The organism is Pseudomonas sp. GW823-FHT04A03, from assembly GCF_058796615.1.
In genome coordinates, this window is the sequence record NZ_JBXAIV010000011.1 from 115,344 (window position 1) to 170,496 (window position 55,153).

The 55,153-nt window shown below is 60.6% G+C and carries 55 protein-coding genes (2 of these 55 only partly in view); 36 read left to right on the top strand and 19 right to left on the bottom strand.

The features are described from left to right. The 7 genes from AC1Q9F_RS23420 to AC1Q9F_RS23450 all read left to right on the top strand — a co-directional run. Positions 1-670: the 3' portion of a protein-glutamate methylesterase/protein-glutamine glutaminase gene (locus tag AC1Q9F_RS23420; protein ID WP_179692246.1), read on the top strand. Its footprint begins 476 nt before the window's first position; only the last 670 of its 1,146 coding nucleotides appear in the window; its start codon lies off the left edge, out of view; its stop codon occupies positions 668-670. Then, a complete protein-coding gene (locus tag AC1Q9F_RS23425; RefSeq protein WP_492621011.1) occupies positions 670-1,410 on the top strand; it encodes a flagellar motor protein in 741 nt (246 codons plus the stop codon). The genes AC1Q9F_RS23420 and AC1Q9F_RS23425 overlap by 1 nt, the downstream gene beginning before the upstream one ends. 12 nt (positions 1,411-1,422) lie before the next feature. Continuing rightward, positions 1,423-2,313 (top strand): flagellar motor protein MotD, encoded by an 891-nt coding sequence (gene motD, locus AC1Q9F_RS23430; protein ID WP_007959218.1) that lies wholly within the window; start codon positions 1,423-1,425, stop codon positions 2,311-2,313. Between the two features lie 43 nt (positions 2,314-2,356). Next, the gene (locus tag AC1Q9F_RS23435; RefSeq protein WP_007959220.1) at positions 2,357-3,145 is read left to right on the top strand and encodes a ParA family protein; all 789 of its coding nucleotides are present in this window, start codon (positions 2,357-2,359) and stop codon (positions 3,143-3,145) included. Positions 3,146-3,147: 2 nt separating this feature from the next. After that, positions 3,148-4,101, top strand: coding sequence for a CheW domain-containing protein (locus tag AC1Q9F_RS23440; RefSeq protein ID WP_492621010.1), 954 nt, complete (start codon positions 3,148-3,150; stop codon positions 4,099-4,101). A gap of 84 nt (positions 4,102-4,185) precedes the next feature. Beyond that, complete coding sequence (locus AC1Q9F_RS23445; RefSeq protein WP_007959223.1) at positions 4,186-4,671, top strand: chemotaxis protein CheW; 486 nt, start codon at positions 4,186-4,188, stop codon at positions 4,669-4,671. Beyond that, the gene (locus tag AC1Q9F_RS23450; RefSeq protein ID WP_007959226.1) at positions 4,672-5,067 is read left to right on the top strand and encodes a DUF2802 domain-containing protein; all 396 of its coding nucleotides are present in this window, start codon (positions 4,672-4,674) and stop codon (positions 5,065-5,067) included. 57 nt (positions 5,068-5,124) lie between these two features. Here AC1Q9F_RS23450 and AC1Q9F_RS23455 read toward each other — a convergent pair whose 3' ends face one another. Next, on the bottom strand, positions 5,125-5,454 hold the full coding sequence (locus AC1Q9F_RS23455; RefSeq protein ID WP_007959228.1) for an EscU/YscU/HrcU family type III secretion system export apparatus switch protein: 330 nt from the start codon (positions 5,452-5,454) through the stop codon (positions 5,125-5,127). Further along, complete coding sequence (fliK, locus tag AC1Q9F_RS23460) at positions 5,451-7,025, bottom strand: flagellar hook-length control protein FliK (RefSeq protein ID WP_492621009.1); 1,575 nt, start codon at positions 7,023-7,025, stop codon at positions 5,451-5,453. Before fliK ends, AC1Q9F_RS23455 begins: the two co-directional genes overlap by 4 nt. A gap of 197 nt (positions 7,026-7,222) precedes the next feature. On the opposite strand from fliK, the gene ccmA reads away from it, so the two are divergent. From ccmA to AC1Q9F_RS23510, 10 genes are all read left to right on the top strand, one after another. Continuing rightward, positions 7,223-7,858, top strand: a complete 636-nt coding sequence (ccmA, locus tag AC1Q9F_RS23465) for a cytochrome c biogenesis heme-transporting ATPase CcmA (protein ID WP_492621008.1) — start codon at positions 7,223-7,225, stop codon at positions 7,856-7,858. After that, positions 7,855-8,523, top strand: coding sequence for a heme exporter protein CcmB (ccmB, locus tag AC1Q9F_RS23470; protein WP_007959235.1), 669 nt, complete (start codon positions 7,855-7,857; stop codon positions 8,521-8,523). The genes ccmA and ccmB overlap by 4 nt, the downstream gene beginning before the upstream one ends. 78 nt (positions 8,524-8,601) lie before the next feature. Then, the gene (locus tag AC1Q9F_RS23475) at positions 8,602-9,357 is read left to right on the top strand and encodes a heme ABC transporter permease (RefSeq protein ID WP_115077018.1); all 756 of its coding nucleotides are present in this window, start codon (positions 8,602-8,604) and stop codon (positions 9,355-9,357) included. Continuing rightward, positions 9,354-9,530 carry a heme exporter protein CcmD gene (gene ccmD / locus AC1Q9F_RS23480; protein ID WP_011333085.1) on the top strand — a complete coding sequence of 59 codons (177 nt, stop codon included), beginning with the start codon at positions 9,354-9,356 and terminating at the stop codon, positions 9,528-9,530. The genes AC1Q9F_RS23475 and ccmD overlap by 4 nt, the downstream gene beginning before the upstream one ends. Continuing rightward, a complete protein-coding gene (gene ccmE, locus AC1Q9F_RS23485; protein ID WP_011333086.1) occupies positions 9,527-9,982 on the top strand; it encodes a cytochrome c maturation protein CcmE in 456 nt (151 codons plus the stop codon). The genes ccmD and ccmE overlap by 4 nt, the downstream gene beginning before the upstream one ends. Positions 9,983-9,985: 3 nt before the next feature. Further along, positions 9,986-11,974, top strand: coding sequence for a heme lyase CcmF/NrfE family subunit (locus AC1Q9F_RS23490; protein ID WP_492621007.1), 1,989 nt, complete (start codon positions 9,986-9,988; stop codon positions 11,972-11,974). Further along, complete coding sequence (locus AC1Q9F_RS23495) at positions 11,971-12,507, top strand: DsbE family thiol:disulfide interchange protein (protein WP_492621006.1); 537 nt, start codon at positions 11,971-11,973, stop codon at positions 12,505-12,507. The genes AC1Q9F_RS23490 and AC1Q9F_RS23495 overlap by 4 nt, the downstream gene beginning before the upstream one ends. Further along, positions 12,504-12,974, top strand: coding sequence for a cytochrome c-type biogenesis protein (locus AC1Q9F_RS23500; protein WP_492621005.1), 471 nt, complete (start codon positions 12,504-12,506; stop codon positions 12,972-12,974). The genes AC1Q9F_RS23495 and AC1Q9F_RS23500 overlap by 4 nt, the downstream gene beginning before the upstream one ends. Continuing rightward, entirely contained in the window at positions 12,971-14,173 is a 1,203-nt protein-coding gene (gene ccmI, locus AC1Q9F_RS23505) for a c-type cytochrome biogenesis protein CcmI (protein ID WP_492621004.1), read from the top strand. Before AC1Q9F_RS23500 ends, ccmI begins: the two co-directional genes overlap by 4 nt. 25 nt (positions 14,174-14,198) lie before the next feature. Next, on the top strand, positions 14,199-14,606 hold the full coding sequence (locus AC1Q9F_RS23510) for a hypothetical protein (protein WP_207985433.1): 408 nt from the start codon (positions 14,199-14,201) through the stop codon (positions 14,604-14,606). Between the two features lie 52 nt (positions 14,607-14,658). On the opposite strand, the gene AC1Q9F_RS23515 is transcribed toward AC1Q9F_RS23510, so the two are convergent. The 4 genes from AC1Q9F_RS23515 to AC1Q9F_RS23530 all read right to left on the bottom strand — a co-directional run bounded on the left by AC1Q9F_RS23515 (position 14,659) and on the right by AC1Q9F_RS23530 (position 17,926). Further along, the gene (locus AC1Q9F_RS23515; RefSeq protein WP_492621003.1) at positions 14,659-15,234 is read right to left on the bottom strand and encodes a PIN domain-containing protein; all 576 of its coding nucleotides are present in this window, start codon (positions 15,232-15,234) and stop codon (positions 14,659-14,661) included. Then, entirely contained in the window at positions 15,231-15,698 is a 468-nt protein-coding gene (locus AC1Q9F_RS23520) for a helix-turn-helix domain-containing protein (RefSeq protein ID WP_007959254.1), read from the bottom strand. The genes AC1Q9F_RS23515 and AC1Q9F_RS23520 overlap by 4 nt, the downstream gene beginning before the upstream one ends. 83 nt (positions 15,699-15,781) lie before the next feature. Further along, positions 15,782-16,669, bottom strand: a complete 888-nt coding sequence (locus AC1Q9F_RS23525) for a LysR family transcriptional regulator (protein WP_492621002.1) — start codon at positions 16,667-16,669, stop codon at positions 15,782-15,784. 69 nt (positions 16,670-16,738) lie between these two features. Then, a complete protein-coding gene (locus tag AC1Q9F_RS23530) occupies positions 16,739-17,926 on the bottom strand; it encodes an MFS transporter (RefSeq protein ID WP_207985436.1) in 1,188 nt (395 codons plus the stop codon). Between the two features lie 241 nt (positions 17,927-18,167). Between AC1Q9F_RS23530 and AC1Q9F_RS23535 the strand changes: the two genes are divergently transcribed. After that, positions 18,168-18,788 carry a DUF5666 domain-containing protein gene (locus AC1Q9F_RS23535; protein ID WP_492621001.1) on the top strand — a complete coding sequence of 207 codons (621 nt, stop codon included), beginning with the start codon at positions 18,168-18,170 and terminating at the stop codon, positions 18,786-18,788. A 55-nt stretch (positions 18,789-18,843) separates the two neighbouring features. Here the strand turns inward: AC1Q9F_RS23535 and AC1Q9F_RS23540 are convergent, their stop codons facing one another. The 8 genes from AC1Q9F_RS23540 to gcl form a co-directional block, all read right to left on the bottom strand. Then, positions 18,844-19,842 (bottom strand): sulfate ABC transporter substrate-binding protein, encoded by a 999-nt coding sequence (locus AC1Q9F_RS23540; protein WP_492621000.1) that lies wholly within the window; start codon positions 19,840-19,842, stop codon positions 18,844-18,846. Between the two features lie 106 nt (positions 19,843-19,948). Continuing rightward, entirely contained in the window at positions 19,949-20,773 is an 825-nt protein-coding gene (locus AC1Q9F_RS23545) for an ion transporter (protein WP_492620999.1), read from the bottom strand. A gap of 21 nt (positions 20,774-20,794) precedes the next feature. Further along, positions 20,795-21,709: an urea transporter gene (locus tag AC1Q9F_RS23550; RefSeq protein ID WP_492620998.1), complete on the bottom strand. Its 915-nt coding sequence runs from the start codon at positions 21,707-21,709 to the stop codon at positions 20,795-20,797. 145 nt (positions 21,710-21,854) lie between these two features. Continuing rightward, positions 21,855-23,270 (bottom strand): pyruvate kinase, encoded by a 1,416-nt coding sequence (gene pyk / locus AC1Q9F_RS23555; protein WP_096822137.1) that lies wholly within the window; start codon positions 23,268-23,270, stop codon positions 21,855-21,857. Further along, the gene (locus tag AC1Q9F_RS23560) at positions 23,267-24,541 is read right to left on the bottom strand and encodes a glycerate kinase type-2 family protein (RefSeq protein ID WP_085605834.1); all 1,275 of its coding nucleotides are present in this window, start codon (positions 24,539-24,541) and stop codon (positions 23,267-23,269) included. The genes pyk and AC1Q9F_RS23560 overlap by 4 nt, the downstream gene beginning before the upstream one ends. A 160-nt stretch (positions 24,542-24,701) precedes the next feature. Next, positions 24,702-25,595, bottom strand: coding sequence for a 2-hydroxy-3-oxopropionate reductase (locus AC1Q9F_RS23565; RefSeq protein ID WP_085747089.1), 894 nt, complete (start codon positions 25,593-25,595; stop codon positions 24,702-24,704). A gap of 43 nt (positions 25,596-25,638) precedes the next feature. Then, positions 25,639-26,421 (bottom strand): hydroxypyruvate isomerase, encoded by a 783-nt coding sequence (hyi, locus tag AC1Q9F_RS23570; RefSeq protein ID WP_085699396.1) that lies wholly within the window; start codon positions 26,419-26,421, stop codon positions 25,639-25,641. A 138-nt stretch (positions 26,422-26,559) separates the two neighbouring features. Then, positions 26,560-28,335 (bottom strand): glyoxylate carboligase, encoded by a 1,776-nt coding sequence (gene gcl, locus AC1Q9F_RS23575; RefSeq protein ID WP_085747087.1) that lies wholly within the window; start codon positions 28,333-28,335, stop codon positions 26,560-26,562. 268 nt (positions 28,336-28,603) lie between these two features. Here gcl and AC1Q9F_RS23580 point away from each other — a divergent pair, with 268 nt between their 5' ends. Then, positions 28,604-29,044, top strand: a complete 441-nt coding sequence (locus AC1Q9F_RS23580) for a GlcG/HbpS family heme-binding protein (protein ID WP_011333104.1) — start codon at positions 28,604-28,606, stop codon at positions 29,042-29,044. 210 nt (positions 29,045-29,254) lie between these two features. After that, on the top strand, positions 29,255-29,719 hold the full coding sequence (locus AC1Q9F_RS23585) for an REP-associated tyrosine transposase (RefSeq protein WP_492620997.1): 465 nt from the start codon (positions 29,255-29,257) through the stop codon (positions 29,717-29,719). A 106-nt stretch (positions 29,720-29,825) separates the two neighbouring features. Here AC1Q9F_RS23585 and AC1Q9F_RS23590 read toward each other — a convergent pair whose 3' ends face one another. After that, positions 29,826-30,431, bottom strand: a complete 606-nt coding sequence (locus AC1Q9F_RS23590) for a TetR/AcrR family transcriptional regulator (RefSeq protein ID WP_007959290.1) — start codon at positions 30,429-30,431, stop codon at positions 29,826-29,828. A gap of 134 nt (positions 30,432-30,565) precedes the next feature. On the opposite strand from AC1Q9F_RS23590, the gene AC1Q9F_RS23595 reads away from it, so the two are divergent. Next, entirely contained in the window at positions 30,566-31,480 is a 915-nt protein-coding gene (locus tag AC1Q9F_RS23595; RefSeq protein WP_007959291.1) for a DUF808 domain-containing protein, read from the top strand. Positions 31,481-31,544: 64 nt separating this feature from the next. On the opposite strand, the gene AC1Q9F_RS23600 is transcribed toward AC1Q9F_RS23595, so the two are convergent. Together AC1Q9F_RS23600 and AC1Q9F_RS23605 are read right to left on the bottom strand one after the other, a co-directional pair. Continuing rightward, a complete protein-coding gene (locus AC1Q9F_RS23600) occupies positions 31,545-32,333 on the bottom strand; it encodes an MlaA family lipoprotein (protein ID WP_011333106.1) in 789 nt (262 codons plus the stop codon). Further along, positions 32,326-33,624, bottom strand: coding sequence for a serine/threonine protein kinase (locus AC1Q9F_RS23605; RefSeq protein WP_492620996.1), 1,299 nt, complete (start codon positions 33,622-33,624; stop codon positions 32,326-32,328). Before AC1Q9F_RS23605 ends, AC1Q9F_RS23600 begins: the two co-directional genes overlap by 8 nt. Positions 33,625-33,847: 223 nt before the next feature. Here AC1Q9F_RS23605 and AC1Q9F_RS23610 point away from each other — a divergent pair, with 223 nt between their 5' ends. Then, positions 33,848-34,216 carry a hypothetical protein gene (locus tag AC1Q9F_RS23610; RefSeq protein ID WP_085682953.1) on the top strand — a complete coding sequence of 123 codons (369 nt, stop codon included), beginning with the start codon at positions 33,848-33,850 and terminating at the stop codon, positions 34,214-34,216. A gap of 104 nt (positions 34,217-34,320) precedes the next feature. Here AC1Q9F_RS23610 and AC1Q9F_RS23615 read toward each other — a convergent pair whose 3' ends face one another. Further along, the gene (locus AC1Q9F_RS23615) at positions 34,321-35,916 is read right to left on the bottom strand and encodes a glycoside hydrolase family 17 protein (RefSeq protein ID WP_207985443.1); all 1,596 of its coding nucleotides are present in this window, start codon (positions 35,914-35,916) and stop codon (positions 34,321-34,323) included. A gap of 287 nt (positions 35,917-36,203) precedes the next feature. Here AC1Q9F_RS23615 and AC1Q9F_RS23620 point away from each other — a divergent pair, with 287 nt between their 5' ends. From AC1Q9F_RS23620 to AC1Q9F_RS23630, 3 genes are all read left to right on the top strand, one after another. Next, positions 36,204-37,055, top strand: coding sequence for a glycine betaine ABC transporter substrate-binding protein (locus AC1Q9F_RS23620; protein ID WP_102686063.1), 852 nt, complete (start codon positions 36,204-36,206; stop codon positions 37,053-37,055). Between the two features lie 230 nt (positions 37,056-37,285). Then, entirely contained in the window at positions 37,286-37,597 is a 312-nt protein-coding gene (locus AC1Q9F_RS23625; RefSeq protein ID WP_007959307.1) for a DUF485 domain-containing protein, read from the top strand. Beyond that, positions 37,594-39,252 (top strand): cation acetate symporter, encoded by a 1,659-nt coding sequence (locus AC1Q9F_RS23630; RefSeq protein WP_007959309.1) that lies wholly within the window; start codon positions 37,594-37,596, stop codon positions 39,250-39,252. The genes AC1Q9F_RS23625 and AC1Q9F_RS23630 overlap by 4 nt, the downstream gene beginning before the upstream one ends. A gap of 867 nt (positions 39,253-40,119) precedes the next feature. Here AC1Q9F_RS23630 and gltA read toward each other — a convergent pair. Then, positions 40,120-41,409: a citrate synthase gene (gene gltA, locus AC1Q9F_RS23635; RefSeq protein ID WP_007959044.1), complete on the bottom strand. Its 1,290-nt coding sequence runs from the start codon at positions 41,407-41,409 to the stop codon at positions 40,120-40,122. 364 nt (positions 41,410-41,773) lie between these two features. Between gltA and sdhC the strand changes: the two genes are divergently transcribed. The 11 genes from sdhC to AC1Q9F_RS23690 form a co-directional block, all read left to right on the top strand. After that, positions 41,774-42,148 (top strand): succinate dehydrogenase, cytochrome b556 subunit, encoded by a 375-nt coding sequence (gene sdhC, locus AC1Q9F_RS23640; RefSeq protein ID WP_011333113.1) that lies wholly within the window; start codon positions 41,774-41,776, stop codon positions 42,146-42,148. Further along, positions 42,142-42,510: a succinate dehydrogenase, hydrophobic membrane anchor protein gene (gene sdhD / locus AC1Q9F_RS23645; RefSeq protein WP_007959040.1), complete on the top strand. Its 369-nt coding sequence runs from the start codon at positions 42,142-42,144 to the stop codon at positions 42,508-42,510. The genes sdhC and sdhD overlap by 7 nt, the downstream gene beginning before the upstream one ends. A gap of 3 nt (positions 42,511-42,513) precedes the next feature. Next, positions 42,514-44,286 carry a succinate dehydrogenase flavoprotein subunit gene (sdhA, locus tag AC1Q9F_RS23650; protein ID WP_007959037.1) on the top strand — a complete coding sequence of 591 codons (1,773 nt, stop codon included), beginning with the start codon at positions 42,514-42,516 and terminating at the stop codon, positions 44,284-44,286. An 11-nt stretch (positions 44,287-44,297) separates the two neighbouring features. After that, positions 44,298-45,002 carry a succinate dehydrogenase iron-sulfur subunit gene (locus AC1Q9F_RS23655; protein WP_007959035.1) on the top strand — a complete coding sequence of 235 codons (705 nt, stop codon included), beginning with the start codon at positions 44,298-44,300 and terminating at the stop codon, positions 45,000-45,002. 253 nt (positions 45,003-45,255) lie between these two features. After that, entirely contained in the window at positions 45,256-48,087 is a 2,832-nt protein-coding gene (locus AC1Q9F_RS23660; RefSeq protein WP_007959032.1) for a 2-oxoglutarate dehydrogenase E1 component, read from the top strand. Between the two features lie 42 nt (positions 48,088-48,129). Beyond that, the gene (gene odhB / locus AC1Q9F_RS23665; RefSeq protein ID WP_007959031.1) at positions 48,130-49,350 is read left to right on the top strand and encodes a 2-oxoglutarate dehydrogenase complex dihydrolipoyllysine-residue succinyltransferase; all 1,221 of its coding nucleotides are present in this window, start codon (positions 48,130-48,132) and stop codon (positions 49,348-49,350) included. 97 nt (positions 49,351-49,447) lie between these two features. Next, positions 49,448-50,884 carry a dihydrolipoyl dehydrogenase gene (lpdA, locus tag AC1Q9F_RS23670; RefSeq protein ID WP_093224724.1) on the top strand — a complete coding sequence of 479 codons (1,437 nt, stop codon included), beginning with the start codon at positions 49,448-49,450 and terminating at the stop codon, positions 50,882-50,884. A 201-nt stretch (positions 50,885-51,085) separates the two neighbouring features. Beyond that, positions 51,086-52,252 (top strand): ADP-forming succinate--CoA ligase subunit beta, encoded by a 1,167-nt coding sequence (gene sucC / locus AC1Q9F_RS23675; protein WP_007959029.1) that lies wholly within the window; start codon positions 51,086-51,088, stop codon positions 52,250-52,252. Beyond that, positions 52,252-53,136: a succinate--CoA ligase subunit alpha gene (sucD, locus tag AC1Q9F_RS23680; protein WP_011333119.1), complete on the top strand. Its 885-nt coding sequence runs from the start codon at positions 52,252-52,254 to the stop codon at positions 53,134-53,136. Before sucC ends, sucD begins: the two co-directional genes overlap by 1 nt. A 329-nt stretch (positions 53,137-53,465) precedes the next feature. Continuing rightward, entirely contained in the window at positions 53,466-54,779 is a 1,314-nt protein-coding gene (gene brnQ, locus AC1Q9F_RS23685) for a branched-chain amino acid transport system II carrier protein (RefSeq protein WP_085608855.1), read from the top strand. Positions 54,780-54,930: 151 nt separating this feature from the next. After that, positions 54,931-55,153: the start of a DUF599 domain-containing protein gene (locus AC1Q9F_RS23690; RefSeq protein ID WP_085608854.1), read on the top strand. 515 nt of this gene lie beyond the right edge of the window; the window shows 223 of its 738 coding nt (coding positions 1-223); it begins with the start codon at positions 54,931-54,933; its stop codon lies beyond the right edge, outside the window.

Consider the following 55,153-nt stretch of genomic DNA (forward strand, 5'->3'; position numbering starts at 1 on the left):
CACTAATCACGGCAGCAGTCACAGCAGTGCTCCGGCCCGTCCGGCACCTGCGCCTGCACCGACTCGCGCGCCAGCGGCCAGCGCTTCGTCGCCGGCCCCGAAACGCAAGAACTACAAGCTCGTCGCCATTGGTACATCGACCGGCGGCCCGGTAGCGCTGCAACGGGTTCTGACTCAATTGCCGGCCAACTTCCCGGCGCCGATCGTGCTGATCCAGCACATGCCGGCAGCCTTCACAAAGGCCTTCGCCGAGCGTCTGGACAAGCTGTGCCGCATCAGCGTCAAGGAAGCCGAGGATGGCGACATCCTGCGTCCGGGCCTGGCGCTGCTGGCACCGGGTGGCAAGCAGATGATGATCGACGGCCGTGGCGCGGTGAAAATCCTGCCGGGCGACGAGCGTCTGAACTACAAGCCGTGCGTGGACATCACTTTCGGTTCTGCAGCCAAGTCCTACAGTGACAAAGTTCTGGCGGTCGTACTGACCGGCATGGGCGCCGACGGCCGCGAAGGTGCACGCCTGCTCAAGCAGGGCGGCAGCACGGTCTGGGCTCAGGACGAAGCCAGTTGTGTGATCTACGGCATGCCGATGGCCATCGTCAAAGCTGACCTCGCCGACGCGGTGTACAGCCTGGACGATATCGGCAAGCACATCGTCGAGGCATGCGTCTGATGGATGTTCTAAGCCTTATCGGAATCATCATGGCGTTCGTCGCCATCATCGGCGGCAACTACCTGGAAGGTGGTCACCTCGGCGCGCTGGCCAACGGCCCGGCGGCGCTGATCGTGCTCGGTGGCACCGTCGGTGCCGCGCTGCTGCAATCGCCGATGAGCGCGTTCAAGCGCGCCATGCAGATTCTGGCCTGGATCTTTTTCCCGCCGCGTGTGGATCTGGCCGGCGGCATCGACCGCGTCGTCAACTGGAGCCTCACCGCGCGCAAGGAAGGCCTGCTGGGCCTGGAAGGCGTGGCGGATGCCGAGCCCGACGCCTACTCGCGCAAGGGCCTGCAACTGCTGGTCGACGGCGCCGAGCCGGAAGCCATCCGCAGCATCCTCGAAGTGGATTTCTACACTCAGGAAGCCCGCGATGTCGAAGCGGCCAAAGTGTTTGAAAGCATGGGCGGCTACGCGCCGACCATCGGCATCATCGGTGCGGTGATGGGCCTGATCCACGTGATGGGCAACCTGGCCGATCCGTCGCAACTGGGCAACGGTATTGCGGTCGCGTTCGTCGCCACCATCTACGGTGTGGCCAGTGCCAACCTGGTGTTGCTGCCGGTGGCCGCCAAGCTCAAGTCAATCGCGTTGCGACAGTCGCGTTATCGCGAAATGTTGTTGGAAGGGATCTTGTCGATCGCTGAAGGTGAAAACCCACGCTCCATCGAGTTGAAGCTTCAGGGCTTCATGGATTAAGGGACTAACCTCATGGCACGTCGTCGCCAGCATGAAGAGCACGTAAACCATGAACGTTGGCTGGTTTCCTACGCCGACTTCATCACCTTGCTCTTTGCCTTTTTCGTGGTGATGTACTCCATCTCGTCGATCAACGAAGGCAAGTACAAGATCATCTCCGAAGCGCTGATCGGGGTCTTCACCGACTCCGACCGCGCGCTCAAGCCGATCCCGATCGGAGAAGAACGACCGAAGACCGTGACCCCGGCCAAGCCGCTGGTCAAGGACGCCGAACAGGTCGACGCCGGCATCGCCGGGGCCAGCGATCCGCTGAAAAGCATTGCCGATGACATCAGCGCCGCGTTCGGCGACCTGATTTCCTCGAACCAGATGACCGTGCGCGGCAACGAGCTGTGGGTCGAGATCGAACTCAACTCCAGCCTGTTGTTCGGTAGCGGTGATGCGATGCCAAGCGACATCGCGTTCAACATCATCGACAAGGTCGCAGCGATCCTCAAACCGTTCGACAACCCGATCCACGTCGAAGGCTTTACCGACGATCAACCGATCCGCACTGCGCAGTACCCGACCAACTGGGAACTGTCCTCGGCGCGTTCGGCGAGCATCGTGCGCATGCTGGCCATGCAGGGCGTGAACCCTGGCCGCATGGCCTCGGTGGGCTACGGCGAATTCCAGCCGGTGGCCAATAACGCCACCGCCGAAGGCCGGGCGAAGAACCGTCGTGTGGTGCTGGTGGTGTCGCGCAATCTTGATGTGCGCCGCAGCCTGACCGGCACCGGAACCGCCCATGCGCAACCGGATGCCGCGTTGAAGCGTGCTGGCACACAAACTGCACCGACCCCGGTCAAGACGCCGGGACGCGAGAGTGCCGTCAATTCTCCGTCGCCCGCATTAATACGCTGAACCATGTCTCGGCCGAGTATCCCGGCCGGGAGGAACGATCTGAATGAGAGTCTGGGCAGTCGCCAATCAAAAGGGTGGTGTTGGTAAAACCACTTCTTCCATCGCTTTAGCCGGTTTGCTGGCAGAGGCGGGCAAGCGCGTGGTCGTGGTCGATCTCGACCCGCACGGCTCGATGACCAGCTATTTCGGTTACGACCCCGACAGCCTGGAACACAGCAACTACGACCTGTTTCTGCACAAGGGCAGCGTGCCGCAAGGCCTGCCGGGCCAGTTGTTGCTGTCGACCAGCGACGAACGTATTTCCCTGTTGCCGTCGAGCACCGCGCTGGCCACCCTCGAGCGCCAGTCGCCGGGACAGAGTGGCCTCGGTCTGGTGATCGCCAAGAGTCTGGCGCAACTGTGGCAGGACTTCGATTACGCGATCATCGACAGCCCGCCGTTGCTCGGCGTGTTGATGGTCAACGCCCTGGCCGCGAGTCAGCAACTGGTGATCCCGGTGCAGACCGAGCACCTGGCCGTCAAAGGCCTGGAGCGCATGGTCAACACCCTGGCGATGATCAACCGCTCGCGCAAACAGGCGCTGCCGTTCAGCATCGTGCCGACCCTGTTCGACCGCCGTACCCAGGCGTCGATGGGCACCTTGCGCGTGCTGCGCGACAAATTTCCCGACGAGATCTGGCAGGGTTACATCCCGGTCGATACCCGACTGCGCGACGCCAGTCGTGCCGGTGTCACCCCTTCGCAGTTCGACGGCAAGAGCCGTGGCGTGCTGGCCTACCGCGCGCTGCTCAAGCATCTGCTGGCGCAGCAACTCGTTCCGCAGGTGGCTTAAGCATGAATCGGCCGATCAAGCTGACGTCCAAGCCGCAACTGGCGCTGCAGTCCTATCTGGACGGCTTGCTGCAGGAAGTGACGGACGAGGTCGAGCAGGAAATCGTGGCGCCGGTCGAGGTGGTCGAGACCGCTGCGGCGCTCGATGAATTCCAGGCCGCCGTGCTTGAAGAGCAGGCCCGGGATGCGCAAAAAGCCGCCCGGCCGATCGCCCCGGTTGCAGCGCCTGCCGCTGTGGTAGCGAAGGCGCCTGCGACGTTGATCAAAGAGCCTGAGCCGGTGCGCGTGGTCTCGACGCTGGCGCCGCTGCTGCAAACACAACTTCTGCAAACGCCTCCGGCTCCCGTAGTACCAGAGCCGGAGCCTGAAGCGCCTGCGCCAGCCCCGGTCGAGCCGACCCTGGTTGCGCCGCTGGTGGAAGTGCATCTGCCGCCCAGCAACACGCCGCCACCGCTAGAAACCGACGGTCGTCCGGCCTGGGCTTCGGAAGCCTTCGAATGCCTGCTGTTCGACGTCGCCGGGTTGACCCTGGCCGTGCCGCTGGTGTGCCTGGGCTCGATCTATTCGCTGGCCGGCCATGAGCTGACGCCGCTGTTCGGTCAGCCGGAATGGTTCCTCGGGATTCTGCCGAGCCAGGCCGGCAACCTGAAGGTGCTGGACACTGCACGCTGGGTCATGCCGGATCGCTACCGCGATGACTTCCGTCAGGGCCTGCAATACGTGATTTCGGTGCAGGGTTACGAGTGGGGCCTGGCAGTGCATCAGGTCAGTCGCTCGTTGCGCCTGGACCCGAATGAAATCAAATGGAGAAGTCACCGGGGTCAGCGGCCATGGCTCGCCGGCACGGTGATTGAACACATGTGCGCCTTGCTCGATGTTTCCGCTCTGGCCGAGTTGATCGCCAGCGGCGGGGCAAAGCACATGTCCGGCAGTAAGCCGAACCACAAACCGACATAACACTTACATAACAGACATGTACCGGCATTCACCGCCGGCACACGAGACACACACCGCCATTGCGGTATTTCGAGGGGCTAGGGTATGAACGACAAGGCTACGGCGGCAAAGGGTTCCGAAGATCCGATCCTGCAATGGGTGACCTTCAAGCTGGACAACGAAACCTACGGCATCAACGTGATGCGCGTTCAGGAAGTCCTGCGCTACACCGAGATCGCTCCGGTTCCGGGTGCGCCAAGCTACGTGCTGGGCATCATCAACCTGCGCGGCAACGTGGTGACCGTGATCGATACCCGTCAGCGCTTCGGCCTGATGAGCGGTGAGATCAGCGACAACACCCGTATCGTCATCATCGAAGCCGACAAGCAAGTCGTGGGCATCATGGTCGACAGCGTGGCCGAAGTGGTTTACCTGCGTCAGTCGGAAATCGAGACCGCACCGAACGTCGGTAACGAAGAGTCGGCCAAGTTCATCCAGGGCGTGTGCAACAAGAACAACGAGTTGCTGATCCTGGTCGAGCTGGACAAGATGATGAGCGAAGAAGAATGGTCGGAACTGGAGAACATCTGATTGATTCTCGAGGTAGCGGTCATTGTCCTGTTCCTGTTCTGGGCAGGCACGCTGGCGATGTTTCTGGCGTACATCAAGGCGCAGCGCGTGATCGCTGCGCAACAGGCCCAGGGCGATGCGCTGCGTGATCAGCGCATCAAGGACCTGGCCAAGCGTGTCGACGATTACCAGAACGGCAACGTGCGCATGGGCGAAGCCCTGCACGAGCTGCGCTCGGTGGTCGGTCCGATCCCGGACAAACTCGCCCAGCTCGAACAGCGCGATCCTTCCAGCCTGTCATTCGCTCAGGCGGCGAAACTGGTGGGGATGGGCGCGAGCGTCGATGAGCTGACCCAGTCCTGCGGGTTGACCCAGGCTGAGGCGGAGTTGATGCGCAAGCTGCACAGAAGCAGCTAGAAGCCTGAAGCCGGAACGAAAAAAACGCAGTCATTGATGACTGCGTTTTTTTTGCTTTCAGTAATCGTCGCCGCGTTCGGTGACGTCTTTCTCGACCATCGGTGCATCCGGATTGTGTCCCGCCGGGAACTTGCCCTTGAGGTTCCAGGCAAATGCGATGATCTCGGCGATCGTGCGGTACAGCTCTTCAGGGATGCTGTCGCCCAGTTCCATCCGCGCCAGCAACTTCACCAGCTCGGCATTCTCGTAGATCGGCACTTCACAGTCGCGGGCGATCCGCAGGATTTCTTCGGCCAGTTCTTCGTCGCCCTTGGCGGTGAGGGTCGGGGCGTGGCTGCCGTCGTATTTGAGGGCGATGGCCTGGCGTGGAGCGGTGGTGTCATTCATGCGGTTTCGTCGACCCAGCGGTGTTCGAGGCGGGTTTGGATGCCTTGCGGCGGGGTGCCGAGGTGGCAGTCGAGGTCGCCGACGTTCAGCCCGGAATCCAGCAGGCGCTGACGCAGTGCGGTCAGGTTGCTTTCGATCAGGCTCGCGGTGTACGGCCGCTCGGCCCATAGCTGGCTGGACAGGCTGCCGCTGATCAATTGCGCCTGAATCTGCATTGGCCCCAGCGGTTCCATGTCGAACGCCAGATCGACGCGCCACAGTTGTTGTTTCGGTTCGCGCTCATCGCGGCGCTGCTCGTTCGCTTCCTGTTTCTCCGGCGCTTCTTCACGCTGGAACTTGACCTGCAACGGCACGATGTCCTGCATATTGCGCATCGGAATTTCCAACTGCCAGGTGCTGAGCAGGCGGCCGTCGTCGGTGACGCCGGTCTGTTCCAGGCTCGACAGCTGATGGCTTTGCAGGCGCGACACGGCAGCTGCGGCGAGGCGCAGCAAATGTTCCAGATCGCCTTCACCTTCCAGACTTTGCAGCAACCGGTCGGGCAGGGGGAAACTGCTCGGCACCGGTTTTGCGCTGACCTGACCGAGCATACCGAGGGCGTTACGCACGAAACTCGGCAGCGCTTGAGCCAGGGTGTTGGCGGCGATAATTGCGTTCAGGTTGGTGTTGCCAGGCAGGCCGGGGGTGAGTTGGGCGATCAGCTTGAGCAGATCGGCTTTCATGTCCGGGGCCAGCGTCGGGGTCTGCCCGGTCAGCAGTTTGGTCTCGAGGAACACGCCGCTGTTGGCCAGCGCCTGGGCCAGACCTTTTGGGGTGCTCAGTTGCTGCACGTCCGGCAGGTTGGCGAGCAGTTTGTCCACGGCGGCGCGCAAATCCTGGGACGTCTGATCGGTGGCGGGGGGCAGGCTCTGGAGCATTTTCAGCAGGCCGTCGAGCGAGCCCTGACGGCTTTGCTGACTAACCAGTTGCTGGCTGACCGCCAGTTGTTCCTGGCGATTGCTCAGCGGCAGGAACTTCAGGGTCTGCGAATCCTGCACCAGCGCCGACAGCAAGGTGCCGATGCGCAACGGTTGCGGGCTGTCGATGCTCAGGGTGCTGCCGCTCAGCGCGGTGTTGAGCAGGCTGACCATCGAGCGGTACACCGTCGGTTGCCCCGGCACCTGCGGCAAGACCTGAGCCGTCAGCACCTTGCCTTGCAGCAGCGTGCCGACCGGCAGTTGCGCGGTGTCGATGCGGGTGAGGGTGGCGACGCTGCTGGCGATGGCCTGTTGCACGGTGATCGCCAGGTTGCCCGCCGACGGCTGGGTGATCGCCAGGCTGGTGCCCTGAGGCAGCGGCAGATTACTGGTCGCCTGCACGGTGGTCTGACGGCCGCTGTCCAGCGTCACCTTGAGCAGCAGCTGAAAGGTCTGATCCGCCTGCTTGAGCGACAACACCTCGGCCTTGGCGCTCTGGCCGGCGGCAATCAGCCCGTCGACCGGCGTCAGCAACTTCAGCAGCTCACCCACCTGCGGGCGAACGTTCGCCGGGGTGGTGGGCGGGAGCGGGAGGATGTTCATTTCGCCTGTCATACGCGGACACAACCTGAGGAAAATGCACTCTGGAGAGAGGATGGCGACATGTATAATGCCGCCCGTCCTTCCATTCGTTCAAAAAACATAGCAATTGTTTGACGCAGCTCTCTGGATTGAGCCGTCATTGCATTTAAGCTGTAACTCTTTAACGGCCGCGCCAGAGCCGACTTGAACCGTATAAGGCCCGTGAACCCTTGACCAGTCCTGTCCTGCAAACCGTTGCCCTCGCGTGTGAACGTGATCTCAGACTGCTCTTCGACAATCTCGAATTGAGACTGGCCAGTGGCGATATGGTGCAGATCAGCGGCCCCAACGGCAGCGGCAAGACCAGCCTGCTGCGTTTGCTGGCCGGTCTGATGCAGCCGACCGACGGTCAGGTGCTGCTCAACGGCAAGCCGCTGGGCGAGCAACGCAGCGAGCTGGCGCGCAATCTGTTGTGGATCGGCCATGCTGCCGGGATCAAGGATTTGCTCACGGCGGAAGAAAACCTCGCCTGGCTCTGCGCCCTGCATCAACCCGCCGAACGCGACGCGATCTGGCAGGCCCTGGCGGCGGTTGGATTGCGCGGTTTCGAGGATGTTCCCTGCCACAGTCTGTCCGCCGGCCAGCAGCGCCGCGTGGCACTGGCGCGGTTGTATCTGGACAGCCCGCCGTTGTGGATTCTCGACGAACCGTTCACCGCGCTGGACAAACAGGGCGTGGCACAGCTTGAAGAACACCTGGCCGGGCACTGCGAACGGGGAGGGCTGGTGGTGCTCACCACGCACCACACGCTGAGCCGGATGCCGGCCGGTTATCGCGACATCGATCTGGGGAATTGGGCGGTATGAGTGTGTTCGGCCTGCTGGTTGCCCGTGAATCCCGACTGCTGTTCCGCCGCCCGGCGGAGCTGGCCAATCCGCTGATTTTCTTCGCCATCGTCATTGCGCTGTTCCCGCTGGCCGTCGGACCGGAAACTCAAGTATTGCAAAACTTGTCCCCGGGGTTAGTCTGGGTGGCGGCACTTTTGTCGGTCCTGCTCTCGCTGGACGGGCTTTTCCGCAGTGATTTCGAAGACGGCTCCCTTGAACAGTGGGTCCTTTCGCCGCACCCCCTGCCACTTCTGGTATTGGCCAAGGTGCTGGCACACTGGCTTTTTTCCGGGCTGGCACTGGTTTTGCTCTCGCCGTTACTGGCGTTGATGCTCGGGTTGCCGGCTGCGTGTCTGCCGGTTTTGCTGCTTTCGTTGCTGCTGGGAACACCGGTGCTGAGCTTGCTCGGCGCGGTGGGCGCGGCGCTGACGGTCGGTCTGAAACGCGGTGGCCTGTTGCTGGCGCTGCTGATTCTGCCGTTGTACATCCCGGTGTTGATCCTGGGCAGTGGCGCCTTGCAGGCGGCGTTGCAGGGCATGCCGGCGATTGGTTATCTGTTGTGGCTTGGTAGCCTGACCGCCCTGGCAATAACCCTGACACCCTTTGCAATAGCTGCTGGCCTGAAGATCAGCGTCGGCGAATAATGAGGTCTGGTTAAAATTTAACCAGCAAAGACCCTGAGACTGCTCACACCGATGAGCGGCACCCGTGATGGAAACAGTATGAACTGGACCTGGTTTCACAAGCTCGGCTCGCCCAAGTGGTTCTACGGCATCAGCAGCAAGTTCCTGCCGTGGTTGAGCATCGCAGCGTTGTTGCTGATCTCCGTTGGCGTCATCTGGGGCCTGGCCTTCGCGCCGCCGGACTATCAGCAAGGCAACAGCTTTCGCATCATCTATATCCACGTACCTGCCGCGATGCTCGCTCAGTCGATCTACGTGATGCTGGCGGTGTGCGGCGTGGTCGGGCTGGTGTGGAAGATGAAACTGGCCGACGTCGCCCTGCAATGTGCCGCACCGATCGGTGCCTGGATGACCGCCGTGGCGCTGGTCACCGGGGCGATCTGGGGCAAACCGACCTGGGGTTCGTGGTGGGTCTGGGACGCTCGACTGACCTCGATGCTGATTCTGCTGTTCCTGTACTTCGGCGTGATCGCCCTGGGCAACGCCATCAGCAACCGCGACAGCGCCGCCAAGGCCTGCGCTGTTCTGGCTATCGTCGGCGTAATCAACATTCCGATCATCAAATACTCGGTGGAATGGTGGAACACCCTGCACCAGGGCGCGACCTTCACCCTCACCGAAAAGCCGGCGATGCCCGTTGAAATGTGGCTGCCGCTGCTGCTGACGGTGCTGGGTTTCTACTGTTTCTTCGGTGCCGTGCTGTTGCTGCGCATGCGCCTTGAAGTGCTCAAACGCGAAGCCCGCGCCAGTTGGGTCAAAGAAGAAGTGCAGAACAGCCTGGAGGCCGCTCGATGAGTTTCGCGTCATTCGGCGACTTCCTCGCCATGGGCCATCACGGCCTGTATGTCTGGTCGGCCTACGGCATCTGTCTGGCGGTACTGATCCTCAACGTGGCGGCGCCGATCGCGGCCCGCAAGCGTTATCTGCAACAAGAGGCGCGTCGTCTGCGCCGGGAGAACGGCAAGTGAATCCGCTGCGTAAAAAGCGTCTGATCATCATCCTGGCAATTCTGGTCGGGGTCGGCGCTGCCGTCGGCCTGGCCCTGAGCGCCCTGCAGCAGAACATCAACCTGTTTTACACCCCGACCCAGATCGCCAACGGCGAAGCGCCGCAGGACACCCGCATCCGCGCCGGCGGCATGGTCGAGAAGGGCTCGCTGCAACGTTCCACGGATTCGCTGGACGTCAAATTCGTGGTCACCGACTTCAACAAGTCCGTGACCATCACCTATCGCGGGATCCTGCCGGACCTGTTCCGCGAAGGGCAGGGCATCGTCGCTCTGGGTAAGCTCAACGCCGATGGCGTGGTGGTCGCCGATGAAGTGCTGGCCAAGCACGACGAGAAATACATGCCGCCGGAAGTGACCAAAGCCCTGAAGGACAGCGGCCAATCCGCGCCAACCCCTGCGAAGGAGGGTTGATCGATGACATCCACCATATTCATTCCCGAGCTCGGCCATCTGGCCATGATCCTGGCGCTGTGTTTCGCGTTGGTGCAGGCCGTGGTGCCGTTGCTCGGTGCGTGGCGCGGCGATCGTCTGTGGATGGGCCTCGCTCAACCGGCGGCGTGGGGGCAGTTCGCGTTTCTGCTGTTCGCCTTCGGTTGCCTGACCTACGCCTTCATGACCGACGACTTCTCCGTGGCTTACGTCGCGATGAACTCCAACAGCGCGCTGCCGTGGTACTACAAGTTCAGCGCGGTGTGGGGCGCCCACGAAGGGTCGCTGCTGCTGTGGGCGTTGATCCTCGGTGGCTGGACCTTCGCGGTGTCGGTGTTCTCCCGGCAGTTGCCGCAAGTCATGCTCGCCCGCGTGTTGGCGGTGATGGGCATGATCAGCACCGGTTTTCTGTTGTTCCTGATCCTCACCTCGAACCCGTTTTCGCGGATCCTGCCGCAGATCCCGGCCGACGGTCGTGACCTCAATCCGTTGCTGCAGGACATCGGTCTGATCGTCCATCCGCCGATGCTCTACATGGGCTACGTCGGTTTCTCGGTGGCGTTTGCTTTCGCCATCGCCGCATTGCTCGGCGGTCGTCTCGATGCGGCGTGGGCACGCTGGTCGCGTCCGTGGACCATCGTTGCCTGGGCCTTCCTCGGCGTCGGCATCACCCTCGGTTCGTGGTGGGCTTACTACGAACTCGGCTGGGGCGGCTGGTGGTTCTGGGACCCGGTGGAAAACGCGTCGTTCATGCCATGGCTGGTGGGCACGGCGCTGATTCACTCGCTGGCGGTCACCGAAAAACGTGGTGTGTTCAAGAGCTGGACGGTTTTGCTGGCCATCGCCGCGTTCTCCCTGAGCCTGCTCGGCACCTTCCTCGTGCGTTCCGGCGTGCTGACCTCGGTGCACGCGTTCGCCTCGGATCCCGAGCGCGGCGTGTTCATCCTGATCTTCCTGCTGTTTGTGGTGGGTGGTTCGCTGACCCTGTTTGCGCTGCGTGCGCCGGTGGTCAAGAGTCAGGTCGGTTTCAACCTGTGGTCGCGGGAAACCCTGCTGCTGGGCAATAACCTGGTGCTGGTGGTGGCGGCGTCGATGATCCTGCTCGGCACCCTGTATCCGCTGATTCTTGATGCGATCAGCGGTGCCAAGCTGTCGGTCGGCCCGCCGTACTTCAACGCGCTGTTCATTCCGTTGATGGCGCTGTTAATGCTGGTGATGGCCGTCGGCGTGATCGTGCGCTGGAAAGACACCCCGGTGAAATGGCTGGTGAGCATGCTGACCCCGGTGCTGCTGGGCAGCGTTGCCCTGGCCGTGGTGGCCGGCGTCGCCTACGGCGATTTCAACTGGGCGGTGATTGCGACGTTCCTGCTCGCGGCCTGGGTGTTGCTGGCCGGTGTGCGCGACATCTTCGACAAGACTCGTCACAAAGGCCTGATCAAAGGCCTGCCGACCCTGACCCGCAGCTACTGGGGCATGCAGATCGCGCACTTGGGCATCGCCGTCTGCGCGCTGGGCGTGGTGTTGTCGAGCCAGAACAGTGCCGAGCGTGACCTGCGCCTGGCACCGGGCGAGTCGATGGATCTGGCCGGTTATCAGTTCGTGTTCGAAGGCGCCAAACACTTCGAAGGCCCGAACTTCACCTCCGACAAGGGCACCATCCGGGTGATCCGCAACGGTCAGGAAGTCAGCGTGCTGCACCCGGAAAAACGTCTGTACACCGTGCAGAATTCGGTGATGACCGAGGCCGGGATCGACGCCGGTTTCACCCGCGACCTCTACGTCGCCTTGGGCGAACCGCTGGGCGATGGCGCCTGGGCGGTGCGGGTCCACGTCAAACCGTTCGTGCGCTGGATCTGGTTCGGCGGTCTGCTGACCGGTTTCGGTGGTCTGCTGGCGGCGCTGGATCGGCGTTATCGAGTGAAGGTCAAAGCCAAGGTGCGTGAAGCGCTGGGCATGGAAGGAGCCGCTGCATGAGACGTTGGTTGATGCTGGTGCCATTGGCGATTTTCCTGCTGGTGGCCGTATTCCTTTATCGCGGTCTGTATCTGGATCCGGCGGAGCTGCCGTCGGCGATGATCAACAAGCCATTCCCGGAGTTTTCCCTGCCGGCGGTGCAGGGCGACAAGACCCTGACCCGCGCTGACATTCTCGGCAAACCGGCACTGGTCAACGTCTGGGGCACCTGGTGCATTTCCTGCCGGGTCGAGCACCCGGTGCTGAACAAACTCGCCGAGCGCGGCGTGGTGATCTACGGGATCAACTACAAGGACACCAACGCCGATGCGTTGAAGTGGCTGACCGAATTCCACAACCCGTATCAACTGGACATCCGCGACGACGAAGGCTCCCTGGGCCTGAACCTCGGTGTCTATGGCGCGCCGGAAACCTTCTTCATCGACGCCAAGGGCATCATCCGCGACAAGTACGTCGGGGTGATCGACGAGCAGGTCTGGCGGGAAAAACTGGCGGCGAAGTATCAGGCGCTGGTTGATGAGGCCAAGCCATGAAGCGCTTTTTAGCTGCCGTGGTGCTGGGCTTGAGCCTGGTCGGTGTGGCCCACGCCGCCATCGACACCTACGAGTTTGCCAAAGAAGGCGATCGCGAGCGTTTCCGCGAACTGACCAAGGAACTGCGCTGCCCCAAGTGCCAGAACCAGGATATCGCCGATTCCAACGCGCCGATTGCCGCCGACCTGCGCAAAGAGATTTTCCGCATGCTCGGCGAAGGCAAGGACAATCAGCAGATCATCGACTTCATGGTCGATCGCTACGGTGATTTCGTCCGCTACAAACCGGCGCTCAATGCCAAGACCGCGTTGCTCTGGTTCGGCCCGGCCGGCCTGTTGCTGGGTGGGTTCGTGGTGATTGCCGTGATCGTCCGCCGCCGTCGCGGGCAACGCGCCGAGACGCCGCAATCGCTGTCCCCTGAAGAGCGTCAGCGCCTCGACCAACTGTTGGATAAAAACCAAGAATGATTGATTTCTGGCTTGCCGCAGGGCTGTTGCTTCTGGTCGCCCTGAGTTTTCTGTTGATCCCCGTCCTGCGTGAACGTCGCGCCCAGCGTGAAGAGGATCGAACCGCTCTCAACGTCGCCCTGTATCAGGAACGCGTCGCCGAACTGCAATCGCAGCAGGCCGAAGGCGTGCTCGATGCCGCGCAAATGGACAGCGGCCGCGCCGAAGCGGCCCGTGAGTTGCTGGCCGACACCGAAGGTGTGGCGCCGGTGCGGGTTTCACGTCTGGGTAAACCACTGCCATTGCTGGCAGCTGTGCTGGTGCCGGTGTTGGGCCTCGGTCTTTACCTGCACTTTGGCGCGAGCGACAAGGTCGAACTGACCCGCGAGTTCGCCCAGGCGCCGCAGTCGATGGAAGAGATGACTCAGCGTCTGGAGCGCGCAGTTGCCGCACAACCGGATTCGGCTGAAGGCGTGTATTTCCTTGGTCGCACCTACATGGCTCAGGATCGTCCGGCGGACGCGGCGAAGATGTTCGAGCGCGCGGTTAATCTCGCCGGTCGTCAGCCGGAGCTGCTTGGCCAGTGGGCGCAGGCTCAGTACTTTGCCGACAACAAAAAATGGTCGGACAAGGTTCAGGCGCTGACCGATGAAGCGCTGAAAGCCGATCCGAAGGAAGTCACCAGCCTCGGCCTGTTGGGCATCGCCGCGTTCGAAGGCGAGCGTTATCAGGAAGCCATCGACTACTGGAACCGTCTGCTGGCGCAACTGCCGCCGCAGGACAAATCCCGCGAGGCCCTGCAGGGTGGCATCACCCGCGCCAACGAGAAACTGCAAGCCAGCGGCGGCAAGGTCGCCCAGGTACCGGCGGTGAAAGCGGCGGCGTTGTTGAAAGTGCGTGTGGATCTGGCCAGCGAGGTCAAAGCCAAGGTGCAACCGGGCGACAGCGTGTTCATTTTTGCCCGCGCCACTTCGGGCCCGCCGGCACCGCTGGCGGCCAAGCGCCTGACCGTCGCCGATCTGCCGGTGACCGTCGAACTGGGCGATGCCGACGCGATGATGCCGCAATTGAAACTGTCGAACTTCCCCGAAGTCCAACTGGTTGCGCGCATCTCCCGTGCCGGTCAGCCGACCACCGGTGAGTGGGTCGGTCGCAGCGGGCCTCTGGCCAGCAGCACTACCGCGCCGCAGACACTGACCATCGACAGCCCGGACAAATAGCCGGAACCAACAGGAACGCACCGCCATGAACGCCATCGCCCGAATCACAGTCCTCACACTGGCCTTGGGCTTGAGCGCATGTGCGGTGCAACGACCGGAGCCGACCACACGACTGCCGCCGATCCCGCCGTCACAACCCAGCCCGACCCCGTCGACCACCCCGACGCCAAGCAAACCGGGCATCCCGGCCAAACCCGCCAAACCGGTCCCACGCACCTCCGCCAGCTTCGCCCCGCCACCGGGCGGCAACAGCCACTGGGACCAGAAGCTAGGCGTGTACGTGCTCGACGACCAGACCAACACCTTCTACCGCCAGCGCACCTACTACCGCTGGAACAACGGCTGGAGCCGCGCGATCAGCCCCAACGGCCCGTGGGAAGAAACCAACATCCACGGCGTGCCAGCGGGACTGGGCAAACAGTTCGGGGAGTAATGAAAAACGGCGATCTTTGGATCGCCGTTTTACTGTCTGGGGTCATGAGTTTTTAAAGGATCGCGTGATAGCCGCTGAGTGCCTGGACCGATTTAATCAGGCCTTGTCGTTGCAGTAGATCAAGAAAGGGTTCGACGTCCATGGCAGGCATTTTCAGCTGCCGACGCTGTTTTTGGGCCGCAGCAACCACTGCTGCCGGATCAAGCCCCAAGAGGTTGTCGACGAACTCGTCCGGATGTTGCGCTTCGATGCCGAAAGGCTTCAGCGATTTGCAGGGAAAGTCTTTCTGGTTGAACGTCACTATCACGCTTGCGCCGCAGCGGATGGCCGCCGCCAGAACATGGCGATCATCGCAGTCGGGCAAGGTGAGGCCGGCAATCAGGTCTTCATAGTCATGGACACAGGCGTCGGGTATCGCTTGATCCATCAGGCCGGACGTACGATCCAGCTGTTCCATCGTCAGGTCAGGGCGGTTCTTCAACAGATTGCGTTTCCATTCGCAGTGAATCTCCTGGGTCCATCGCGCCCGAAATCGCCCCGAGAGGGCAAGCCACATGAGGAAGTCTCTCAAGGGGGCAGGGTACAAGACGCATGCATCATATAAAGCGGTAAAAGAGGAATGCCTCACTCGTATCCTGTCCTTAACGCCTGAGCTTGCTCCGCGAGAAGCGCCATTGCCTGCTCGCTGGCGGTGGTGCGCCGGGTCTTATAGTCCATCAGATCGGCAAAACGTACACGTCGGTGCTTGCCTGTTTTGTGGTAGGACAACTCGCCGCTTTCCAGCAGTTTTATGAGGTGTGGACGTGAGACGTTGAGCAAGTCGGCGGCTTCCTGGGTCGTCAATTCGGCATGCACCGGTACGACCTGAACCGCGTTGCCGGCTGCCAGCTCCGCCAGAATGTCGATCAGCAAGCGCAGGGCCGAGGTGGGCAGTTCGACGCGATGAGCTTCGTTCTGCTCGTCGAAAATCTGGATGTGCTGAGTCTCGAAATGGGTCGCGAGGTAAGCCGCCAGGGCACGCTGCCCTTCAATGGCGGCTTTTACTTCGCGTTCTACGGGGAGGCTGATGGAGGGATGAATAACGGTCGACATGGCGAGTCCGGCTTTGGAAATGAGGAATGCCGGAACGTTATTCGAAATAAGCGAAAATCGCAATAAACGAAACGAGTAGGGTTTTATGGTTCTTTCGCCAACAACCCCTGCACATATTCAACAAACGCCCGCGCCTTGACGCTGGCCATCCGTCCCGTCGGAAACACCGCCCACAGTTCCTGCTTCGGCAAAGCCCAGTCGCTAATGACGGTCTTGACCGCTCCGCTGGCCAGTTCCGGCGCGAACATCCATTCCGAGCCCAGCGCCAGGCCCTGATGGGCCAGCACCGCCTCACGCAAACCTTCGGCAGCGCTGACGCGCAGGCGGCCGTTGACGGTCACCGACTGTTCTTCGTCGGCCTTGGTGAAATGCCAGGTGGCGCCACCGCCACGGTTGTAGATGACGGCGCGGTGTCGGGCCAGATCGGCAGGGCAGGCGGGTTCACCGTGACTGGCGAAGTAGGCCGGAGTGCCCAGCACGACGCGCCGGCATTCGGCGATCTTGCGGACCGTCAGGCCCGAGTCGCTGAGCGGGCCCAGGCGCAGGGCGATGTCGATGCCTTCTTCCACCAGATTGATGTTCTGGTCGTCGAGCAACAGATCGACATTGAGTTGCGGGTGCTGATCGAGGAACGGCCCCAGGTGCGGCACCACGTGCATCCGTCCAAAGGTGACGGCGGTGCTGACCCGCAGATTGCCGCTCAGGCCGCCGGCCACGCCACGTGCAGCGTTGTCGGCCTCGTCGGCTTCTTCAAGCGCACGCTTGGCCCGCTCGAAAAACGCCAGCCCGGCTTCGGTCGGCGTCAGGCCCCGGGTCGAGCGCAACAGCAGGCGCACGGCGAGTCGGGTTTCGAGCTGGGCAATGGTTTTCGACACGGCGGGCTGACCGACATTCAACCGCCGGGCGGCGGCGGAAAACGAGCCGGTTTCCACGACATAGACGAAGGTTTCCATGGCGGCGAGGCGGTCCATCGGCGGTCCTGTGCAGTCTTTTGGAGGAGGATTACGGCTGTGATGACGTCATCACCGCCGTCTCGGATTTTATGCAGTCACCAGCGCCGGCTTCTGCGAAGCACTCAAAAACCGCACCAGCGCCAGCAGCGGGAACGCGCTGCCAACGATCACGATCCACAACCAGCCGCCATGCTCGTACACCGCACTGGCTACCGAAGAGCCGAAGGCGCCGCCGACGAAGATGCTGGTCATGTACAGCGCGTTGAGGCGGCCGCGGCTTTTGGCGTCGAGGGAGTAGACGGCGCGCTGGCCGAGCACCATGTTCATCTGTACGCAGAAGTCGAGTACTACGCCGGTCACGGCCAGGCCGATCACGCTATAGGCCGGGTGGATGAAAGCCGGCAGGAAGCTCAGGCTGGCGAACAGCATGGCCAGCAGCGAGGCGATGCGGGTGTGGCCGGCGTCGGCCAGGCGTCCGCTGATCGGGGCGGCGATGGCACCGATGGCGCCGACCAGGGCGAAGATCGCGATTTCACTCTGGGACAGGCCATGGTTGCGCGCCAGCTCCAGCGGCACGGCGGTCCAGAACAGGCTGAACGTGGCGAACATGCAGGCCTGGTAAAACGCGCGCTGACGCAGCACCGGTTGTTTGCGCAGCAGCGTCCACAACGATCCGAGCAACTGGCCGTAGGAGGCACTGTGATCTGGCTGACGCTTGGGCACGGTCAGTGCCAATACCACGCTGATCGCTGCCATCAAGGCTGCGGCGATCATGAACATCGCCCGCCAGCCGAGATGGTCGGCGACCACGCTCGACACCGGACGCGCCAGCAGAATCCCCAGCAGCAAACCGCCCATGATCCCGCCGACCACCCGGCCACGGGATTCTTCCGGCGCAAGATGCGCCGCCAATGGAATCAGCACCTGCACCGACACCGAGCTGAAACCCACCAGCAACGAAATCAGCAGGAACACATTCGGTTGATCGGTAAACGCCGCGCCGAGCAGGCTGGCAATCGCCACCACGGTGGTGATGATCATCAACCGGCGGTTTTCCAGCAGGTCCGCCAGCGGCACCAGGAAGAACAGGCCCAGCGCATAGCCGATCTGGGTAAGCGACACGATGAAACTGGCCATGGTGTCGGTCAGGCCGATGTCCGGCGCGATCAGGCCGATGATCGGCTGGGCGTAGTAGATGTTGGCAACGATGGCGCCGCAGCAGAAAGCGAACAGCAGCACCATGCCTCGGGTCATTGCGTGAGTTGTGGCGGTCATAGGGTTTCTCGATCCAGCGAAAAGGAATGCGGTGAGGCTAAGGGACGGGCCGAGCCGGCAGTAGAGGCTTCTGATCGATATCAGTTATTCCGTTGCGGAATAGGTGGCGTCGAACAATCCATTGTTCATCGGCGAACCTTGCGTCCGACCGTTGAGTGGCGATGATACATTCACTTACATCTTGTTCGATAGCGTGCTTATGTTGTGACCGGGTTTCAGCGTTCATCAACGGAGGATTGCGATGTTTCGTCAGTTGCTTCGCCACACCACAACGATTGCCCTGATCAGTCTGCTCGGCGCCACTGCCGCACAGGCCGCCGAAGCGCCCGGCATGCGCATGGGCGTGCGCGGCGAGATCACCGGGGTCAGTCCCGACTCGCTCAAGGTTCACGTCAGCACGGGTGAAAACGTGGTGGTCCAGTTGACCCCGGATACCAAGGTTCGCGCGGTCACCCTGGCCAATATCGAAGACATCAAGCCCGGCAGCTACATCGGTTCGGCCGCCATTCCCCAGGAAGATGGCTCGCTCAAGGCGCTGGAGGTTCACGTGTTTCCGCCGGAGTTGGCGGGCAGCGGCGATGGTCATCGGCCGTTCGACCTGGCCAAGGGCAGCAGCATGACCAATGGCAGCGTCGGCGATCTGGTGGTGAGCAACGGCCGGGTGCTGACCGTCAACTACAAGGGCGGCCAGCAGAAGATCCTCGTGCCCGAGGACGTGCCAATCGTCAACCTGACGCCGGGGGATCGCAATTTGCTCAAGGTCGGGGTGAAGATTGTCACGTTCGTGACCCAGAGCGCGGACGGGACGTTGACCGCGCAATCGATCTCGGCCGGTAAGGATGGCGTGAAACCGCCCATGTGAACGCATACAAAAAAGGCGACCTCTGCAGGTCGCCTTTTTCATGTCATCTCACGCCTTACTGGCCGCTGTAGATCTGGTCGAAGATCCCGCCATCGTTGAAGTGGGTCTTCTGCACGGTGCGCCAGTCGCCGAAGGTCTTCTCGACCGACAGGAAGTCGACTTTCGGGAAACGGTCGGTGTACTTGGCCAGTACCGCCGGGTCACGTGGACGCAGGTAGTTGGCGGCCGCGATTTCCTGACCTTCCGGCGACCACAGGAACTTCAGGTATTCCTCGGCCGCGGCGCGGGAGCCTTTCTTCTCGACCACTTTGTCGACCACCGACACCGGAGGCTCGGCTTCGGCGGAGACGCTTGGGTAGATGACTTCGAACTGGTCGCGGCCAAACTCGCGGGCGATCATTTCGGCTTCGTTTTCGAAGGTCACCAGCACGTCACCGATCTGGTTGGTCATGAACGTGGTGGTCGCAGCGCGGCCACCGGTATCCAGCACTGGCGCCTGCTTGAACAGCTTGCCGACGAAATCTTTGGCCTTGTTCTCGTCACCGCCGTTTTTCAGCACGTAGCCCCACGCCGACAGGTAGGTGTAGCGGCCGTTACCCGAGGTTTTCGGGTTCGGCACGATCACTTGCACGCCGTCCTTGAGCAGGTCCGGCCAGTCTTTCAGGGCTTTCGGGTTGCCCTTGCGCACGATGAACACGGTGGCCGAGGTGAATGGCGCGCTGTTGTTCGGCAGACGGGTAACCCAGTCCTTCGGCACCAGTTGGCCGTTATCGGCGAGGGCGTTGATGTCGGTGGCCATGTTCATGGTGATGACGTCAGCCGGCAGGCCGTCGATCACCGAACGGGCTTGCTTGCTCGAACCGCCGAAAGACATCTGCACGGTGATTTCTTCCTTGTGCTCGGCTTGCCAGTGTTTCTGGAACGCAGCGTTGTAGTCCTTGTAGAAATCGCGCATCACGTCGTAGGAAACGTTGAGCAGGGTCGGTGCAGCCTGAGCCACGCTGCCGAAGGCAAGACCAGCGGCGAGAAGTGAGGCGCCAAAGAGTTTTTTCACTGCGCATTCCTTGTTTTGTAGGGGTGTTTTTTTACAAAGATGAGGCCATTTGCCAGCGACTATAGCGGGGCGCGCATAGTCGTTTAAAGATTAAAAAGAACTTTGCTTATTCCATTTTCTTGAATAGCGCATTGCCGCAACGGGAGCAGAACGACGCTTCCTGTTCATGGCTGCTTTTATTGCACACGGGGCAGTCGTGCTGCTGTTGTCCGCCGCGCATGGCGGTGGCCAGTTCAGCGGTGAAAATCCCGGTGGGCACGGCGATGATCGAATAACCAGTGATCATCACCAGCGACGAAATCACCTGGCCCAGCACGGTCCTCGGCACGATGTCGCCGTAACCCACGGTGGTCAGGGTCACGATAGCCCAATAGATGCCTTTGGGAATGCTGGTGAAGCCATGTTCCGGGCCTTCGACCACGTACATCAGGGTGCCGAACACCGTGACAAGGGTGCAGACGCTGAGCAGGAACACGAGGATTTTCTGCTTGCTGCCGCGCAGGGCATCGAGCAGGTAATGCGCCTGTTTCAGATACGGCCCGAGTTTGAGTACGCGGAAGATCCGCAGCATCCGGATCACCCGGATAATCAGCAGGTACTGGGCATCGCTGTAATACAGCGCGAGGATGCCGGGCACGATCGCCAGCAAGTCCACTAGCCCGTAGAAACTGAAGGCGTAGCGCAACGGCTTGGGCGAGCAGTACAGGCGCAGCAAATACTCGCCGAGGAAGATGATCGTGAAGCCCCATTCGATGTACGCCAGCACATTGGCGTAGTTCTGGTGGACTTCATCGATGCTGTCGAGGATCACGATCACCAGACTGGCGAAGATGATCAGCAGCAGGGTCTTGTCGAAACGGCGGCCGGCCACCGTATCGGTCTGGAAAATGATCACGTACAGGCGATCACGCCACGTGTTGTTACCGTTCATGCACATCGCCTTGGCCATCAATCAGCGCAGCCTAGGTTGATTCTCCCCGTTAGCGCAAGGCGCGACGTTGATCTCCGGTTGGCGCATCAGGCGAATGCCCGTGCGCAGCAGCCAGCAGGCGAGAATGAACGGTGCCGTGAGGGTCGCCAGACCCAAGGCACTGAACAGCGGCGTCAGCAGCAGCGCCAGGCCGATGCCGAACAGCGGCAACCACGGTTGCTGGCGCTGGGCGCTGAAGGCGAGGGCGGCGAGCACCGCGTTGTAGCCGCCCAGACCCAGCAGCGCGACCTGGCTGTCGTGGTGCAACAGACTGGAACCGAGCCCAATCGCCGAAGCCAGCAGCGCCCAGGCAAAGGCCCGGCGATCGGCGATCAGCAAGCCGGCAGCGATCAATCCACCGGCCAACGGATGATCGAGGAACATCACCTGACCGAAGCCTTTCAGGGCGGCACCGAGCAGGTTCACGGTGTTCAGCTCAAGCGCCGGAGCCGGCGTCCAAGGCTCGGCGAAACACAGGAACACCCAGCTCAGCAACACGAACGGCGCGGTGTAGGCCGGCAGGTACTCGGTGAGGCGTGCACGTTTGAGCCATTGCTGCGTGATCATCGCGCTCAGTCCGCCGGCCGCCAGAATCAGCGGTGGCAGCATCGGCGACCAAGGGAAATACAGGCTCAGCAACAGGCCGACCAGCACGCCGTTGTAGCTGAACAGTCCGGCCTGGCGATCCGCCTTCGCGTAGTTGCGCCGTTGCGCGGTGAGCAAACCGGCGACCGCGCCGAGCAGCGCGCCGGCGAACAGCACCGGCGCGGTGAATAAAATGGCCAGAAGGCACAGGAGTCCACACAGCGGATGGCGCTGGAGGAAGATTTGACTGAAGCCGTTGAGCAACGCTTCGGCCCAGTCAGGGCAGTGGGTGTTGAAATGATTGGCAGGCATGTCTGGAGAATCTGGGCAGTAGGAAAATCAAAAGGTCTTGCTTGAAGCAGTGGAGAGGGAGCTCGTGCCCGGTGAATGCGGTGTCTCTTGTGGAAACCGTCATGCCGAGCGGCGGGAGCACGCTCCCTCGCCACACAGGTGTTGCTTAAATCAATGTTTCGATCCGCAGCGAATTAGTCGATCCCGGCTGGCCAAACGGCACACCCGCGGTGATCAGCAACGTATCGCCACGCTCGGCCATTCCTTGAGCCTGAGCGATTTCCAGCGCTGTCGAACACACTTCATCCACCTGACGCAGGCGATCATTGACCACCGAATGAATGCCCCACGCCACGCTCAGTCGGCGAGCGGTCTGCAGGTTCGGCGTCAGGTTGAGGATCGGCGCTTTCGGCCGCTCCCGCGCTGCACGCAGACTCGATGCGCCGGACTCGCTGTAATTGACCAGCACCGCCACCGGCAGCACGTTGCTGATCCGGCGAATCGCGCAACTGATCGCATCGGACACGGTCGCTTCGGCTTTCGGTCGGCTGACGTCGAGTTGGGTCTGGTAGTCCGGCCCGTTCTCGACCTGGCGGATGATCTTGCTCATCATCTGCACGGCTTCCAGCGGGTACTCGCCGGACGCGGTTTCTGCCGACAGCATCACCGCATCGGCGCCTTCGGCCACGGCGTTTGCGACGTCGGTGACTTCGGCGCGGGTCGGGGCAGGGGAGAAGCGCATCGACTCGAGCATCTGCGTCGCCACCACCACCGGTTTGCCGAGCTGGCGGCAGGTGGTGATGATGTTTTTCTGGATCTGCGGCACGCTTTCGGCCGGCACTTCCACGCCCAGGTCACCACGGGCAACCATGATCGCGTCGCTCAGCTCGGCGATCTCGCGCAGTTGTTCGACGGCCGACGGCTTCTCGATCTTCGCCATCAGGAACGCCTTGTCGCCGATCAACGCGCGGGCCTCGATGATGTCTTGCGGACGCTGCACGAACGACAGCGCGACCCAGTCCACACCCAGCTCCAGACCGAAGCTCAGGTCGCGACGATCCTTGGTGGTCAGCGGGCTCAGATCGAGCACCGCTTGCGGCACGTTCACGCCTTTGCGATCCGACAGTTCGCCGCCATTGAGCACGGTGGTGTCGATTGCGTCGGTGTATTTGGTGACGACCCGCAGACGCAGTTTGCCGTCATCGAGCAGCAGATCCATCCCGGCTTCCAGTGCCGCGATGATCTCCGGATGCGGCAGGTTCACCCGGCGTTCGTCCCCCGGTGTTGCGTCCAGATCGAGGCGGAACGCCTGGCCGCGATGCAACTGAACCTTGCCGTCGGCGAACTTGCCGACCCGCAGTTTCGGCCCTTGCAGGTCCATCAGAATCCCGAGCGGGTAGTTGAGCTGGCGCTCGACTTCGCGGATCCACTGATAACGCTTGGCGTGATCGGCGTGATCGCCGTGGCTGAAGTTGAGGCGGAAGATATTGACCCCGGCCTCGACCAGCTCGCGGATGTCTTCGATGCCGTCGACGGCAGGCCCGAGGGTGGCGAGGATTTTGACCTTTTTATCAGGCGTCATGATTTAGAGCTCTCGAGGATCAGGATGGCGCGGAAGTCGTTGACGTTGGTGCGGGTCGGCTCGGTGACGATCAGCGCATCGAGCGCCTCGAAGTAGCCGTAACCGTTGTTGTTATCCAGCTCGTCGCTGGCGCTCAGGCCCAGGGCGGCGGCGCGGGCGTAGCTGTCCGGGGTCATGATCGCGCCGGCGTTGTCTTCCGAGCCGTCGATGCCGTCGGTGTCACCGGCCAGCGCATAAACGCCAGGCTGGCCCTTGAGGCTGTCGGTGAGGCTGAGGAGGAATTCGGCGTTGCGGCCGCCACGGCCATTGCCGCGCACGGTCACGGTGGTTTCGCCGCCGGAGAGAATCACGCACGGCGCTGCCAGTGGCTGGCCGTGATGAATGATCTGGCGGGCGATGCCGGCGTGGACTTTCGCCACTTCGCGGGATTCGCCTTCCAGGTCGCCGAGGATCAGCGTGCTGAAACCGGCCTGGCGGCATTTCACCGCCGCGGCATCCAGCGATTGCTGAGGGCGGGCGATCAACTGGAAGTGACTGCGGGCCAGGCTCGGATCGCCGGGTTTGACGGTTTCCGATTCCGGGCTTTGCAGCCAGGTGCGCACGGACGCCGGAATCTCGATGCCGTAACGTTTGATGATCGCCAGTGCTTCGGCGCTGGTGCTCGGGTCGGCCACGGTCGGGCCGGAGGCGATGACCGTGGCGAGGTCGCCCGGTACATCGGAAATCGCGTAGGTATAAACAGTCGCCGGCCAGCAGGCCTTGCCCAAGCGTCCGCCCTTGATCGCCGAGAGGTGCTTGCGCACGCAGTTCATCTCGCCGATGGTCGCGCCGGATTTGAGCAGGGCTTTGTTGATCGATTGTTTGTCGGCCAGGGTGATGCCTTCGGCCGGCAACGCCAGCAGGGCAGAACCACCACCGGACAACAGGAAGATTACGCGGTCGTCTTCGGTCAGGTTGCTGACCAGTTCCAGCACGCGTTTGGCCACGGCCAGACCGGCAGCGTCCGGCACCGGGTGCGCGGCTTCGACCACTTCGATTTTTTCGCACGGGGCGCCGTGACCGTAGCGGGTCACCACAAGGCCCGAGACTTCACCTTCCCAGCAGCGCTCGACCACTTGCGCCATGGCAGCGGCAGCCTTGCCGGCGCCGATGACGATCACGCGACCTGTGCGATCGGCCGGCAGATGCGCTTCGAGGACCTGGTTCGGATGGGCCGCGTCGATGGCTGTGGCAAACAGCTCGCGCAGCAGTTGTTGCGGATCGACCGACATGGCGGGCTCCCGGAATTCTTGTTATTCGAAAGGGCGATACAGGTCCTGTGGGAGCGAGCTTGCTCGCGAAAGCGGTGGGTCAGTCAATGTCCATGTCGACTGACAGACCCTCTTCGCGAGCAAGCTCGCTCCCACAGGTTTCAAGCGGTATTGCAGAGACTTACTTCTTGTCGCGAATCGAGAAGTTGGCCATGTGTTCCAGGCCCTTGATCAGCGCCGAGTGGTCCCAGTTGCTGCCGCCGATGGCCGCGCAGGTGCTGAACACTTGCTGGGCGTTGGCGGTGTTCGGCAGGTTGATGTTCAGCTCCTTGGCGCCTTGCAGGGCCAGGTTCAGGTCCTTCTGGTGCAGGCTGATGCGGAAGCCCGGATCGAAGGTGCCCTTGATCATGCGCTCGCCGTGCACTTCGAGGATCTTCGAGGAGGCGAAACCGCCCATCAGCGCTTCACGCACCTTGGCCGGATCGGCACCGTTTTTCGAAGCGAACAGCAGGGCTTCGGCCACGGCCTGAATGTTCAGGGCAACGATGATCTGGTTCGCAACCTTGGCGGTCTGACCGTCGCCATTGCCGCCGACCAGAGTGATGTTCTTGCCCATGGCCTGGAACAGCGGCAGTGCGCGTTCGAAGGCATCGGCGTCGCCACCGACCATGATGCTCAGGGTCGCAGCCTTGGCACCGACTTCACCACCGGACACCGGAGCGTCGAGGTACTGCGCGCCTTTCTCGTTGATCTTCGCCGCGAAAGCCTTGGTGGCGGTCGGCGAGATCGAGCTCATGTCGATCACAACCTTGCCTTTGCCGATGCCGGCAGCGACGCCGTCGGCACGGAACAGCACGTCTTCGACCTGCGGGGTATCCGGCACCATGACGATGATGAATTCGGCTTCTTGAGCCACGTCACGCGGGTTGGCCAGAGCTACGGCGCCAGCGGCGACCAGGTCGGCAGGGGCGGCGTCGTGGTGCGCCGACAGGAACAGGCTGTGACCGGCTTTCTGCAAGTTCGCCGCCATTGGGTGGCCCATGATGCCGGTGCCGATGAATCCGATTTTAGCCATGAGAAATTCCTCTTGTTTTTGTCTTGCTCAAGCAAATAGGTGGTCAGATCGCGTTGTGGGTCTTCAGCCAGCCGAGGCCCGCTTCAGTGGTGGTCAGCGGTTTGTATTCGCAGCCGACCCAGCCCTGATAACCGATGCGATCGAGGTGTTCGAACAGGAAGCGGTAGTTGATCTCGCCAGTGCCAGGCTCGTTGCGGCCCGGGTTGTCGGCCAGCTGCACATGGTTGATCTCGGCCAGGTGCGATTGCAGGGTGCGGGCCAGATCGCCTTCCATGATTTGCATGTGATAGATGTCGTATTGCAGGAACAGATTGGCGCTGCCGACCTGCTCGCGAATCGACAGGGCCTGCGCCGTGTTGTTCAGGTAGAAGCCCGGGATGTCGCGGGTGTTGATCGCTTCCATCACCAGTTTGATGCCGACGGCTTGCAGCTTTTCGGCGGCGTACTTGAGGTTGGCGACGAAGGTCTTTTCAACGGTGGCATCGTCCACGCCCTGCGGACGGATACCGGCCAGGCAGTTGACCTGGGTATTGCCCAGAACCTGTGCGTAAGCGATGGCCAGATCGACCCCGGCACGGAACTCTTCGACCCGGTCCGGCAGGCACGCGATACCGCGCTCGCCCTTGGCCCAGTCACCCGCCGGCAGGTTGAACAGCACTTGGGTCAGACCGTTGGCGTCGAGTTTGGCCTTGATTTCGGCGGAGCTGAAATCGTACGGAAACAGGTACTCGACACCGCTGAAGCCAGCCTTGGCGGCGGCGTCGAAACGGGCAAGGAAATCCTGTTCGGTGAACAGCATGGACAGGTTGGCTGCGAAACGCGGCATGGTGGTCTCCCGTTCTAGATTCTCGTTCCCACGCTCTGCGTGGGAATGCCTCTATGGACGCTCTGCGTCCGCTTTGGGACGCAGAGCGTCCCCGGCTGCATTCCCACGCAGAGCGTGGGAACGATCAAGCAAAAGCAATCAATCGAGCAACGAAATCGCGGTAGGCGCATCGTTGCCGACCAGCGCCAGGTCTTCGAATTCGTTGACGGCGTTGATCTCGGTCCCCATGGAGATGTTGGTCACACGCTCCAGAATGATCTCGACGATCACCGGCACCTTGAACTCTTCGATCAGCTCTTCGGCCTTGCGCAGGGCAGGGGCGATGTCAGCCGGTTCGAACACACGCAGTGCCTTGCAGCCCAGGCCTTCGGCGACTGCGACGTGGTCGACACCATAACCGTTGAGTTCCGGCGCGTTCAGGTTATCGAAGGACAGCTGCACGCAGTAGTCCATATCGAACCCGCGCTGGGCCTGACGGATCAGCCCCAGGTACGAGTTGTTCACCACGACGTGGATGTACGGCAGTTTGAACTGAGCGCCGACCGCCAGTTCTTCGATCATGAACTGGAAGTCATAGTCCCCCGACAGGGCCACGACTTTACGGTTCGGATCGGCCTTCACCACGCCCAGCGCTGCCGGAATGGTCCAGCCCAACGGGCCGGCCTGGCCACAGTTGATCCAGTGACGCGGCTTGTAGACGTGCAGGAACTGCGCGCCGGCAATCTGCGACAGACCAATGGTGCTGACGTAGCAGGTGTCCTTGCCGAACACCTGGTTCATTTCTTCGTAAACGCGCTGCGGCTTGACCGGCACGTTGTCGAAGTGGGTCTTGCGATGCAGGCTGGCTTTGCGCTGCTGGCAGTCCTGCAGCCAGGCGCTGCGGTTTTTCAGCTTGCCGGCGGCTTGCCATTCACGGGCGACTTCGATGAACACGGTCAGCGCGGCAGCGGCGTCGGAAACGATGCCCAGGTCCGGGGTGAACACGCGGCCGATCTGGGTCGGTTCGATGTCGACGTGAATGAACTTGCGACCTTCGGTGTAAACGTCGACCGAGCCGGTGTGACGGTTCGCCCAGCGGTTGCCGACGCCCAGTACCACGTCGGATTTCAGCATCGTGGCGTTGCCGTAACGGTGCGAAGTCTGCAGACCGACCATGCCGACCATCAGCGGGTGATCGTCCGGAATGGTGCCCCAGCCCATCAGGGTCGGGATCACCGGAATGCCGGTCAGCTCGGCGAACTCCACCAGCAGCTCGCTGGCGTCAGCGTTGATGATGCCGCCGCCGGCGACCAGCAATGGACGCTCGGCCTGATCCAGCATCGCCAGGGCTTTTTCGACTTGCACGCGGGTGGCGCTCGGCTTGGCCAGCGGCAGTGGCTGGTAGGCGTCGATGTCGAATTCGATTTCAGCCATCTGCACGTCGAACGGCAGGTCGATCAGCACCGGGCCTGGACGGCCGGAGCGCATTTCGTAGAAGGCTTTCTGGAAGGCGTAAGGCACCTGGCCCGGCTCCAGAACGGTGGTCGCCCACTTGGTCACCGGTTTGACGATGCTGGTGATGTCGACGGCCTGGAAGTCTTCCTTGTGCATACGGGCGCGGGGTGCTTGCCCGGTGATGCAGAGGATCGGGATCGAGTCCGCGGAGGCGCTGTACAGACCGGTGACCATGTCGGTACCGGCCGGGCCGGAAGTACCGATGCACACGCCGATGTTGCCGGCCTTGGTGCGGGTGTAGCCCTCGGCCATGTGCGAAGCGCCTTCAACGTGGCGAGCGAGGACGTGATCGATGCCACCGACTTTCTGCAGGGCGGAGTACAGCGGGTTGATTGCAGCGCCTGGAATGCCAAAAGCGGTATCAACCCCTTCACGGCGCATCACCAGAACGGCGGCTTCGATTGCTCTCATTTTGCTCATGGTTTTGTGCCTCTTTACGTTTTGTAATTGTATACAAGTGGCTTTGCGCAGAGTGTATTCACGGCGGACGGCGCAGGTCAATCCATTTTCTCAAGCGCCTGTTTCATTCGTCGGAAGCCTGTTCTGCTGTGGCTTTTCGTCGCATGAGGCGCTTTTCGAGAATTATTGTATACAAAAAAATAATTCATTGTGTTCTATTTGTTGCATCGGGCTGCGGCAGAAAAGCGCAGCCCAACGACTTTCCCAATAACAAAATGAGGACGGCACCATGAGCGCTTTAACCTTGAAAGTCGCAGTCAAGCTGGTCAACGAAGCCATCAATGCAGGGCGGGCCATCTCCGCCGCGCCGCTGACCATCGCGGTACTGGATACCGGTGGCCATCTGGTCACCCTGCAACGCGAAGACGGCGCCAGCCTGCTGCGCCCGAACATCGCCATCGGCAAAGCCTGGGGCGCCATCGCCCTGGGCAAGGGCTCACGCCTGCTGGCGCTGGACGCGCAACAACGCCCGGCGTTTATCGCGGCACTTAACAGCATGGGGCAGGGCAGCGTCGTGCCGGCACCGGGTGGTGTGCTGATTCGTGATCAGGCGGGGAACGTGCTGGGTGCGATCGGCATCAGCGGCGATCTGTCGGACATCGATGAACAGGTGGCAATCAAGGCCGTAGAGGCCCTGGACCTGCGGGCGGATGCGGGGGTGGCTGCGTGATTTGCGGCGTTTGAACTGACGCCATCGCTGACTGGCTCGCTCCTCACTGATTCGAAGTGTCGGACACATAATGTCTAACACAGCAGGCCCACTGTGGGAGCGAGCTTGCTCGCGAAGGCGATTTAACAGACACATCCTGCCAAAGTCATCCGCAGTCTAATTCTGTCAGCGGATCTAACCTTTCAAGTCTTCTATTGAAAGGGCAACGGAATGCCAAAATCATCAGCCTCACATCGACTTCGCTTGGGGCGTTATGACGAGCCCAATCGCATTTATCTGCTGACTGCCAATACGTTGAAACGTGCTCCTGTTTTCAGGGACTACATGTTGGGTAGATTGGTCGCCGATCAGTTTCAACGTGCTCAGGAGCAAGGCTTGGTTGATTCATTGGCCTGGGTGGTCATGCCTGATCACCTGCACTGGTTGATCAATCTGAAGCAGGGATCGCTCCGTGAACTAATGCAGAAAACCAAGTCCTTGAGTGCGCGGGCTGTGAATCTAAGCGCCGGAAGAAGCGGAAGTATTTGGCAGCCGGGGTTTCATGATCATGCGCTGCGGCGGGACGAGGATTTGGTGAAAATGGCTCGGTATGTGGTGGCCAACCCATTGCGGGCCGGTTTGGTGAAAAAACTGGCTCAGTACCCGTTGTGGGACGCGGTCTGGGCCTGTCGGTAAGACTGAGTCGCCTCGTTCGCGAGCAAGCTCGCTCCCACACTGGATCTGTGGCGTTCACAAATCTTCTGTGGGAGCGAGCTTGCTCGCGAAGCGGTCACCGCGGACTTCAGTCCGGCTCGCAGCCCTTGAGCACCAACCGGATGATGGTTTGTGCTGCGGCTTCATAATCGGCTTCGTCGAGCTTGTCCTTGCCAGTGACGGCGGAGATCTGCCAGTCGAAGTCGGCGTAGGTCTGGGTTGCGGCCCAGATGCTGAACATCAGGTGGTTGGGGTCGATCGGGGCGATCTGGCCGCGGTCGATCCAGGTCTGGATGCAGTCGATGTTGTGTTTGGCCTGGCCGTTGAGCTGCTCGACCAGGTCGGCGCTCAGGTGCGGGGCGCCGTGCATGATTTCGCTGGCGAACACCTTGGAGGCGAAGGGCAGGTCGCGGGAGATGCGGATCTTCGAGCGGATGTAGCCGCTCAGCACTTCGCTCGGTACGCCGTCCGGGTTGAACGGGGTCGAGGCCTGCAGGATCGGCACGATGATACTTTCCAGCACCTCGCGGTAGAGGTTTTCCTTGGACTTGAAGTAGTAATAGACGTTGGGCTTGGGCAGTCCTGCCTTGGCGGCGATGTCGCTGGTTTTGGTCGCAGCGAAGCCCTTGTCGGCAAACTCTTCGCTGGCTGCACGCAGGATCAGTTCTTTGTTGCGCTCGCGGATTGTGCTCATAAACCCGGTGGTTCCTTGCCTGTTCTGGCGGTTGCGCATGGTAGCACCGGCCTCGCGCGGCGCTCAACAATGCCCCGTGTGGCCTGCAGTCGCGGTATGCTGCGCGGCATTATTCACATAAGGAAACAAGATTCATGGCAGGAAGCAGTTTGCTGGTGCTGATCGACGACATCGCCACCGTTCTGGACGACGTTGCGTTGATGACCAAAATGGCTGCCAAGAAGACCGCCGGCGTGCTCGGCGACGACTTGGCGCTCAATGCCCAGCAGGTCTCCGGCGTACGCGCGGAGCGGGAAATCCCCGTCGTTTGGGCGGTGGCCAAGGGCTCGTTCGTCAACAAACTGATCCTGGTGCCGTCGGCGCTGGCGATCAGTGCGTTCGTTCCGTGGCTGGTGACGCCGCTGTTAATGGTCGGTGGCGCCTACCTGTGTTTCGAAGGTTTCGAAAAACTCGCGCACAAGTTCCTGCACAGCAAGGCCGAAGACGAGGCTGAGCACGCCCAGTTGGTTGAAGCCGTGGCTGATCCGGCAACCGATCTGGTGGCGTACGAGAAAGACAAGATCAAAGGCGCGATCCGCACCGACTTCATCCTCTCGGCGGAAATCATCGCCATCACCCTCGGCACCGTGGCCGATGCTTCGCTGACCCAGCAAGTGATCGTGATGTCGGGCATCGCCATTGTCATGACCGTGGGTGTTTACGGTCTGGTGGCCGGTATCGTCAAACTCGATGACCTCGGTCTGTGGCTGACCCAGAAGCCTGGGCAGATGGCCAAAAGTATCGGCAACGGCATCCTGCGCGCCGCGCCGTATATGATGAAAAGCCTGTCGGTGATCGGCACTGCTGCGATGTTCCTGGTCGGTGGCGGCATCCTGACCCACGGCGTGCCGGTGGTGCATCACTGGATCGAAAGCGTCGGTGCAGCGGCCGGTGGCGCCGGGTTTGTGGTGCCGATGCTGTTGAACGGTGTAGCGGGGATCATCGCGGGTGCGGTGGTGCTGGCGGGCGTGTCCGTGATCGGCAAAGTCTGGAAAGCCCTGAAAGGCTAAATCCTGAAGCAAACAAAAAGGCCATTCGACTCGCATCGAATGGCCTTTTTTGTGGCCGGCGTTTTTACTCGGCGATCTGCAACTTGCGCGACTCGGTGTAGACGTAGCGCACCTTCTCGTACTCGAACGGTGAGTTCAACTGACCGTAGCGGAAGCTGGTCTGGTAACGCTTATCGACGCCGCGCAGTACCCAGACTTCCGGGTGGTTGGAGCTGACTTCCGAGACGTTGAGGAAGTTGATCGCGGACTCGGCGGTGTAGTCCACGGCCAGACCTGCGGTATCGCGCAGGTTCGATGGGCCGAGGATCGGCAGCACGAAGTAAGCACCGCCCGGTACGCCATAGAAGCCCAGGGTCTGGCCGAAGTCTTCGTTCTGGCGTGGCAGGCCCATAGCGGTGGCCGGATCCCAGAGCCCTGCGATGCCGATGGTGGTGTTGAGCAGCAGGCGCGCGGTGGTTTCCATCGAGCGCTTGCCCTTGAACTGCAACAGGCTGTTGACCAGGTTCGGCACGTCGCCAATGTTGTTGAAGAAGTTGCTCACACCGGTGCGTACGAAGCTCGGGGTGATGTAGCGGTAGCCATCGACCACCGGCAGGAACACCCATTGGTCGAAGCGGTAGTTGAAGTGGTAGACGCGGCGGTTCCACTCTTCCAGCGGGTCATAGACGTTCAGCGCGCTGAGGGTCGAGCGCTCGAATTCGCGCTGATCCAGCCCCGGGTTGAACTTGAGTTTGGACAGCGGCTCCTTGAAGCCGTCGCTGTCGATGACCACCGGTGCATTGGCTTTGCTGTTGTCGGCCTGGGCCATACCTGCACTGAGGAGCGCTGCAATCAGCAGGAGATATTTAGCCACGGAAGAACTCCAGCATGGCGTCGCTGTTGACGCGGTAGTTAAGGTTGCCGCAATGGCCGCCCAGCGGGTAAACGGTCAGGCGATCGCCGAAGGTCTTGCGCAGGAAGCCGAGGTCGCCCGGGCCGAGGATCACGTCGTCGGCGTTGTGCATGACGGCGATTTTCGGGCTTTCGTGCAGGTAATCCTTCAGCGCGTACAGACTCACCTGATCGATCAGTTGCAGCAGGCTGCCGCCGTCGGTGCGGGCGCGCCACATCGGAATCACCTGTTCGGTGAGGTAGCAGTCGAAGTCGCATTGCAGCGCACGCTTGAGGAACGGCGTAAGGCTGGTGCCTTCGGTGATCGGGAATTTCGGCGGGGTGATCAGGCCGCGACGGTTGATCAGGTCCGAAGTGAACGCGATATCCGCCGCCGAGAAGCGGAACGAAGTGCCGATCAGCATCGCCATCTGCTCGTTGCTCAGGTGCTGCTTGGACTGCTGGAAGTCGTAGAGCAGCGCATCGTTGAGGTCGATGTAACCCTTCTGCTGGAAGTAGCGGGTCAGTTTGCTCAGCACCAGTTCATAGAAGGTTGTGCTGTTGTTGATGCCCTTGACCTCGGTCTGCACCAGCTTGTCGAGGTTGGTGATCGAGGTGTAGAGATTGACCGGCGGATTCAGCAGCAGGACTTTCTTGAAGTTGAAGCTGCGGCGGGTTTCATCCAGATGTGCTACGAACGCTGCGTCCAGTGCGCCGAGGCTGTAACCGCTGAGGTAATAGTCGGTGACCGGCAGTTTCGGGTTCTGCGCCCGCACGGCCTGCATCACCCGGTACATGTCTTCGGCGTCTTCCTTGGTCACGCCGGGGGTGGCGAAGCGCGAGGCGGCGCTCATGAAGTCGAAGCTGGTCGGCGATGACAGCTGCACCACGTGGTAGCCGGCCTTGTAATAAAGCTTCTTCAGGTATTCGTTGAGCGTGCTGTCGTAGCGCGCGCCGGTGCCGGCGATCAGGAAGATCAGCGGCGCGGCTTTGTCCTGGGTGGCGATGCGGTAAGTCAGTTTTTTCACCGGCCAGAAATTGTCCGGCAGGATGAATTCGCGCTCGGGGCGCAGGGTGACGCTGCGATCGGTCTGATCGATGTCGTCGTCCAGTGGCAGTTCAGGGCGCAAGTCCGGCGGCGTGGTGGCGATGGTCGCCTCGAACGGATTGGTCAGGGGATAGCCATAGCTGGCGGCGTCGATATCCACCGCCAGCGCGGACGCACTCAGAATAAGGCCGCCAAACAGGGCGGCGAAGCGCAAGGAACGGAGCATGACTAGATCCCTTAGAGGAAGGTGCCGAATGAGGTTCGCAGGCTATGACCACCGGGTTTGCGCCAAAGTGCCATGCCACGGCACCAAACTGACGGAATTCGGAGTAATAGTAGCCGGACGATACACTTTGCGCGGAATGAATGACCAGTTAAGAGTTGTTAGCCCTTGCGTATGCGCGGCGGCAGATTAAGCTGGCCGCCGATTTCATCGATTGGAGTGTTCCATGTCCCGCCGCTTGCCCGTGATTCTGCTGCTCGTTCTGTTGCCGTTGTGGCTGGCCGCCAGTTATGGCGCACGTTATGGCTTCATGGAGGACGCGCAGTGGGTGGGCATCTGCGTGGATGAGGCGAGCCGTTGGGAATGCTCGGTGCGCTCGAACCTGGGCCTGATGATCCATTTCCAGATGCTGGGCTGGGCGGCGGTCGCGGCTGCGGTGATCGGTTTTGTAGTGCCGGGACGGGCAGGGTGGTGGCTGGCGGTGCTGGCGCTGGTGTTCGGGTTGCCGGCGCTGGCGCTGTACAACACGACACTGGCTGTGTTTGCGGTGGTGATTGCCGGGTTGCGACTGGTTAGAGAGTCTCGCGGCGTCTGACCGTCAGCCATCGCTGGCAAGCCAGCTCCCACACTTGATCTATGTAGACAGAGAACCTGTGGGAGCTGGCTTGCCAGGGAAGAGGCCGGTTCAGCCTCTGAAGATCAGCCCTTGCGAACCCGCAGGCAGCGCCAAAGTGCAGCCACCATCAACACGCTGACCAGCGCCCAGCCCCACGCCTGCTGATTCTGCAGTCCTTCGCGGAACAACTGCGGCGCAATGCCGGCGCCGATGATGAAGGTCAGCAGGGCGATCTCCCGACGGGCCACGGGCACCGGGCGGCACAGATAAACCAGCGCCGGCAGAATGAACGCCACGCTCGGAAAGCTGCGATAGCGCGGGTCGAACACCAGCTCGAGCATCATCACCGCAGCAGCGAAACCGGCTGCCGCAACCAGCCAGCCGGCCCGCCGCTCGAAAGCGTTGAACGCCCGTTCACGCCAGCCATTGCGGGCGCTCAAGGTCAGCGCGGCATGGACCAGCACCAACAGATTCAGAGCCGTCAGCAACCCGACCCACAGCCATTCGCTGGCAAATCGCGTGGTCACTCGCGCCAGATCACCCCATGCGCCGATCGAACAGGCGGCGAGGGCGCCGAGCAGCGGCAGGATCAGTGCCGAACGCGTCGTACGAACCCGACCGCCCAGCAGCAATGTTCCGAGGAAAATCAGCCCGCCGACCGCCAGCCACTGTGACCAGTACGGCACGTTCGACACCGGGCCGGCCAGTACGCCCTTGTCCTGGCGATCCGCATCGAACAGCCCCCAGTAACCGCCGACCGCGCCTTCGCTGCCGCGCTTCCACGGCTGGTCGAACGCTTCGATCAGGTTATAACGCCAGCCTTCCTGTTCGGCGAGGGTGACAAAACCACGAATGAACTTGGCCTCGTTGACCCGGCTCGGCAACGCGGTCTCACGCTGTCGGCCTTCGCTCGGCCAGCCGGTTTCGCCGATCATCACGTCCTTGGGCGCGAACTTGTTGCCGAACACCTGACGCACTTCGGCCACATGATGCAGCGCGGCGTCGATGTTCGACGGATCGTCTTCCCAGTACGGCAGCAAGTGGATGGTCAGGAAATCCACCGCCGGCGCAACTTCCGGATGCTTGAGCCAGAACTCCCAGACATCCGCATAGGTCACCGGCTGCTTGATGTGGCTCTTGACCTTGTTGATCAGCTTCACCAGCTGGGTGGCGGTCACTTCCTTGCGCAGCAAGGCTTCGTTGCCGACGATCACGGCGCTGACCACGTCCGGATTGGCATTGGCCGAAGCGATCAGCAAGTCGACTTCTTTCTCGGTGTCCACCGGATTGCTGTTGACCCACGCGCCGATCATCAACTTCAAACCGTGCTTGCGCGCCAGATCCGGCAGCGCTTCAAGGCCGGTCATCGAATAGGTGCGGATGCATTCGAAGCGGGTGGCGAGCAGGGCGAGGTCGGCGTCCATGCGCTCCGGGCGCAGTTTGAACGGCACGTCGAACGGCGACTGGTCTTTGTCGAACGGGGTGTAGGAGGCGCATTGCAGCTTGTGGGTCGGGGTGGCGACGTCCGGCAGAATCACCGGTTTGCCGAGGCCGTACCAGAAGCCGCACAGGGCAAACAGCCCGAGCAGGCAGGCGAACAGATAAGGAAGAAAGGGGAAGCGGGAAGTCGCGGACATGGTCAGGCCGAGTGGCTGCAAAGCGACGCATGTTACCTGCATTTATAAGCAGGTTGGTGGCCCGCACGATTTTGACATGCAAAGTTCGGGCGGATTGTCTGGCGCCAAATATCCGGACGCAGTTAATGGCTTTCTGATGTCGTTTCTCGTTGCTTCGAGGTCGCTGGCAGAGCAGGTCTTAACGAGCGTCAGGTTGATGATCAAAAGCGTCAGTACTCCGCTGATGTTCGAACGAGTTTGCGGTCAGGCGTGATGGGGGCGCTGTGCACCATAACAATACGTTGACGATGCCCGGCATCCGTCGGGCGCAGCATTTCGGGGAAGTAACGATGAAGATGCGACGACTTTTAGGCGCAGGTGCCGCTCTGGTGCTTGCGATGAGCTCCACTTTCGCCAGCGCTGAAAAACAGACCCTGAACATCGGTTACGTTGACGGCTGGTCCGACAGCGTCGCGACCACCCACGTGGCGGCCGAAGTAATCAAGCAGAAACTCGGTTACGACGTGAAACTGCAAGCCGTCGCTACCGGCATCATGTGGCAGGGCGTTGCCACCGGCAAACTCGACGCCATGCTTTCGGCCTGGCTGCCCGTGACCCACGGCGAATACTGGACCAAGAACAAGGATCAGGTCGTCGATTACGGCCCGAACTTCAAGGACGCGAAAATCGGTCTGATCGTGCCGGAGTACGTCAAGGCCAAGACCATCGAAGACCTGAAAACCGACGACTCCTTCAAGAAACGCATCGTCGGCATCGACGCCGGGTCAGGCGTGATGCTCAAGACCGATCAGGCGATCAAGGATTACGACCTGACCGGCTATCAACTCAAGGCCAGTTCCGGCGCCGGCATGATTGCCGAGCTGACCCGTGCCGAGAAGAAAAACGAATCCATCGCCGTTACCGGCTGGGTGCCGCACTGGATGTTCGCCAAGTGGAAACTGCGCTTCCTCGACGACCCGAAAGGCGTGTACGGCGCGGCTGAAACCGTGAACAGCATCGGCAGCAAGGAACTGGCAACCAAGGCGCCGGAAGTGGCCAAGTTCCTGAAGAACTTCCAGTGGGCTTCGAAAGACGAAATCGGCGAAGTCATGCTGGCAATTCAGGACGGTGCAAAACCTGACGCAGCGGCCAAGGATTGGGTTGCCAAGCACCCTGAGCGTGTTGCCGACTGGACCAAGTGATTTAAGCCGAAGCGTCTAATCTGCGCTTCCCAGGGCCGCCCGACATGACTGTCGGGCGGCCTTTTTTGTTTGCCCACTATTAATAAGCAGGGATGGGCGTTTTTGGCTTGTCTGGAAATTGGCAAAAACGTCATGGCGTTCTACTACTAAGGTCGTCTGGAACCCGGCTCGCAGCCGCATACAGTGGATATGTTCCAAAAATAAAAATCTGTGCTGCGAGGATAAAAACAATGAACGACAGCATTTACCTCTCGATTCAGAACAGCCCGCGCTTCAAGGAGCTGGTCAAGAAAAGAGAAAGGTTCGCCTGGATACTCTCGGCGATCATGCTCGGGCTCTACTCCGGCTTCATCCTTCTGATCGCGTACGGGCCGCAAGTGCTCGGCACGAAAATCAGTCCCGAATCGTCCATCACCTGGGGCATACCGATCGGTGTAGGGCTGATTATCTCGGCCTTCATCCTGACCGGCATTTACGTGCGCCGCGCCAATGGCGAGTTCGACGACCTGAACAACGCGATTCTCAAGGAGGCTCAGCAATGATCCGGCGTCTACTGGCTCTTTTGAGCATCGCAGCATTTGCTCCGGCCGTCTGGGCCGCTGACGCCCTGACCGGCGAAGTCCACAAACAACCGCTCAACGTTTCCGCGATCGTCATGTTCGTGGCGTTCGTTGGCGCGACCCTCTGCATCACCTACTGGGCGTCCAAGCGCAACAATTCGGCGGCCGACTACTATGCGGCGGGCGGCAAGATCACCGGATTCCAGAACGGACTGGCGATTGCCGGTGACTACATGTCGGCGGCGTCCTTCCTGGGGATTTCCGCGCTGGTGTTCACCTCCGGCTACGACGGCCTGATCTACTCGATCGGCTTCCTGGTGGGCTGGCCGATCATTCTGTTCCTGATCGCCGAGCGCCTGCGCAACCTGGGTAAATACACCTTTGCCGACGTGGCGTCCTACCGCCTCGGGCAAACCCAGATCCGCACCCTGTCTGCCTGCGGTTCGCTGGTGGTGGTGGCGTTCTACCTGATCGCGCAAATGGTCGGTGCCGGCAAGCTGATCCAGCTGCTGTTCGGTCTCGACTACCACGTTGCGGTGATTCTGGTCGGTATCCTGATGTGCCTGTACGTGCTGTTCGGCGGCATGCTGGCGACCACCTGGGTGCAGATCATCAAGGCGGTGCTGTTGCTGTCCGGTGCCTCGTTCATGGCGCTGATGGTGATGAAGCACGTCAACTTCGACTTCAACACCCTGTTCTCTGAAGCCATCAAGGTTCACGCCAAGGGCGAAGCGATCATGAGCCCGGGCGGTCTGGTAAAAGATCCGATTTCGGCGTTCTCCCTGGGTCTGGCGCTGATGTTCGGTACCGCCGGCCTGCCGCACATCTTGATGCGCTTCTTCACTGTCAGCGACGCGAAAGAAGCCCGCAAGAGCGTGCTGTACGCGACCGGTTTCATTGGCTACTTCTACATCCTGACTTTCATCATCGGTTTCGGCGCGATCCTGCTGGTCAGCACCAACCCGGCGTTCAAGGATGCAGCGGGCGCTCTGCTCGGCGGCAACAACATGGCGGCGGTGCACCTGGCCAACGCCGTGGGCGGCAGCGTGTTCCTCGGCTTCATCTCTGCAGTAGCGTTTGCGACCATTCTGGCAGTAGTGGCCGGGCTGACCCTGGCTGGTGCTTCGGCGGTGTCTCACGACCTGTACGCCAGCGTGATCAAGAAGGGCAAGGCCAACGAGAAGGATGAAATCCGCGTTTCGAAGATCACCACCATCGCGCTGGGCGTTCTGGCCATCGGCCTGGGCATCCTGTTCGAAAGCCAGAACATTGCGTTCATGGTGGGTCTGGCGTTCTCCATCGCGGCGAGCTGCAACTTCCCGGTGCTGCTGCTTTCGATGTACTGGAAGAAGCTGACCACCCGCGGCGCGATGATTGGCGGCTGGTTGGGTCTGGTGAGTGCGGTGGGTCTGATGATTCTTGGCCCGACCATCTGGGTGCAGATTCTGCATCATGAGAAGGCGATCTTCCCTTACGAGTATCCTGCGTTGTTCTCGATGATCATTGCGTTTATCGGGATCTGGTTCTTCTCCGTTACTGATAAATCGGCGGCGGCAGAGAACGAGCGTGCGGCGTTCTTCCCGCAGTTTGTGCGTTCGCAGACTGGGTTGGGGGCTAGTGGGGCGGTTTCGCACTGAGGATTTTGGTTTATTGTGTAGCTTGAGTTGAATGGAAAATGCCCTTATCGCGAGATTGGGGCATTTTTTTTGTGGGCGGTTATCGGACTTTTGAGGGGGGTGTATATCCGTTGCTGCGGTAACGGCTTCTTAGGGTTCCGCCCTTACGGCGGGTCACTTTTGGCAAACGCCCCAAAAGTAACCAAAAGGTCTCTAACCCTGACGTACGGCCCCTCGCTGAGGCTCGGGGTTCCTTCGCTCCGGGATCGATCCGGGGGCATCGCCTACGGTTTGCTTCGCTGCACCTCCTCTCGATGCATGCGGCTGCGCCGCACGGTCGCTGCGCTCCCACCCCCGGATCAATCCCTCCACTCAGCCTGCCGACGGGCCCTGCGATCAAAAGCGGTACTCGAGCTAACGCTCATTGTGTTGAGTGGGGAGGGGCGTGGCGTGTTTGGCTTTTGCTCTGGCTCTGGCTTTTGATCTGCTTTTGATCTCCAGCCCCTTCGGCAGGCCGAGCGGAGGTGTCCGTCAGGGGGTAGGCGCGCAGCGCCGTGCGGCGAAGCCGCATACATCGAGAGGAGGTGCAGCGAAGCAAACCGTAGGCGATGCCCCCTGATGGACACCGTAGCGAGGGAACACTGAGCCTAAGCGAAGTGCCGTACGCCGGGGCGTAGACTTTTTGGTTACTTTTGAGGCGTTTGTCAAAAGTGACTCGCTGTAAGAGCGAAACCGCCAGCGGCAGCACCCGAAGCAACGGATATGTACCCAATCAACAAAAAAAACAGTCGGCCCAAAGGCCGCTGAGATGCCCAAAACGAAAAACGGCCCCCATTCACATGGAGGCCGTTCCCGGTACAACGCTAAGACGCTATCGCAAGACAGCCCTTATTTGCGGTCTTCCAATTTGGTGATATCCCGCGACTCATAACCCGTGTACAGCTGACGCGGACGGCCAATCTTGTACGGGCTGGACAGCATTTCCTTCCAGTGCGAAATCCAGCCGACAGTACGTGCCAAGGCGAAAATCACAGTGAACATGCTGGTCGGAATGCCGATCGCCTTGAGGATGATCCCCGAGTAGAAGTCGACGTTCGGGTACAGCGAGCGCTCGATGAAGTACGGATCGGTCAGGGCGATCTCTTCCAGGCGCATGGCCAGTTCGAGTTGCGGATCGTTCTGGATACCCAGTTCCTTCAACACTTCGTCGCAGGTCTGCTTCATGACAGTCGCGCGAGGGTCGCGGTTCTTGTAGACGCGGTGACCGAAGCCCATCAGCTTGAACGGATCGTTCTTGTCCTTGGCCTTGGCGATGAACTTGTCGATGTTCGAGACATCGCCGATTTCATCGAGCATGGTCAGCACGGCTTCGTTCGCACCGCCGTGGGCAGGGCCCCACAGTGCGGCGATGCCGGCGGCGATACAGGCGAACGGGTTGGCACCCGAAGAGCCCGCCAGACGCACGGTGGAGGTCGAAGCGTTCTGCTCGTGGTCGGCGTGGAGGATGAAGATCCGGTCCATGGCCTTGGCGAGTACCGGGCTGATCGGTTTGATCTCGCACGGGGTGTTGAACATCATGTGCAGGAAGTTTTCCGCGTACGACAGGTCGTTGCGCGGGTACATCATGGGTTGGCCCATGGAGTACTTGTAAACCATCGCGGCCAGGGTCGGCATCTTGGCAACCAGGCGGATCGCGGAGATTTCGCGATGCTGCGGGTTATTGATGTCGAGGGAGTCGTGGTAGAAGGCCGAGAGGGCGCCGACTACACCACACATGACGGCCATCGGGTGGGCGTCACGGCGGAAGCCGTTGAAGAAGGTTTTCAGCTGCTCGTGAACCATGGTGTGGTTCTTCACGGTGCCGACGAACTGGGCCTTTTGCTCTGCAGTCGGCAGTTCGCCGTTCAGCAGCAGGTAGCAGGTTTCCAGGTAGTCCGACTTTTCAGCCAGCTGTTCGATCGGGTAGCCGCGGTGCAGCAGGATGCCGTTGTCGCCGTCGATATAGGTGATCTTCGATTCGCAGGAAGCGGTCGACATGAAACCGGGGTCGAAAGTGAAGCGGCCCGTGGCCGTCAGGCCCCGAACATCGATAACATCGGGACCAACGGTGCCGGTTAAAATGGGCAGCTCGACGGGGGCTGCGCCCTCGATGATCAACTGCGCTTTTTTGTCAGCCATGTGGCCTCCTATTTATGCTTGAAATCATCAGACAGACCCCCCACGCAGGGCCCGCACCACTATAGTGAGATAAATTCGAATGTCAATTTGCCTAAAGTCTTGCTCCAGAAGGCTTTAACCGTACTTTTTCCTCGAAATTGCCTGCCATTTACGCCTTTTATACGACTTGTGCAATCCGCTATTGGGGGTAGGCGATTGCGTTGTCATTAGTAGCCTAACTGTCTATACTCGGCGACCGACCGCCAAGGGCTTTTGGGCTTGCTTTCATTGGGGGTCGCATCCCTGGGTGGTGGTTACCTGACCAGTGCACTCCCCAACAACTTTGCCCTGATTGTTAGGGGCTCTTCAGTGTGAAAAAAAAGCCGTGAAAAGCCAACGACCTGTAAACCTAGACCTAAGGACCATCAAACTCCCCATCACCGGCGTTACGTCGTTTCTTCACCGTGTTTCCGGCATCATCCTCTTCCTGGGCCTTGGCATCATGCTTTATGCATTGGGCAAATCCCTGGGTTCCGAGGAAGGTTATGTCGAGGTGAAGGCATGCTTGACCAGCCCGCTGGCCAAGTTCGTAGCATGGGGCCTCCTGTCCGCTCTTCTGTATCACCTGGTTGCCGGTGTGCGCCACTTGATCATGGACATGGGCATCGGTGAGACGCTGGAAGGCGGCCGCCTGGGCTCGAAACTGATCATCGCCGTTTCCGTGGTGCTGATCGTTCTGGCAGGAGTTTGGATATGGTAACCAGCGTTACAAACCTTTCGCGTTCGGGCCTCTATGACTGGATGGCGCAGCGTGTGTCTGCGGTCGTTCTCGCGGCTTATTTCATCTTCCTGATCGGCTACCTCGTCGCGAACCCGGGCATTGGCTACGACCAATGGCACGGCCTGTTCGCCCACAACGGAATGCGTATCTTCAGTCTGCTGGCACTGGTTGCCCTGGGCGCTCACGCCTGGGTCGGCATGTGGACCATCGCGACCGACTACCTGACGCCAATGGCGCTGGGCAAGTCCGCGACTGCAGTACGTTTCCTTTTCCAGGCAGTATGCGGCGTCGCGATGTTCGCTTACTTCGTCTGGGGTGTGCAGATTCTCTGGGGTATCTGATTCATGGCTAACATTCCAACGATTTCTTTCGACGCCATCATTATTGGTGGCGGCGGTGCCGGCATGCGCGCAGCGCTGCAACTGGCACAGGGCGGTCACAAGACTGCCGTGATCACCAAGGTTTTCCCGACCCGTTCGCACACTGTGTCGGCACAGGGCGGCATCACCTGCGCCATCGCTTCGGCCGACCCGAACGATGACTGGCGCTGGCACATGTACGATACCGTCAAGGGTTCCGACTACATCGGTGACCAGGACGCTATCGAATACATGTGTCAGGAAGGCCCGGCTGCCGTTTTCGAGCTGGACCACATGGGTCTGCCGTTCTCGCGTACCGAGCAAGGCCGTATCTACCAGCGTCCGTTCGGCGGTCAGTCGAAGGATTACGGTAAAGGCGGGCAGGCTGCCCGTACTTGCGCCGCTTCCGACCGTACCGGTCACGCGCTGCTGCACACCCTTTATCAGGGCAACCTGAAAGCCGGTACCACGTTCCTGAACGAGTACTACGCTGTCGACCTGGTGAAAAACCAGGAAGGCGAATTCGTCGGTGTGATCGCAATCTGCATCGAAACCGGCGAAACCACCTACATCCGCGCCAAAGCCACCGTACTGGCTACCGGCGGTGCAGGTCGTATTTATGCATCCACCACCAACGCCCTGATCAACACCGGTGATGGCGTCGGCATGGCTCTGCGTGCTGGCGTGCCGGTACAAGACATCGAAATGTGGCAGTTCCACCCGACCGGCATCGCCGGCGCCGGTGTTCTGGTTACCGAAGGCTGCCGTGGTGAAGGTGGTTACCTGATCAACAAGCACGGCGAGCGTTTCATGGAGCGTTATGCTCCGAACGCCAAAGACCTTGCCGGTCGTGACGTTGTTGCCCGTTCGATGGTTAAGGAAATCATCGCCGGCAACGGTTGCGGTCCGAATGGCGACCACGTAATGCTCAAACTCGACCACCTGGGCGAGGAAGTGCTGCACAGCCGTCTGCCAGGCATCTGCGAACTGTCGAAGACTTTCGCACACGTTGACCCGGTGGTTGCTCCGGTTCCGGTTGTTCCGACTTGCCACTACATGATGGGCGGCGTTGCCACCAACATTCACGGCCAGGCGATCACCCAGGACGCCGAAGGCGTGGATCAGATCATTCCTGGTCTGTTCGCTGTAGGTGAAGTGGCTTGCGTATCGGTTCACGGTGCCAACCGTCTGGGCGGCAACTCGCTGCTCGACCTGGTGGTATTCGGCCGCGCTGCCGGCCTGCACCTGGAGAAGGCGCTGACCGACGGCATCGAATACGACGACGCTACCGAAGCCGACATCGAAGCTGCCCTGGCGCGTCTGAATGCCCTGAACAACCGTACCGACGGCGAAGACGTCGCTACCCTGCGTCGCGAGCTGCAAAGCTGCATGCAGAACTACTTCGGTGTATTCCGTACCGGCGAATACATGCAGAAAGGTATTGCCCAGCTGGCTGATCTGCGCAAGCGCATCGCGAATGTGAAGATCAACGACAAGTCGCAGGCGTTCAACACTGCACGTATCGAAGCGCTGGAACTGCAAAACCTGCTGGAAGTGGCTGAAGCTACCGCCATCGCTGCCGAAGTACGTAAAGAGTCCCGCGGCGCTCACGCCCGTGAAGACTTCGAAGATCGTGACGACGAAAACTGGCTGTGCCACACCCTGTACTTCCCGGGTGACAAGCGCGTCACCAAGCGTGCCGTGAACTTCTCGCCGAAGACTGTTCCGACTTTCGAACCTAAAGTCCGGACTTATTAAGGGTGACCGCCATGTTGCAAGTCAGTGTTTATCGTTACAACCCTGATCAGGACGCTGCGCCGTTCATGCAGGAATTCCAGGTCGATACCGGTGGTAAAGACCTGATGGTGCTGGACGTGCTGGCCCTGATCAAAGAGCAGGACGAAGGTTTCTCCTATCGTCGCTCCTGCCGTGAAGGCGTCTGCGGCTCCGACGGCATGAACATCAACGGCAAGAACGGCCTGGCGTGCATCACGCCGCTGTCCGCTGTCGTAAAAGGTAACAAGCTGATCGTTCGTCCACTGCCAGGTTTGCCGGTTATCCGTGACCTGGTTGTCGATATGAGCATCTTCTACAAGCAATACGAGAAGGTTAAGCCATTCCTGCAGAACGACACGCCGGCTCCGGCCATCGAGCGTCTGCAGTCCCCTGAAGAGCGTGAAAAGCTCGACGGTCTGTACGAGTGCATCCTGTGCGCTTGCTGCTCGACCTCTTGCCCGTCCTTCTGGTGGAACCCGGACAAGTTCCTGGGTCCAGCTGCCCTGCTGCAAGCGTACCGCTTCCTGGCAGACAGCCGTGATACCAAGACGTCCGAGCGTCTGGCGTCCCTCGATGACCCGTTCAGCGTCTTCCGCTGCCGGGGCATCATGAACTGCGTCAACGTATGTCCGAAAGGCCTGAACCCGACTAAGGCCATCGGTCACATCCGTAACATGCTGCTTTCGAGCGGCGTGTGATTCAGCTGCTGTAACCGCTGTACCCGTAGAGGGCTTAGGCGCGGGCTTCAACCCGCGCCATGGCTATAACCAGAGCAGCAGCCATAAGCTGCGGCTCTTATTTTGAAGAAATGAGACAAGCAGGGGCATCCGGGCTGGTACCCGGACTATCAGTGTGATCCTAAGTGGCTTGTTTTGGTCGCTGCATTCGGACTTCTGCAAGCTTGCTCGGTGTCGACACCGATGGTGTTCCCCTAACCGAGGGTGACCAAGCATGCAAGAAAGCGTGATGCAGCGCATGTGGAACAGCGCCTACCTTTCAGGTGGAAACGCTGCCTATGTGGAAGAGCTCTACGAGCTCTACCTGCACGACCCTAACGCTGTGCCAGAAGAGTGGCGCACCTACTTTCAGAAGCTGCCTGCCGACGGCAGCTCTGCCACAGATGTTTCGCACTCCACAATTCGCGATCATTTCGTGCTGCTGGCAAAGAACCAGCGCCGCGCCCAACCGGTTTCCGCCGGCAGCGTGAGCAGTGAGCACGAGAAGAAGCAAGTTGAAGTGCTGCGATTGATCCAGGCCTACCGTATGCGTGGCCACCAGGCAGCCCAGCTTGACCCGCTGGGGCTGTGGCAGCGTCCTGCACCTGCAGACCTGTCGATCAATCACTACGGCTTGACCAATGCCGATCTTGATACGACCTTCCGTGCCGGCGACCTGTTCATCGGCAAAGAGGAAGCGAGCCTACGCGAAATTCACGAAGCGTTGCAGCAGACATATTGCCGCACCATCGGCGCTGAATTTACGCACATCACCGATTCCGAGCAGCGCCAGTGGTTCCAGCAGCGTCTGGAAAGCGTGCGTGGCCGTCCGGAATATTCCGCGGACATCAAGAGCCACCTGCTCGAGCGCGTGACTGCCGGTGAAGGCCTGGAAAAATACCTGGGCACCAAATACCCGGGCACCAAGCGTTTCGGTCTGGAAGGCGGCGAAAGCCTGATTCCGATGCTCGACGAACTGATCCAGCGTTCCGGTTCCTACGGCACCAAGGAAGTCGTCATCGGCATGGCCCACCGTGGCCGTCTGAACGTACTGGTCAACACCTTCGGCAAGAACCCGCGCGAGCTGTTCGACGAGTTCGAAGGCAAGAAGAAGGTCGAGCTGGGTTCCGGTGACGTTAAATACCACCAGGGCTTCTCGTCCAACGTAATGACCACCGGCGGTGAAGTTCACCTGGCCATGGCGTTCAACCCGTCCCACCTGGAAATCGTTTCCCCGGTGGTCGAGGGTTCGGTTCGCGCCCGTCAGGATCGTCGCAACGACCCTACCGGTGAGAAGGTTCTGCCGATCTCCATCCACGGTGACGCGGCATTCGCCGGTCAAGGCGTGGTGATGGAAACCTTCCAGATGTCGCAGACCCGCGGTTTCAAGACCGGCGGTACCGTGCACATCGTGATCAACAACCAGGTTGGTTTCACCATCAGCAACCCGCTGGACTCGCGTTCCACCGAGTACGCGACCGACGTTGCGAAAATGATCCAGGCGCCGATCCTCCATGTGAATGGTGATGATCCGGAAGCCGTATTGTTCGTGACCCAGCTGGCCATCGACTACCGCATGCAGTTCAAGCGTGACGTGGTGATCGACCTGGTCTGCTACCGTCGTCGCGGCCACAACGAGGCCGACGAGCCAAGCGGCACCCAGCCTCTGATGTATCAGCAGATCACCAAGCAGCGCACCACCCGTGAGCTGTACGCTGATCGTCTGACCCAGGGCGGTGTGCTGGACGCCGAGCGTGTTCAGGCGAAAGTCGACGAATACCGCAACGCGCTGGACAACGGTCTGCACGTAGTGAAATCGCTGGTCAAAGAGCCGAACAAAGAGCTGTTCGTGGACTGGCGTCCGTATCTGGGCCACGCCTGGACTGCGCGTCACGACACTCGTTTCGACCTCAAGACCCTGCAGGAACTGTCCGCCAAGCTGCTGGAAATTCCGGAAGGCTTCGTGGTTCAGCGTCAGGTCGCGAAGATCTACGAAGACCGTCAGAAGATGCAAGCCGGCGGCCTGCCGATCAACTGGGGTTACGCCGAAACCATGGCGTACGCGACCCTGGCGTTCGAAGGTCACCCGATCCGCATGACCGGTCAGGACATCGGCCGCGGTACGTTCTCGCACCGTCACGCTGTGCTGCACAACCAGAAAGATGCCGGTACCTACATTCCGCTCAAGCATCTGTATGAAGGTCAGCCACGCTTCGACCTGTACGACTCGTTCCTGTCGGAAGAAGCCGTACTGGCGTTCGAATACGGTTACTCGACCACCACGCCAAACGCGCTGGTGATCTGGGAAGCCCAGTTCGGCGACTTCGCCAACGGTGCGCAGGTTGTTATCGACCAGTTCATCACCAGCGGCGAGCACAAGTGGGGCCGTCTCTGCGGTCTGACCATGCTGCTGCCACACGGCTACGAAGGTCAGGGCCCTGAGCACAGCTCGGCACGTCTTGAGCGTTACCTGCAGCTGTGCGCCGAGCACAACATTCAGGTGTGCATGCCGACCACCCCGGCCCAGATCTACCACTTGCTGCGCCGTCAGGTGATTCGCCCGCTGCGCAAGCCATTGGTCGTTCTGACTCCAAAGTCGCTGCTGCGCCACAAGCTGGCCATCTCGACCCTGGAAGATCTGGCCGAAGGTTCGTTCCAGACCGTGATCCCGGAAATCGATGCACTGGACCCGAAAAAGGTCGAGCGCGTTGTTCTGTGCAGCGGCAAGGTCTACTACGACCTGCTGGAAAAACGTCGTGCCGAAGGCCGCGAAGATATCGCCATCGTGCGTATCGAGCAGCTGTACCCGTTCCCTGAGGACGACTTGAAAGAAGTCCTGGCTCCTTACACCAACGCCAAAGCGGCCGTGTGGTGTCAGGAAGAGCCGATGAACCAGGGCGCCTGGTACTGCAGCCAGCACCACCTGCGTCGCAGCATCAGCAACCTCAACAAATCTCTCGTACTCGAGTACGCGGGCCGTGAGGCTTCTGCTGCACCTGCATGTGGTTACGCATCGATGCACGCCGAGCAGCAGGAACAACTGCTGCAAGCCGCGTTTACCGTTTAACGCCTTCGCGCACCTGAAACCGAATTTAAGGAACCACAGATAATGGCTATCGAGATCAAAGCCCCCACTTTCCCGGAATCGGTTGCCGATGGCACCGTTGCCACCTGGCACAAGCAACCGGGCGACGCCGTCAAGCGTGACGAACTGATCGTCGACATCGAAACCGACAAGGTCGTACTGGAAGTGCTGGCTACCGCCGACGGCGTGCTGGGCGCAATCGTCAAGGGCGAGGGCGAAACCGTCCTGTCCGACGAAGTCCTGGGCTCCATCGTTGAAGGCGGCGCTGCTGCCGCCGCTCCGGCTGCCGCTGCTGCTCCGGCCGCTGCTGCCGCTGCTCCAGCCGCTGATGGCGAAGACGACCCGATCGCAGCTCCTGCCGCGCGCAAGCTGGCTGAAGAGAACGGCATCAACATCGCTTCCGTTGCCGGCACCGGCAAAGGCGGTCGCGTGACCAAGGAAGACGTGGTTGCAGCCGTTGCTGCCAAGAAAGCCGCTCCGGCTGCCGCGCCTGCCAAGGCTGCTGCTCCGGCCGCCGCCGCTCCTGTGTTCGCCGCTGGCGACCGCATCGAGAAGCGCGTTCCGATGACCCGTGTTCGTGCCACCGTTGCCAAGCGTCTGGTTGAAGCTCAATCGAACATGGCGATGCTGACCACTTTCAACGAAGTCGACATGACCGAAGTCATGGCCCTGCGTTCGAAGTACAAGGACCTGTTCGAGAAGTCCCACAACGGCGTACGCCTGGGCTTCATGTCGTTCTTCGTGAAGGCTGCCACCGAAGCGCTGAAACGCTTCCCGGCAGTCAACGCTTCGATCGACGGCAACGACATCGTTTACCACGGTTATGCCGACATCGGCGTTGCTGTTTCCAGCGACCGTGGCCTGGTGGTTCCGGTTCTGCGTAACGCCGAACACATGAGCCTGGCTGAAATCGAAGGCGGCATCGCCACCTTCGGCAAGAAAGCCCGTGATGGCAAACTGTCGATGGACGAAATGACCGGCGGTACCTTCACCATCACCAACGGTGGTACCTTCGGTTCGATGATGTCGACCCCGATCGTCAACCCGCCGCAGGCAGCGATTCTGGGCATGCACAACATCATCCAGCGTCCGATGGCCATCAACGGTCAGGTCGTGATCCGTCCGATGATGTACCTGGCACTGTCCTACGATCACCGTCTGATCGATGGCAAAGAAGCTGTAACCTTCCTGGTGACCATCAAGAACCTGCTGGAAGATCCGGCTCGTCTGTTGCTGGATATCTGATAGAAGCAGTCACGCGCTGCAAGCTTCAAGCTGCGGGAAAACGCAGCCTGGCTTGCAGCGCGCGGCTTGAAGCTTTTCGCTAAAGAGGATTTTTTGAATGTCGCAGAAATTTGACGTAGTAGTGATCGGTGCGGGCCCTGGGGGCTACGTGGCAGCTATCAAGGCCGCGCAACTCGGCCTGAGCACTGCCTGCATCGAGAAGTACACCGATGCTGAAGGCAAGCAAGCCCTGGGCGGCACCTGCCTGAACGTAGGCTGCATTCCTTCCAAGGCGCTGCTGGACAGCTCCTGGAAATACAAGGAAGCGAAAGAAAGCTTCAACGTCCACGGTATCTCGACCGGCGAAGTCAAAATGGACGTCGCTGCGATGGTTGGCCGCAAGGCTGGCATCGTCAAGAACCTGACCGGCGGTGTTGCCACCCTGTTCAAGGCCAACGGCGTTACTTCGATCCAGGGCCACGGCAAACTGCTGGCCGGCAAGAAAGTCGAAGTCACCAAGCCGGACGGCTCGGTTGAAGTCATCGAAGCCGAAAACGTCATCCTGGCTCCAGGCTCGCGTCCGATCGACATTCCACCGGCTCCGGTCGATCAGAAAGTCATCGTTGATTCGACTGGCGCTCTGGAATTCCAGACCGTACCCAAGCGTCTGGGCGTGATCGGCGCTGGCGTGATCGGTCTGGAACTGGGTTCGGTATGGTCGCGTCTGGGCTCCGAAGTGGTTGTTCTGGAAGCACTGGACACCTTCCTGATGGCAGCGGACACCGCTGTTTCCAAGGAAGCGCTGAAAACCCTGACCAAGCAAGGTCTGGACATCAAACTGGGCGCTCGCGTAACCGGCTCGAAAGTGAACGGCGACGAAGTCGTTGTGAACTACACCGACGCCAACGGCGAACAGACCATCACTTTCGACAAGCTGATCGTAGCCGTTGGTCGCCGTCCGGTGACCACTGATCTGCTGGCTGCCGACAGCGGCGTGACCCTGGACGAGCGCGGTTTCGTGCACGTTGACGATCACTGCGCCACCACCGTACCAGGCGTTTACGCCATCGGTGACGTGGTTCGCGGCATGATGCTGGCTCACAAGGCCTCGGAAGAGGGCATCATGGTTGTCGAGCGCATCAAGGGCCACAAGGCCCAGATGAACTATGACCTGATCCCTTCGGTTATTTATACTCACCCGGAAATCGCATGGGTTGGTAAAACCGAGCAGGCCTTGAAAGCTGAAGGCGTTGAAGTTAACGTCGGCACCTTCCCGTTCGCAGCATCCGGCCGTGCCATGGCCGCCAACGATACCGGTGGTTTCGTCAAGGTCATCGCCGATGCCAAGACTGACCGCGTATTGGGCGTGCACGTGATTGGCCCGAGCGCTGCAGAACTGGTTCAGCAGGGCGCGATCGGTATGGAATTCGGCACCAGCGCTGAAGACCTGGGCATGATGGTTTTCTCCCATCCGACCCTGTCTGAAGCCTTGCACGAAGCAGCTTTGGCAGTGAATGGCGGCGCCATCCACATTGCCAACCGCAAGAAGCGTTAAGACACACAATAAGAAACCACGGCGGTACGGCCCGTCGTGAGCCTTGCGTGCAAGACTCACCGCGGAATGTCCGCTGGACGCAGCCTTGCGTAGCTGCACCGGGTATCCGGAAAGGCTACGCAAGCAGCAGTCACAGGTGGCGCGGCACTCATAAAGAGCGCAGCGCCGAATGCGCAGTACCTAACGAAGACGGTAAAAAGCATGAATCTTCACGAGTATCAGGGTAAGCAGCTGTTCGCTGAATACGGCCTGCCAGTTTCCACTGGTTTCGCAGTAGACACCCCGGAAGCAGCAGCAGAAGCTTGCGACAAAATCGGCGGCAACGAGTGGGTTGTCAAAGCCCAGGTTCACGCCGGTGGTCGCGGTAAAGCGGGCGGCGTCAAGCTGGTTCGCAGCAAAGAAGACGCCAAAGCCTTCGCACAGCAGTGGCTGGGCAAGCGTCTGGTGACTTACCAGACTGACGCCAACGGCCAGCCAGTCACCAAGATCCTGGTTGAATCGTGCACTGATATCGCTAAAGAGCTGTACCTGGGCGCTGTCGTTGACCGTTCGAGCCGTCGCATCGTGTTCATGGCTTCCACCGAAGGTGGCGTGGACATCGAGAAAATCGCTCACGACACTCCAGAAAAAATTCTGAAAGCCACTATCGATCCACTGGTTGGCGCTCAGCCATTCCAGGGTCGCGAGCTGGCATTCCAGCTGGGTCTGGAAGGCAAGCAGGTTGCTCAGTTCGCCAAGATCTTCGTAGGTCTGGCCAAGCTGTTCAAGGATCACGACCTGGCTCTGCTGGAAGTGAACCCGCTGGTGATCAAGGCTGATGGCGATCTGCACTGCCTGGACGCCAAGATCAACATCGACGCCAACGCAATGTACCGTCAGCCTAAGCTGAAGACTTTCCACGATCCGTCGCAGGACGATCCGCGCGAAGCGCACGCTGCCAAGTTCGAACTGAACTACGTAGCGCTGGAAGGCAACATCGGCTGCATGGTGAACGGTGCCGGCCTGGCCATGGGTACCATGGACATCGTCAACCTGCACGGCGGCAAGCCAGCCAACTTCCTCGACGTAGGCGGTGGTGCTACCAAAGAACGCGTAACCGAAGCTTTCAAAATCATTCTGTCCGACAGCAATGTCGCTGCAGTACTGGTTAACATCTTCGGCGGCATCGTTCGTTGCGACATGATTGCCGAAGGCATCATCGGTGCAGTGAAAGAAGTCGGCGTGAAAATCCCGGTTGTTGTTCGTCTTGAAGGCAACAACGCTGAACTGGGCGCTAAAGTACTGGCAGAAAGCGGTTTGAACATCATCGCTGCTACCAGCCTGACCGACGCTGCTCAACAAGTCGTTAAAGCTGCGGAGGGCAAGTAATGAGCGTCCTGATCAATAAAGACACCAAAGTAATCTGCCAGGGCTTCACCGGTGCGCAGGGTACTTTCCACTCCGAACAAGCCATTGCCTACGGCACCAAAATGGTTGGCGGCGTGACTCCAGGCAAAGGTGGCACCACTCACCTGAACCTGCCTGTGTTCAACACCGTGAAAGAAGCTGTAGAAGCCACTGGCGCCACTGCCAGCGTAATCTACGTTCCGGCTCCTTTCTGCAAGGACTCGATCCTGGAAGCTGCTTTCGGCGGCATCAAGCTGATCGTCTGCATCACCGAAGGCATTCCTACCCTGGACATGCTGGACGCCAAAGTTAAGTGCGACGAGCTGGGTGTTACCCTGATCGGCCCTAACTGCCCAGGCGTGATCACCCCAGGCGAATGCAAGATCGGCATCATGCCAGGTCACATTCACTTGCCAGGCAAGGTCGGTATCGTTTCCCGTTCCGGCACCCTGACCTACGAAGCTGTGAAGCAGACTACTGACGCCGGTTTCGGTCAGTCGACTTGCGTCGGCATCGGTGGTGACCCGATCCCGGGTTCGAACTTCATCGACATCCTGAAGCTGTTCCAGGAAGACCCGAAGACCGAAGCGATCGTAATGATCGGCGAGATCGGCGGTTCGGCTGAAGAAGAAGCGGCTGCCTACATCAAGGCTAACGTGACCAAGCCGGTTGTTTCCTACATCGCTGGTGTGACTGCTCCTCCGGGCAAGCGCATGGGCCATGCTGGCGCAATCATCTCCGGCGGCAAAGGCACTGCAGACGAGAAATTCGCTGCTCTGCAAGACGCAGGCGTGAAAACCGTGCGTTCGCTGGCAGACATCGGCAAGGCCCTGGCCGAGCTGACTGGCTGGGAAGTGAAGAAGTAAGCTTCGGCTGACTTCTCTGCTCCAGCAACAAAGGCCACCTTCGGGTGGCCTTTGTCGTTTCTGGCGTTTGGATTGACGATGGCAATTTATAAGCACTCACCCAATAACATGCAAAAACGCGACACAGAAACGTCGCGTATCGGATAGTTCGCCCTCTAACAGTGCGTTTGTCAGGCAAATTCGTTAGGCTAGCAGCCATTTTTGCGTCTGCCGCCCACAAGGCATGCAACGCGCTAAACGGGTCAGTCTTATACGGATTGACAGCATTTCCCTAACCCCACAGGGAAATCCCCCTCTAAATTCCGATTCAGTAGTGTGGTATTTCCTTAATGAAAGTTTTGAAAGGTCAGGACATCCTGGCACTTGGCTTTATGACATTCGCCCTGTTCGTCGGGGCCGGCAACATCATCTTCCCGCCTATCGTCGGTTTGCAGTCCGGACCCAACGTCTGGATGGCGGCGCTGGGCTTCCTGATCACGGCGGTCGGCTTGCCGGTGGTCACCGTGGTTGCACTGGCCAAGGTCGGTGGCGCGATGGACGCCCTGAGCAGCCCGATCGGCAAGATCGCTGGCGGCGTACTGGCAGCGGCTTGCTACCTGGCAGTCGGCCCGCTGTTCGCCACCCCGCGTACCGCGACCGTTTCCTTTGAAGTGGGTCTGGCGCCGTTGACCGGCGAGAGCCCGCTGGCACTGTTCCTCTACAGTTCGGTGTACTTCCTGCTGGTGTTCTTCATCTCGCTCTACCCGGGGCGTCTGCTGGATACCGTCGGTCGCTTCCTCGCACCCCTGAAGATCATCGCCCTGGCCGTGCTCGGCATCGCCGCATTCGCACTGCCGGCCGGTGACATCGGCGTGGCCACTCCGGAATACGTTGCGGCACCGTTCTCCCAAGGCTTCATCAATGGTTACCTGACCATGGATACCCTGGGCGCGCTGGTGTTCGGCATCGTCATCGTCAACGCGATCCGCTCCCGTGGCGTCGAGTCGCCGGCACTGATCACTCGTTACGCGATCATCGCCGGGCTGATTGCCGGTGTCGGTCTGGCGCTGGTGTATGTCAGCCTGTTCCGTCTGGGTTCCGGCAGCCATGAAGTGGCGGCGGGCGCGACCAACGGCGCTGCGGTGCTGCACGCTTACGTGCAACACACCTTCGGTTCGCTGGGCAGTGGTTTCCTTGCTGTGCTGATTTCCCTGGCGTGCCTGGTGACTGCTGTCGGCCTGACCTGCGCCTGTGCCGAATACTTCAGCCGCGTACTGCCGCTGTCGTACAAGACCCTGGTGATCATCCTGGCAGCGTTCTCGCTGCTGGTGTCCAACCTGGGCCTGACCAAGCTGATCGCATTCTCGATCCCGGTGCTGACCGCGATCTACCCGCCGTGCATCGTGCTGGTGGCCCTGAGCTTCTGTGCTGCGTTCTGGCATGAGCAGAGCCGCATCATGGGCCCGGTGATGCTGGTGTCGTTCGTGTTCGGCACCATCGATGCGTTGAAAGGCGCCGGTCTGGCTGACTGGATGCCATCGCAACTGGCCCACCTGCCGCTGAGCGAGCAAGGCCTGGCGTGGCTGGTGCCGTGCATGATGACTCTGGTGGTTGCCGTGGTTTGCGACCGCCTGCTGGGCAAGCGCGCCGAAGCGCTCGCCTAAGATTGCCGGGCCGCCACAAGCGGCTCCCGAGCGATTAAACAGAAATGCCCCGTATCAATCGATACGGGGCATTTTTTATGGGCTTCAGGCAGTGTCTTTTTCCCTCGACTAACGTCGAAGGGGAGCCGAAATCTTCATCACAGGGAATTGCATGTCGTTCATCCAAGCCAACCTGATCCACCTGCTGGCCGCGCTCTGGTTTGTCATCTGCTGGGGCGGTTACACCCGTTATGCCACCTGGAAGGCCCGTGACACCGCGTGCCTGGCCAGCGTGCTGCACCTGTACCGCGAAGACTGGATGCGCCGCATGCTGTTGCGTGACAACCGTATCGCCGACGCCAGCGTGATCGGCAACCTTGAACGCAACGCCTCGT

What these genes read in the sequence shown, in the direction of transcription:
- AC1Q9F_RS23425 (WP_492621011.1), top strand. Translation starts at nt 670, where the DNA reads ATGGATGTTCTAAGCCTTATCGGAATCATCATGGCGTTCGTCGCCATC.
- motD (WP_007959218.1), top strand. Translation starts at nt 1,423, where the DNA reads ATGGCACGTCGTCGCCAGCATGAAGAGCACGTAAACCATGAACGTTGG.
- AC1Q9F_RS23435 (WP_007959220.1), top strand. Translation starts at nt 2,357, where the DNA reads ATGAGAGTCTGGGCAGTCGCCAATCAAAAGGGTGGTGTTGGTAAAACC.
- AC1Q9F_RS23440 (WP_492621010.1), top strand. Translation starts at nt 3,148, where the DNA reads ATGAATCGGCCGATCAAGCTGACGTCCAAGCCGCAACTGGCGCTGCAG.
- AC1Q9F_RS23445 (WP_007959223.1), top strand. Translation starts at nt 4,186, where the DNA reads ATGAACGACAAGGCTACGGCGGCAAAGGGTTCCGAAGATCCGATCCTG.
- AC1Q9F_RS23455 (WP_007959228.1), bottom strand. Translation starts at nt 5,454, where the DNA reads ATGAATGACACCACCGCTCCACGCCAGGCCATCGCCCTCAAATACGAC.
- fliK (WP_492621009.1), bottom strand. Translation starts at nt 7,025, where the DNA reads ATGACAGGCGAAATGAACATCCTCCCGCTCCCGCCCACCACCCCGGCG.
- ccmB (WP_007959235.1), top strand. Translation starts at nt 7,855, where the DNA reads ATGAGTGTGTTCGGCCTGCTGGTTGCCCGTGAATCCCGACTGCTGTTC.
- AC1Q9F_RS23475 (WP_115077018.1), top strand. Translation starts at nt 8,602, where the DNA reads ATGAACTGGACCTGGTTTCACAAGCTCGGCTCGCCCAAGTGGTTCTAC.
- ccmD (WP_011333085.1), top strand. Translation starts at nt 9,354, where the DNA reads ATGAGTTTCGCGTCATTCGGCGACTTCCTCGCCATGGGCCATCACGGC.
- AC1Q9F_RS23490 (WP_492621007.1), top strand. Translation starts at nt 9,986, where the DNA reads ATGACATCCACCATATTCATTCCCGAGCTCGGCCATCTGGCCATGATC.
- AC1Q9F_RS23495 (WP_492621006.1), top strand. Translation starts at nt 11,971, where the DNA reads ATGAGACGTTGGTTGATGCTGGTGCCATTGGCGATTTTCCTGCTGGTG.
- AC1Q9F_RS23500 (WP_492621005.1), top strand. Translation starts at nt 12,504, where the DNA reads ATGAAGCGCTTTTTAGCTGCCGTGGTGCTGGGCTTGAGCCTGGTCGGT.
- ccmI (WP_492621004.1), top strand. Translation starts at nt 12,971, where the DNA reads ATGATTGATTTCTGGCTTGCCGCAGGGCTGTTGCTTCTGGTCGCCCTG.
- AC1Q9F_RS23510 (WP_207985433.1), top strand. Translation starts at nt 14,199, where the DNA reads ATGAACGCCATCGCCCGAATCACAGTCCTCACACTGGCCTTGGGCTTG.
- AC1Q9F_RS23520 (WP_007959254.1), bottom strand. Translation starts at nt 15,698, where the DNA reads ATGTCGACCGTTATTCATCCCTCCATCAGCCTCCCCGTAGAACGCGAA.
- AC1Q9F_RS23525 (WP_492621002.1), bottom strand. Translation starts at nt 16,669, where the DNA reads ATGGACCGCCTCGCCGCCATGGAAACCTTCGTCTATGTCGTGGAAACC.
- AC1Q9F_RS23530 (WP_207985436.1), bottom strand. Translation starts at nt 17,926, where the DNA reads ATGACCGCCACAACTCACGCAATGACCCGAGGCATGGTGCTGCTGTTC.
- AC1Q9F_RS23535 (WP_492621001.1), top strand. Translation starts at nt 18,168, where the DNA reads ATGTTTCGTCAGTTGCTTCGCCACACCACAACGATTGCCCTGATCAGT.
- AC1Q9F_RS23545 (WP_492620999.1), bottom strand. Translation starts at nt 20,773, where the DNA reads ATGAACGGTAACAACACGTGGCGTGATCGCCTGTACGTGATCATTTTC.
- AC1Q9F_RS23550 (WP_492620998.1), bottom strand. Translation starts at nt 21,709, where the DNA reads ATGCCTGCCAATCATTTCAACACCCACTGCCCTGACTGGGCCGAAGCG.
- pyk (WP_096822137.1), bottom strand. Translation starts at nt 23,270, where the DNA reads ATGACGCCTGATAAAAAGGTCAAAATCCTCGCCACCCTCGGGCCTGCC.
- AC1Q9F_RS23560 (WP_085605834.1), bottom strand. Translation starts at nt 24,541, where the DNA reads ATGTCGGTCGATCCGCAACAACTGCTGCGCGAGCTGTTTGCCACAGCC.
- AC1Q9F_RS23565 (WP_085747089.1), bottom strand. Translation starts at nt 25,595, where the DNA reads ATGGCTAAAATCGGATTCATCGGCACCGGCATCATGGGCCACCCAATG.
- hyi (WP_085699396.1), bottom strand. Translation starts at nt 26,421, where the DNA reads ATGCCGCGTTTCGCAGCCAACCTGTCCATGCTGTTCACCGAACAGGAT.
- gcl (WP_085747087.1), bottom strand. Translation starts at nt 28,335, where the DNA reads ATGAGCAAAATGAGAGCAATCGAAGCCGCCGTTCTGGTGATGCGCCGT.
- AC1Q9F_RS23580 (WP_011333104.1), top strand. Translation starts at nt 28,604, where the DNA reads ATGAGCGCTTTAACCTTGAAAGTCGCAGTCAAGCTGGTCAACGAAGCC.
- AC1Q9F_RS23585 (WP_492620997.1), top strand. Translation starts at nt 29,255, where the DNA reads ATGCCAAAATCATCAGCCTCACATCGACTTCGCTTGGGGCGTTATGAC.
- AC1Q9F_RS23590 (WP_007959290.1), bottom strand. Translation starts at nt 30,431, where the DNA reads ATGAGCACAATCCGCGAGCGCAACAAAGAACTGATCCTGCGTGCAGCC.
- AC1Q9F_RS23595 (WP_007959291.1), top strand. Translation starts at nt 30,566, where the DNA reads ATGGCAGGAAGCAGTTTGCTGGTGCTGATCGACGACATCGCCACCGTT.
- AC1Q9F_RS23605 (WP_492620996.1), bottom strand. Translation starts at nt 33,624, where the DNA reads ATGCTCCGTTCCTTGCGCTTCGCCGCCCTGTTTGGCGGCCTTATTCTG.
- AC1Q9F_RS23610 (WP_085682953.1), top strand. Translation starts at nt 33,848, where the DNA reads ATGTCCCGCCGCTTGCCCGTGATTCTGCTGCTCGTTCTGTTGCCGTTG.
- AC1Q9F_RS23615 (WP_207985443.1), bottom strand. Translation starts at nt 35,916, where the DNA reads ATGCAGGTAACATGCGTCGCTTTGCAGCCACTCGGCCTGACCATGTCC.
- AC1Q9F_RS23620 (WP_102686063.1), top strand. Translation starts at nt 36,204, where the DNA reads ATGAAGATGCGACGACTTTTAGGCGCAGGTGCCGCTCTGGTGCTTGCG.
- AC1Q9F_RS23625 (WP_007959307.1), top strand. Translation starts at nt 37,286, where the DNA reads ATGAACGACAGCATTTACCTCTCGATTCAGAACAGCCCGCGCTTCAAG.
- AC1Q9F_RS23630 (WP_007959309.1), top strand. Translation starts at nt 37,594, where the DNA reads ATGATCCGGCGTCTACTGGCTCTTTTGAGCATCGCAGCATTTGCTCCG.
- gltA (WP_007959044.1), bottom strand. Translation starts at nt 41,409, where the DNA reads ATGGCTGACAAAAAAGCGCAGTTGATCATCGAGGGCGCAGCCCCCGTC.
- sdhD (WP_007959040.1), top strand. Translation starts at nt 42,142, where the DNA reads ATGGTAACCAGCGTTACAAACCTTTCGCGTTCGGGCCTCTATGACTGG.
- sdhA (WP_007959037.1), top strand. Translation starts at nt 42,514, where the DNA reads ATGGCTAACATTCCAACGATTTCTTTCGACGCCATCATTATTGGTGGC.
- AC1Q9F_RS23655 (WP_007959035.1), top strand. Translation starts at nt 44,298, where the DNA reads ATGTTGCAAGTCAGTGTTTATCGTTACAACCCTGATCAGGACGCTGCG.
- AC1Q9F_RS23660 (WP_007959032.1), top strand. Translation starts at nt 45,256, where the DNA reads ATGCAAGAAAGCGTGATGCAGCGCATGTGGAACAGCGCCTACCTTTCA.
- odhB (WP_007959031.1), top strand. Translation starts at nt 48,130, where the DNA reads ATGGCTATCGAGATCAAAGCCCCCACTTTCCCGGAATCGGTTGCCGAT.
- lpdA (WP_093224724.1), top strand. Translation starts at nt 49,448, where the DNA reads ATGTCGCAGAAATTTGACGTAGTAGTGATCGGTGCGGGCCCTGGGGGC.
- sucC (WP_007959029.1), top strand. Translation starts at nt 51,086, where the DNA reads ATGAATCTTCACGAGTATCAGGGTAAGCAGCTGTTCGCTGAATACGGC.
- sucD (WP_011333119.1), top strand. Translation starts at nt 52,252, where the DNA reads ATGAGCGTCCTGATCAATAAAGACACCAAAGTAATCTGCCAGGGCTTC.
- brnQ (WP_085608855.1), top strand. Translation starts at nt 53,466, where the DNA reads ATGAAAGTTTTGAAAGGTCAGGACATCCTGGCACTTGGCTTTATGACA.